This is a genomic window from Frankia sp. Cppng1_Ct_nod, assembly GCF_920656135.1.
GTDB classification, from domain to species: domain Bacteria; phylum Actinomycetota; class Actinomycetes; order Frankiales; family Frankiaceae; genus Protofrankia; species Protofrankia meridionalis.
In genome coordinates, this window is record NZ_CAKKTK010000036.1 from 1 (window position 1) to 43,655 (window position 43,655).

33 protein-coding genes and 1 tRNA gene are annotated in these 43,655 nt (G+C 68.4%); 16 read left to right on the forward strand and 18 right to left on the reverse strand.

Annotated elements, in window-relative coordinates; all coding sequences use genetic code 11:
• The first annotated feature begins 158 nt into the window (after positions 1-158).
• From NBW77_RS12220 to NBW77_RS12230, 3 genes are all read left to right on the forward strand, one after another.
• Positions 159-533 (forward strand): type II toxin-antitoxin system RelE/ParE family toxin, encoded by a 375-nt coding sequence (locus NBW77_RS12220; protein WP_131745922.1) that lies wholly within the window; start codon positions 159-161, stop codon positions 531-533.
• Between the two features lie 5 nt (positions 534-538).
• The gene (locus NBW77_RS12225; RefSeq protein ID WP_207386886.1) at positions 539-856 is read left to right on the forward strand and encodes a helix-turn-helix domain-containing protein; all 318 of its coding nucleotides are present in this window, start codon (positions 539-541) and stop codon (positions 854-856) included.
• Between the two features lie 875 nt (positions 857-1,731).
• Entirely contained in the window at positions 1,732-2,571 is an 840-nt protein-coding gene (locus NBW77_RS12230; RefSeq protein WP_242605681.1) for a tyrosine-type recombinase/integrase, read from the forward strand.
• A gap of 82 nt (positions 2,572-2,653) precedes the next feature.
• Here the strand turns inward: NBW77_RS12230 and NBW77_RS12235 are convergent.
• From NBW77_RS12235 to glpK, 4 genes are all read right to left on the reverse strand, one after another.
• Positions 2,654-2,726 (reverse strand) — tRNA-Lys (locus NBW77_RS12235).
• 321 nt (positions 2,727-3,047) lie between these two features.
• Complete coding sequence (locus tag NBW77_RS12240; RefSeq protein ID WP_250279723.1) at positions 3,048-3,251, reverse strand: hypothetical protein; 204 nt, start codon at positions 3,249-3,251, stop codon at positions 3,048-3,050.
• A 283-nt stretch (positions 3,252-3,534) separates the two neighbouring features.
• The gene (locus tag NBW77_RS12245) at positions 3,535-4,635 is read right to left on the reverse strand and encodes a Rieske 2Fe-2S domain-containing protein (protein ID WP_131745921.1); all 1,101 of its coding nucleotides are present in this window, start codon (positions 4,633-4,635) and stop codon (positions 3,535-3,537) included.
• Between the two features lie 439 nt (positions 4,636-5,074).
• The gene (glpK, locus tag NBW77_RS12250; RefSeq protein WP_131745920.1) at positions 5,075-6,592 is read right to left on the reverse strand and encodes a glycerol kinase GlpK; all 1,518 of its coding nucleotides are present in this window, start codon (positions 6,590-6,592) and stop codon (positions 5,075-5,077) included.
• A 145-nt stretch (positions 6,593-6,737) separates the two neighbouring features.
• On the opposite strand from glpK, the gene NBW77_RS22410 reads away from it, so the two are divergent.
• The 3 genes from NBW77_RS22410 (at position 6,738) to NBW77_RS12260 (ending at position 9,583) form a co-directional block, all read left to right on the forward strand.
• Positions 6,738-6,824 (forward strand): putative leader peptide, encoded by an 87-nt coding sequence (locus NBW77_RS22410; protein WP_349817003.1) that lies wholly within the window; start codon positions 6,738-6,740, stop codon positions 6,822-6,824.
• Between the two features lie 177 nt (positions 6,825-7,001).
• Positions 7,002-7,706: an alpha/beta hydrolase gene (locus tag NBW77_RS12255; protein ID WP_175324669.1), complete on the forward strand. Its 705-nt coding sequence runs from the start codon at positions 7,002-7,004 to the stop codon at positions 7,704-7,706.
• Positions 7,707-7,939: 233 nt separating this feature from the next.
• Positions 7,940-9,583: a sensor histidine kinase gene (locus NBW77_RS12260; protein WP_131745919.1), complete on the forward strand. Its 1,644-nt coding sequence runs from the start codon at positions 7,940-7,942 to the stop codon at positions 9,581-9,583.
• On the opposite strand, the gene cydD is transcribed toward NBW77_RS12260, so the two are convergent.
• The 5 genes from cydD to NBW77_RS12285 all read right to left on the reverse strand — a co-directional run bounded on the left by cydD (position 9,572) and on the right by NBW77_RS12285 (position 17,220).
• Positions 9,572-13,030 (reverse strand): thiol reductant ABC exporter subunit CydD, encoded by a 3,459-nt coding sequence (cydD, locus tag NBW77_RS12265; protein WP_250279724.1) that lies wholly within the window; start codon positions 13,028-13,030, stop codon positions 9,572-9,574. The genes NBW77_RS12260 and cydD overlap by 12 nt on opposite strands.
• Positions 13,017-14,012, reverse strand: a complete 996-nt coding sequence (gene cydB / locus NBW77_RS12270) for a cytochrome d ubiquinol oxidase subunit II (protein WP_131745917.1) — start codon at positions 14,010-14,012, stop codon at positions 13,017-13,019. The genes cydD and cydB overlap by 14 nt, the downstream gene beginning before the upstream one ends.
• Before the next feature lie 45 nt (positions 14,013-14,057).
• Positions 14,058-15,464, reverse strand: coding sequence for a cytochrome ubiquinol oxidase subunit I (locus NBW77_RS12275; RefSeq protein ID WP_131745916.1), 1,407 nt, complete (start codon positions 15,462-15,464; stop codon positions 14,058-14,060).
• Between the two features lie 73 nt (positions 15,465-15,537).
• On the reverse strand, positions 15,538-16,443 hold the full coding sequence (locus NBW77_RS12280; RefSeq protein WP_242605680.1) for a universal stress protein: 906 nt from the start codon (positions 16,441-16,443) through the stop codon (positions 15,538-15,540).
• Between the two features lie 141 nt (positions 16,444-16,584).
• A complete protein-coding gene (locus NBW77_RS12285; RefSeq protein WP_131745934.1) occupies positions 16,585-17,220 on the reverse strand; it encodes a response regulator in 636 nt (211 codons plus the stop codon).
• Positions 17,221-17,309: 89 nt separating this feature from the next.
• Here NBW77_RS12285 and NBW77_RS12290 point away from each other — a divergent pair, with 89 nt between their 5' ends.
• Positions 17,310-18,314 (forward strand): Acg family FMN-binding oxidoreductase, encoded by a 1,005-nt coding sequence (locus tag NBW77_RS12290; RefSeq protein ID WP_242605679.1) that lies wholly within the window; start codon positions 17,310-17,312, stop codon positions 18,312-18,314.
• A 219-nt stretch (positions 18,315-18,533) separates the two neighbouring features.
• Positions 18,534-19,586: an LLM class flavin-dependent oxidoreductase gene (locus tag NBW77_RS12295; protein ID WP_242605678.1), complete on the forward strand. Its 1,053-nt coding sequence runs from the start codon at positions 18,534-18,536 to the stop codon at positions 19,584-19,586.
• Between the two features lie 225 nt (positions 19,587-19,811).
• Here the strand turns inward: NBW77_RS12295 and NBW77_RS12300 are convergent, their stop codons facing one another.
• Positions 19,812-21,152: a hypothetical protein gene (locus tag NBW77_RS12300; RefSeq protein WP_165485914.1), complete on the reverse strand. Its 1,341-nt coding sequence runs from the start codon at positions 21,150-21,152 to the stop codon at positions 19,812-19,814.
• A gap of 185 nt (positions 21,153-21,337) precedes the next feature.
• Between NBW77_RS12300 and NBW77_RS12305 the strand changes: the two genes are divergently transcribed.
• A complete protein-coding gene (locus NBW77_RS12305; RefSeq protein WP_250279725.1) occupies positions 21,338-23,362 on the forward strand; it encodes a protein kinase domain-containing protein in 2,025 nt (674 codons plus the stop codon).
• A 54-nt stretch (positions 23,363-23,416) separates the two neighbouring features.
• Here NBW77_RS12305 and NBW77_RS12310 read toward each other — a convergent pair whose 3' ends face one another.
• The 3 genes from NBW77_RS12310 to NBW77_RS12320 all read right to left on the reverse strand — a co-directional run bounded on the left by NBW77_RS12310 (position 23,417) and on the right by NBW77_RS12320 (position 27,469).
• Positions 23,417-25,870, reverse strand: a complete 2,454-nt coding sequence (locus NBW77_RS12310) for an FHA domain-containing protein (RefSeq protein ID WP_131745913.1) — start codon at positions 25,868-25,870, stop codon at positions 23,417-23,419.
• 297 nt (positions 25,871-26,167) lie between these two features.
• Positions 26,168-27,211 (reverse strand): LmeA family phospholipid-binding protein, encoded by a 1,044-nt coding sequence (locus NBW77_RS12315; protein WP_131745912.1) that lies wholly within the window; start codon positions 27,209-27,211, stop codon positions 26,168-26,170.
• 66 nt (positions 27,212-27,277) lie between these two features.
• Complete coding sequence (locus NBW77_RS12320; protein WP_250279726.1) at positions 27,278-27,469, reverse strand: hypothetical protein; 192 nt, start codon at positions 27,467-27,469, stop codon at positions 27,278-27,280.
• 75 nt (positions 27,470-27,544) lie between these two features.
• On the opposite strand from NBW77_RS12320, the gene NBW77_RS12325 reads away from it, so the two are divergent.
• Positions 27,545-27,739 carry a hypothetical protein gene (locus NBW77_RS12325; RefSeq protein WP_242605676.1) on the forward strand — a complete coding sequence of 65 codons (195 nt, stop codon included), beginning with the start codon at positions 27,545-27,547 and terminating at the stop codon, positions 27,737-27,739.
• Here NBW77_RS12325 and NBW77_RS12330 read toward each other — a convergent pair.
• Entirely contained in the window at positions 27,714-29,330 is a 1,617-nt protein-coding gene (locus NBW77_RS12330) for an FAD-binding oxidoreductase (protein ID WP_250279727.1), read from the reverse strand. The genes NBW77_RS12325 and NBW77_RS12330 overlap by 26 nt on opposite strands.
• A gap of 45 nt (positions 29,331-29,375) precedes the next feature.
• On the opposite strand from NBW77_RS12330, the gene NBW77_RS12335 reads away from it, so the two are divergent.
• Positions 29,376-30,992 (forward strand): glycerol-3-phosphate dehydrogenase/oxidase, encoded by a 1,617-nt coding sequence (locus tag NBW77_RS12335; protein WP_131745910.1) that lies wholly within the window; start codon positions 29,376-29,378, stop codon positions 30,990-30,992.
• A gap of 18 nt (positions 30,993-31,010) precedes the next feature.
• On the opposite strand, the gene NBW77_RS12340 is transcribed toward NBW77_RS12335, so the two are convergent.
• The 4 genes from NBW77_RS12340 to NBW77_RS12355 form a co-directional block, all read right to left on the reverse strand.
• Positions 31,011-33,419 carry a sensor histidine kinase gene (locus NBW77_RS12340; RefSeq protein ID WP_250279728.1) on the reverse strand — a complete coding sequence of 803 codons (2,409 nt, stop codon included), beginning with the start codon at positions 33,417-33,419 and terminating at the stop codon, positions 31,011-31,013.
• A 27-nt stretch (positions 33,420-33,446) separates the two neighbouring features.
• Positions 33,447-34,979 (reverse strand): long-chain-fatty-acid--CoA ligase, encoded by a 1,533-nt coding sequence (locus NBW77_RS12345; protein ID WP_250279729.1) that lies wholly within the window; start codon positions 34,977-34,979, stop codon positions 33,447-33,449.
• Between the two features lie 75 nt (positions 34,980-35,054).
• Complete coding sequence (locus NBW77_RS12350; protein ID WP_131745908.1) at positions 35,055-36,230, reverse strand: acyl-CoA dehydrogenase family protein; 1,176 nt, start codon at positions 36,228-36,230, stop codon at positions 35,055-35,057.
• 40 nt (positions 36,231-36,270) lie between these two features.
• A complete protein-coding gene (locus tag NBW77_RS12355; protein WP_131745907.1) occupies positions 36,271-37,443 on the reverse strand; it encodes an acyl-CoA dehydrogenase family protein in 1,173 nt (390 codons plus the stop codon).
• A 118-nt stretch (positions 37,444-37,561) separates the two neighbouring features.
• On the opposite strand from NBW77_RS12355, the gene NBW77_RS12360 reads away from it, so the two are divergent.
• The 5 genes from NBW77_RS12360 to gnd form a co-directional block, all read left to right on the forward strand.
• On the forward strand, positions 37,562-39,304 hold the full coding sequence (locus NBW77_RS12360; protein ID WP_250279730.1) for a glycerol-3-phosphate dehydrogenase/oxidase: 1,743 nt from the start codon (positions 37,562-37,564) through the stop codon (positions 39,302-39,304).
• A gap of 731 nt (positions 39,305-40,035) precedes the next feature.
• Positions 40,036-41,208, forward strand: a complete 1,173-nt coding sequence (locus NBW77_RS12365) for an NsdA family TPR-like regulatory protein (RefSeq protein WP_131745906.1) — start codon at positions 40,036-40,038, stop codon at positions 41,206-41,208.
• Between the two features lie 200 nt (positions 41,209-41,408).
• Positions 41,409-42,326 carry an acyl-ACP desaturase gene (locus tag NBW77_RS12370; RefSeq protein WP_131745905.1) on the forward strand — a complete coding sequence of 306 codons (918 nt, stop codon included), beginning with the start codon at positions 41,409-41,411 and terminating at the stop codon, positions 42,324-42,326.
• Positions 42,327-42,421: 95 nt separating this feature from the next.
• Positions 42,422-42,544: a GPGG-motif small membrane protein gene (locus NBW77_RS12375; RefSeq protein ID WP_349817004.1), complete on the forward strand. Its 123-nt coding sequence runs from the start codon at positions 42,422-42,424 to the stop codon at positions 42,542-42,544.
• 238 nt (positions 42,545-42,782) lie between these two features.
• Positions 42,783-43,655: phosphogluconate dehydrogenase (NAD(+)-dependent, decarboxylating) (gnd, locus tag NBW77_RS12380; RefSeq protein WP_250279731.1), on the forward strand; the 873-nt coding region annotated here is incomplete at its 3' end.

Genomic DNA, 43,655 nt, shown 5'->3' on the forward strand with positions numbered 1-43,655 from the left:
GGCAGTGGTACTGATGTTGGTTACGCAACGTGTCCAGTATCGGTGAATCCATCCTTGGCTTGGATGACCACCTGTATGTCGGCAGGTGCGGCCGAGGCGTACCTTACGAGAAGCGTAGAACCTTGACGTCATAGAACTTGTAGGTCATTCTCGTAGACATGACATGGACCGTGATCCTCGTCGACGAAGTCGATGACTGGTTCATGGACATGGTGCGCATTGACCCGCGGACCGCTGAGCTCGTTGCGGCTGCGGTCGACCAGCTGGCATCCGATGGCCCGGCGCTGGGCCGCCCGTTGGTCGACAGCATCCAGGACTCGAAGATCCATAATATGAAGGAGCTTCGGCCGGGGTCGGCTGCAGGCACCGAGGTGCGGATCTTGTTTGTGTTCGACCCGCAGCGGCAGGCGGTGCTCCTCGTCGCCGGTGACAAGTCCGGTCAGTGGCGGCAGTGGTACGAGGTGAACATCCCGCTGGCCGAACGGCGCTACCAGCGGTGGTTGGACGGCGAGTACAAGATGGAGAGGAGCTGACGGCCATGGCACGGACCTGGGAAGACGTACGGACTGAGACTCTAGCCACCGGCATGCTCGATCAGGGGCGTATCGACGCGCTCGGAGTGAGGCTGCGGGCCGAGGCCCGGGCGTATCGGCTGGCCGACATCCGGCGGGCCTACGGGCTCGACCAGAGCGAGGTGGCCGAGCGGATCGGTGTGTCACAGTCACGGATATCGCGTATTGAGCGGGGCGACTTGGACCGCGCTGAGATTGCCACTGTGCGCAGCTATATCGAAGCGCTCGGAGGGCAGATCGAGATCGTGGCAAAGTTCGGCGACGAACGCATCACGGTTGGTTAATTCGGTTGTCGGACGTGTGCGCCGACCACTGTGCGGTCACGCTTGGACGGTCAGACGCCTTACCAAGATCCTCAATCCTGTGGCAGGCGTCGGCTTGCAGTACTCATCGCAGTACTCATAGGAGTACTGGAGATCAGAAAAGCCCAGAGCCCCGCGCCGTGTGATCGGCTGCGGGGCTCTGACCTGCCTCAACCAGCGCGCGCTCGGAGGGACTCGAACCCCCAACCTCTTGATCCGTAGTTTGCTCGGGATCTTCCGTGGACGTCCGCTGGGGTTCACCGGGTCCGGTGACCTTGGGTCCGCCGTCCGTCGGTGTCCGCGGATGTCCAGGCTCGTCGGTCGGCTTGGCTGTCACTCTGGCTGTCAGGTCGGGCAGATCTGGCGGCATCCGTCCGTTCCGGTTGGCGCGGTGGTCTCATGCGCGGGCGCTGGTCTGTGATCAAAATAGGGGTTGTGGTGATCGTTTGCCACAACCTCCGACACGCCGACGAACCGGGGATGTCGTGGCAGAAGATCGATATCTTGTTAGTCTGCGGAAACGCTCGAATTGTAGATCGTTTAATCGGATGGAATGATGATCGAGCTGGGAGGTTGCGGGATGATCTATCATCGTCGCAGCTCAGGGCGTGTATAGTTTGGACACGAGTAGTTATGATCACCAAATCTGAGTCAGATTGAAACATAGAATCACCTCCTTTCCTTTTCCTAGTCGTGTGGTCGCGATCACCAAAACTGAAACAGATTGAAACTCGAAGAACTGAGCGGCGAACCAGATGAAGCCGATGGCAGTTGCGATCACTAAAACTGAGTCAGATTGAGAGCCTGCACGGGTTGCAGGGTGACCACAAAAAGTCTCGCCCCACGGAGGGTGCGGGATGGCTGTCCGGGGAGCCGAAGGCGTCCTGATTCTGTCTTCCGGCTGTGCGCTGGCGTGCCCCCTGCTCGATTTTCGTCTGCCCACCGGCGTGCGCCGCGGGTGTCAGCGACGGCAACGTCAGTCCGTACGGCGTCGAACTCTGGCCGACGCGGCGGATTATCAGACGCTGCCGGTCTGGGCCGTTCTTCCCGGATGTGGAATACCGTGGCGGCGGGCTGCGACGCGCCCGGCGAGCATGGCCGCCCTCGGCCACGCGCAGCCGGTTGCGGGGCGCGGCACGCGCCGCGGGCTTGACGGCGCCGTGCTCCACGTCCGTCAGAGCCTCCAGCGGGTCGACGGCTCCCTGACATTCGTACCGGCGAAGACCGTCCGCTCACACCGGAAGCTACCGATCCCGACCCGACTGGCGGAACTCCTGCGCCAACATCGGGTGGCGCAGGCGGGCGAACGGTTCGAACGCGGAGACTCCTGGACGGAAACGGGCCTCGTGTTCACCACGACGATCGGGACCCCACTGGAACCACGGAACGTCAACCGCCGATTCGATCAGCTTCGGGCAACAGCCGGGCTCCCCTGGCTCCGCCTACACGATCTTCGCCATGCGTTCGCCTCGATGCTGTTCTCCGAGGGGGTGCCCGCGCGCACGGTCATGGAACTACTCGGACACTCGACCATCCAACTGACCATGAACACGTACACCCACGTCATGCCCGAGACCCAACGGGAGGCCGTAGGACGTCTGGAGCACCTGTTCACCGACGACAGGCCAGAAGATGACGAGGACGACAGCACGGAGCAAGCCGGAGACGCCGACCCCACCGACACCGACGAACAGTGATCGACCGCAAATGGGTACAGCGTTGGGTACATTGATCTTCAGATAGGCGTTACCGAAAGTGATAACGGCTGGTCAGGATGGGTGCGCCGCCAGGGACTTGAACCCCGAACCCGCAGATTAAGAGTCTGCTGCTCTGCCAATTGAGCTAGCGGCGCATGTCGCGTTGCAACGGAACCGAATGTATCAGGTCCACAGGGGTTCGACGTCCACGGGTGGCCCTCGCCCAGGCCAACTTGGCCACATCCACCGGGATCAGGATCGACCACAGTAGAGATCGAGGTCGGCAGCTCCCCCAGCGGGGACAGTGGCCAGCATGGATGGAGCCTGAACATACGTTCAGCCCTCCGAGTCGACACCAGCCGCCTGTAGTGACAACCGTCCAGCGGCACTGCCCACCAGGTGCCGCCCGACAGGTTCCGCTCAGAAACCGCGGCGCAGCAACCACAAATGGCCGGTCACCGGATGGCTCCGGGGCGTCAGGACTTCTCGCAGCCGGTCCCGTTGTGATCGCTGTCAAGGGCGAACGGGTCCGGAGGCAGGACCCGGACAGGACCTTGCACGTAGTTGGGCCCGTTGCCCGAACCGCCGGCGCAGTCGTAGTCACCGATCTCGTCATGCAGGCACACATCGGGATAGGCCGGGTCGCAGTTGTTGCGAGCCGGAACGGCGGTGGTCGCCACGGGTCGCGCCGTCGACGCGGCCGGATGTGCCGTTCCGGTGGTAGCCGGCCGGTGCGTCGCGGTCCCGGCCGCGGATGGCGTCACGGCAGCGGTGGACGGATGAACCGGCGTAGGGTCGGTGGTTCTCAATGCCGTCGGTGTCACCTGCGGAGGCGTCGAGCATGTAACCCCCCGTATGATGAGGGGCGACTGTAACACCGGAATACGGGATGCCAGATGACCGGTGCCGGCCACCTGGTGTCCCACCTCGAGGGAGAACCGGGTACCCGCGGGGGCACCCGCGTCAGGCGCTGGCGGTAGAAGCTTCTTCCGGCATGGCATTGCCGAAGCGCCAGCCCGGCACGATACCGCGGTTGAAGAAGCTCCGGAACTCACGGACGGACGGGCCGTCTGGCTTCACCCAGAGAGTTTTCTCCGGCATCCTCAGCCATTTCAGGACATCCATGTCGGCGTAGGCGTTCCGTCGGACGGTGAGCCACATCATGCGGGCAAGCGCATGATTGAGCGGCGCGAACAACGGACCGGGGCCTATTTTACGTACCACGACCCGCCAGGTGAAGATCGTGAGATCGTCCCGGATCGGCGTCCCACCGAGAACTATTGTCAGCATCGGTCCGGACCTGTCGACCGTCGCATCCTTCTGAGTTCGGTAAATCGCCGCGGATGGCCCGATCATCTCGATGAAAGCAAACGGCTTGAACCATCGCTGGACCTTGTTCCGGCTGGCCTCATCGGCCGGCCGGAGCTGGTATTCCAGACGGTCCTCCTTGTTCACCAACACGGCATACTCAAGGCGGCCGGTACCCCGGTGGGCATTTGGAAAATGATAGATGTCGGACACGTGCTCCGCGACCGGCAGGAGTTTTCCGTGCGCGATGTAGACCTGGCCCTTGAGGTTCAGGTACCGACTGGAATCGGCGTAGGGGACCTCGGTGAACTCACCGGAGGGCTCCGGACCGTACCAGAACCAGATGTTTCCGGCATGCTCGTGGACGGGTATCGACCGCTGACCCGCCCGCGGGGGGATCTTCGACTGGTCGAGGCCGGGGATGACCGCGCAACCACCGTCCGTCCGGAACTCCCAGGCATGGTAGCCGCACTTGATCCGGTCCTCGACGACGGTGCCGCAGCGGGCGAGGTCAGCGCCCATGTGACAGCACTGACTGTCGATCATGCCAACCCTGCCGTTCTTCCCGCGGAAGAGCGCGAACTGGTGCGACATGAACTCCACCGGCACGACCTGACCGGGAACGAGGTCTTCACTGAACCGGGCGAAATACCAGCCCAATGGGTAGTCGGTCTCCTGCTCCTCGTTCGCGGACTGACCTTCGAGCAGCCGCCTATCATATGACTTGAGTTGTCTCTGCCATTTCGACTTCGACACGGGTCCTCCGGGAGTCACGCTACAGAAGAGCTGATGTGCACAAGATGGCCCGCGAGTTGGAAATTGCTATATGACTGATTTGCTGCCCGCGGTGCGCGGCAACACGTGATCGACGTTAGCATGCGGTTCGCACCAGATCCGGAAGACCCCGCTCCGTGACGGAAACAACAAGCAGTGTGCCGCATCCAGGTAACAAGGTAACGATAACGTTTCAAACGGACCGCATCCGGTCGGATGCGGTCCGTGGCCAGCTATCATACCGGTGAGCCAACCCATTTCTCATACGAAATTCTGTCCTTTTTCATATCACCGAAAAACTATTCGACACACGAACGGGTGTCACCTGAGACGTTCACATTCACCGATGTCACACGGCTCACCGATGTCACACGGCTCACCGATGTCACACGGCTCGGCGGGACCAGGTCGTTCATCGAGCTCAGTCAACGTCCACCCAGTTCAGCGTGCGTTCGACCGCCTTCCGCCAACCCGCGTAGCCGCTCTCGCGCCGGTCCTTCGACCACTCCGGCTCCCACCGGCGGTCCTCCCGCCAGTGCGCGGCAAGTTCGTCGGTGTCCTTCCAGAAACCCACCGCGAGGCCGGCAGCGTATGCCGCTCCGAGCGCCGTCGTCTCCGCGATCATCGGCCGGCTGACCGGGACGCCGAGGATGTCGGCCTGCATCTGCATGCACAGGTCGTTGGCCGTCACCCCGCCGTCGACCCGCAGCACGTCCAGTGACACGCCCGAGTCCTGCCGCATCGCCTCGGCCACGTCACGGCTCTGGTAGCAGATCGCCTCGAGGGTGGCGCGGGCCAGATGCGCACCCGTGTGGAAGCGGGACAGACCCACCACCACGCCCCGCGCGTCCGACCGCCAGTACGGCGCGAACAACCCGGAGAACGCCGGGACGAAGTAGATCCCGCCACTGTCAGGTACCTGCCGGGCCAGCGCCTCGCTCTGCGATGCGCTGTTGATGATACCGAGCTGGTCACGCAGCCATTGCACCGCCGAACCGGTGACCGCGATCGAGCCCTCCAGCGCGTAGGTGGGCGGCTGGTCGCCGAACTGGTAGCCGACCGTCGTGAGCAGGCCGTGCCGGGAGCGCACCGGTTCGATACCGGTGTTGAGCAGCAGGAAGTTCCCGGTGCCGTAGGTGTTCTTCGCCTGCCCGACAGCGAAGCAGACCTGCCCGACCGTCGCGGCCTGCTGGTCCCCGAGGTCACCGGTCAGCGCGACCTCGCCGCCGAGCGGCCCGGCCCCACCGGTCACGCCGTAACGCGCCGGGTCGCAGGACGGCCGGATCGCCGGGAGCATGGCCCGCGGGACATCGAAGAACGACAGCAGTTCGTCGTCCCAGTCGAGGGTCTCAAGATTCATCAGCATGGTGCGGCTGGCGTTGGTCACGTCTGTCACGTGCACCCCGCCGTCCGGGCCTCCGGTGAGGTTCCACAACAACCAGCTGTCGATGTTGCCGAACAGGGCATCGCCTCGCTCGGCCGCCCGGCGGACCCCCTCGACGTTGTCCAGGATCCACTGGATCTTGCCTGCGGAGAAGTAGGTCGCGGGCCGCAACCCGGCCTTGCACCGGATGACCTGGCCACGGCCGTCACGGTCCAGCGCGGACGCGATCCGGTCGGTCCGGGTGTCCTGCCAGACGATCGCGTTGTAGTAGGGCCGGCCGGTCCGCGGATCCCACACGACCGTGGTCTCACGCTGGTTCGTGACGCCGAGAGCAGCCAGGTCCGACGCCCCGAGACGGCAGCTGGCCATAGCCGACTGGATGACCACCGCCGTGCGCTCCCAGATCTCGACGGGATCGTGCTCGACCCATCCGGAGCAGGGCAGGATCTGCTGGTGCTCCAGTTGGTGACGCCCGACCTCCTCACCATCATGATCGAAAATCATGAAACGGGTACTGGTGGTGCCCTGATCGACCGATCCGACGAAGTCGCTCATGCGTACGTGCCTCCTGTCGCCTGTGGCTACCGGCAAGGTTCACCAGGAGCGTGACGCAGCGCACCCTCGACGCACCCTCGATACCAGGAAGCCGTCAGTATTGACATCATCCGGCATCGCAAGCATCGTTGATGCCGTGCATAACATGCCCCGGCTTGTGACCCGAGGTCACATTGATCTGCTGCGGGTTGCCTCGGCAGCCTGTCCGGGCTCTCCTTCCTTCCGTCGATAGCCGACGGCCCCCACGCGGTTCTTCGTCCGCCCACGGGCCGTCGCTCTCGTTCGCCGGGCGAATCAGCCTGCTCGTCGCATGTTTTCGTGCCCGTTCCCCCTAGTGCGCGGAGGAAAACCATCCACGCATCCACACGAATCACCGCGACGGCATCCGCATGACCACAGGAGATGCGCAATGACATCCGCGGCACCGACGACATTCCCGACTAGCCAGCAGTATCCGGGCGCCCGGCGATATGCGGACGCCACCGGCGTGCAGCCCAACCGGGGATCTGTCGTTATTCTGACCGGACGGGCCGAAACCGCGTCCTCGTTCGAACGGCTGCGAACACGGCTGTCCATCGATGGCTACCTGGTCACCATCTCCGGAGGGCCGGGCGACACCGTGTCGACCCTCGCGGAAGCCCGCGTGCCGGGTGCTCCCTTCATCCTGCTCGGCTCCGACGTCGGGGGACTGCGCGCACTGATCCTCGCCGGATCCCCTGCGCTACGGCCGGACGGCGTCGTCCTGCTCGGGCTACCGCTGCTGCAACGGCCCGTCACTTCGGGTGAATCCGGCGTACTGGCAGAAGATGCCGAGATATCGGTCTACCCGGTTCCCCGTGCCCTCCCCGACCTGCCGATCCTTCTTGTCCACGGTATGGACGACCAGGTCTGCCCCTTGCCACTCATTCGGATGATCACCCGTACCGCGCCCCGCGCACAGCTGACCGTCGTACCGGGTCGCCATGACGTCATCGCCGGACCGGGTTACCGGGCGGTGGCGGCCAGCACCCTGCTCTTCCTCGAATCCCTGCAGAACCGTGAATCCCCGCGGAACGACGAATCCCTCGGCCGCAGCCAGTTCCTTCACGAAAATCCCGGCAAGCGATATATGTGAGCGTCACCACGAACCACCCGGTCGCCGAGGAACCGGCAACCGGCCTCCCGGTAACCATTTCTGCGGCATCTGCCGGGAAAACCCGGAAATCGTGAAAAGAATCACGCAGAAGTACGGACCAGCAGGTCGGAAGGTCGCGGTCCGATGTCGATCCCGACACCCGGGATGATTCGCGCGATGTTGTCCGACTGAGCGGATCAGGAGGCCGTCAGGCGTAATACGTTGAGATCGTCATGGACGTAGACACCGACGGCGTGAACGCCGCGCAACCATACGATGACGATTTTGTGACCCATCGGGTCGACCAGGCAAAGGACCTGATCGTTACTCAGAGTCGCTTACGGGGTCTGCTGCGGGCGAGCCGCATGGTTGCGTCCGACCTGAGCCTGTCCGTCGTCCTCACCCGGATCGTCGAAGCGGCCTGCGATCTTGTGGATGCCCGCTACGGTGCACTCGGGGTGATCGCCCACGACCAGAACCTGGAGCAGTTCGTCCATGTCGGCTTCGACGACGCCATGGTCCGCCGCATCGGTGATCTTCCTCGCGGCAAGGGCATTCTCGGCCTGCTCATCCGGGAGCCCTACCCGCTGCGACTCGATGACATCACCACGGACCACCGCGCGGACGGCTTCCCACCGGGGCATCCGCCCATGCACAGCTTCCTCGGTGCTCCGATCCGTATCGGCACCAAGGTCTTCGGCAACATCTATCTGACGGACAAGCAGAACGCGCCGCGTTTCACCGCCGAGGACGAGGAGCTTGTGCAGGCGCTGGCGGCAAGCGCCGGCATCGCCATTGAGAACGCACGGCTCTTCGAGGAGTCCCAGCGACGGCAACGCTGGTTGCAGGCGTCCACCGACATCACCCGCCACCTGCTGGCCGAAGGTCCGGACCCGTTGGAGCTGATTGCGCGCAGAGCCCAGGAGGTGGCCGTGGCCGACTTCTCCGCCGTCCTGCTCCCGCGCAGTTCGCCCGAGGAGCTCATCATCGAGGTCGCGACCGGTGAATACCCGGACGGTCTGGTCGGCGCGGTCGTACCCGCGTCGGATCCGCTCCCCGGCCAGAACGGCCCGTTGATGGTCATTCCGCTGGTCGCCTCGGGAGAAAGCGTCGGCGCGCTCGTTCTCGGCCGGCGCAACGACGGCCGGCTGTTCACCGACGCCGACATCGACATGGCGTCGGGTTTCGCCGGGCATATCGCGCTGGCGCTCGAACTGGCCCAGGCACGGGCCGACCGCGATCGCCTGGCCGTCTTGGAGGACCGCGACCGCATCGCCCGCGACCTGCACGACCACGTGATTCAGAGGATCTTCGCAACCGCGATCGGACTGCAGGGGCTGGCCGCGCGCGGCGGCCGGGCCAACCAGTCCGACCGGCTCGCCGCCTACATCGACGACCTGGACGAGACCATCGGCCAGATCCGCACGACGATCTTCCAGTTGCGCAGGCGTGGCCGTCATGATGTTCCGAGCCTGCGTGGGCAGATCCTCGACATCATCGATGATGCTACCGTTTCTCTGGGTTTCGCTCCGCACCTGCGGTTCGAGGGTGCGTTGGACTCCGCGGTCTGCGCCGTTGTCGGCGAACATCTGGTGGCCGTCCTTCGGGAGGCCCTGTCGAACGTCGCCCGGCACGCGGCGGCAACCCAGGTGAGCGTGACGGTCTGGTCCACCTCCGGCGAGGTGCGGTTGGACGTGATCGACAACGGGGTCGGCGGGGTGGACCCGGGCGGCCGGGACAACTCCAGCGGCCTGGCCAACATGCGCAGCCGGGCCGAGGAGCTCGGGGGCAGGTTCATCGTCTTTTCCCCCCCCGCCGCCGGTACCCGGCTGTCCTGGTCCGCCCGGACACGCCCGCCGAACTCCTCAGGCCGCTGAACGCCGGGCGGGCATCCCCGAAGCCGTCACGTCGGCGGTGCCCGCCAGCTCCACCACCGCGTCCAACTCGTCGAAGCCGCTGGTGCGGTGGCTGATGAGCAGGACCGTCCGGCCCCGGGTGACATCCAGGATCGTGCGCATCACCGCGGCCTCCGTCACCGGGTCGAGGTGGGCGGTCGGTTCGTCGAGGATGAGCACCCGAGGGTCGGCCAGCAACGCGCGGGCAAGCAGCAGCCGCTGGCGCTGGCCGCCGGACATCCGCTCCCCGTTCGCCCCGACCCCGGTCGCGAGCCCGTCCGGCAGGCACGCGACCCAGTCGGCCAGCCCGACACGCCCGAGCACGTCGACCAGCTCCGCCTCGGACGCCTCCGCACGGGCGATCAACAGGTTCTGCTGCAACGTCGCGTCGAAGACATGCGCGTCCTGGGTCATCCCGGTCACGGCCCGATACAGATCGTCGGTGGCGATGTCCCGAAGATCCACACCGCCGACGAGCACCCGACCCTCCTGCGGATCACGCAGACGCAGCAGCAGGTCGACGACGGTGCTCTTGCCCACGCCGCTCGCTCCGACGAGCGCGATCCGCCGGCCCGCGGGCAGGTGGAGGTCGATCCCGTCCAGCACCGGCGGACCGGCAGGCGCATAACGCATCCGGACACCTTCGAGGCGGACGTCGAGCGGCCCGTCGGGCAACGGGCGGGGGTCGACCGGTTCACCGGTCGGCGGTTCGCGGTCCAGGACCGTGAACACCCGACCCGCCGCCTGCCGGGCCTCGGCAAGGGCGGCGAAGGCACCGGTGAGACCCGACAGGGGTTCGAAGGCGGCCAACGTGGTGAGCACGATCACGCCCAGCATCACCCCGGACAGCGATCCGGGCTGCCCGCCGATTCCATCCGAAACGGCAGCCAGCCCGATGGCGCTGACCGCCACGAGGGTCAGACCGGCGGCGAACGTCCCCGCCGCGCTCCCCCATGCCGGTGAGCGCCGCCAGCACGCGGCCATTCGCAGCACCTCGGCGTCGCGCCGGCGCAGTCGCGCAAGCCTGGAACGCGCCGCGCCGAAAGCCACCAGCTCGTCCAACCCCTCGAGCAGGGAGACGATCCCGGTGTCCCGGCGGGCCCGCGCGGCGGTGGTCGCCGTCACCGTCGCACGGATGCGGCGGCCGGTCACCGGCCCGGCGAGCACCGCGGCCACGGCAAGCCCCACCGCCAGGGCGATCCCCGCGGCCGGCAGCACCACGCCGACACCGATCACCGCACCGGCACAGGCCATCGCCGCGGACGCGGCCGGGCCCACCCCTCGCAGCAAGGACTCGCCCACACCGTCCACGTCGACGGTGAACCGGCGCAGCAGGTCCCCACGACGGTGTGCGCCCAGGCCCGCGGGAGCCAGCGGCACGAGCCGGGCGAACACCTCCGACCGCAGTTGCGCAAGGCCCCGCAGGGCCGCGTCGTGGCACGTCAGGCGTTCGACATAGCGGAAGACCGGCCGCCCGAGTCCGAACGCGCGGACGGCGACGATCGCAACCATCAGCGTGAGCACGGGCGGCTGTTGCGACGCCCTGACAATCAGCCACGCCGAGGTGGCGGTCAGTCCGATGCCACAGCCCAGGGCACCCCCCCCGGCGAGCACGCCGAGGGCGAGCCGCTGCCGTGCCGCCGTGAACAACGCCAGGGCCCGCCGCAACGAGCCGGCCGGTCCGGAGACGACCTCCTCCGGCCTGGTCACAGCAGGAGATGCCGGTGGCACGGCCAAGACCGGCGGGACGGCCGAGACCTTCGGGTAGACCTGCGCCGGGCGGGGGACGGCTGTCCGGTCGTCGACCACGCGTCCCGCCGAAACCGTGACAATCCGGTCGGCGACGCCGGCCAGGGTGGCCGAGTGAGCGACGAGAACCACTGTGGCACGTCCCCGCAACGACGCGACGGCCGCGGCGACCCGCTCCTCCGCGGCGGCGTCCAGGCTTTCCCCGGGCTCGTCGAGCAGTACTAACGCAGAGTTACGAACCAGTACGCGGGCGAGCGCGACCCGGCGCAGCTCACCCGCGGACAGCTCACCGCCATCCTCGCCGACGGCCCGCGCCGCCGCCGGCGCGCCCGCCGCGGAGAGCGCGGCGGCAACGTCGGCGACACCGGCGTCCGGCCGTCCCAGCCGCACCTCGTCGGCGACCGTGCCACCGCAGACCGCGTGCGGACGCTGCGGCAGCCATCCGATCCGGGCCCGCCACCCATCCGGATCGATGTCGGCAAGGTCGGTGTCATCTACGAGCACCCGGCCCTCGGCCGGCGTGAGCGCCCCGCGCAGCAGCGCCAGCAGGGTACTTTTGCCCGCTCCGCTCGCCCCGACCAACGCGACGATCTCGCCCCGCCGGATGGTCAGGTCGACCTTCGCGGCGTGGCGCAGGCCCACTCCGTCCAGCCGCAGGGTCGCGAAGTCGGCCGGTGCCGGCCGCGGGCCATGACCGGCGGCGGGAACCGGGGCCGCGTCGACCACGTCGAGAGCCGCGGCGGCCGCGGTCAGCCCGGACACGGTCGCGTGGTACTGCGTCCCGACCTGCCGCAGCGGCAGGTAGACCTCCGGGGCGAGCAACAGGGCGAGCAGCCCGGTACGCAGGTCGAGCGAACCCGCCACCAGTCGCAGCCCCACCGACACCGCGACCAGCGCCACCGACAGCGTCGCCAGCAGCTCCAGCACGAACGACGACAGGAACGCCCACCGCAGCGCCGCCATGGTCTGTTCCCGGTAGGCATCGGTGATCCGGCGGATCACCTGTATCTGGACCTTCGCCCGATTGAAGATCTTCAATGTCGGCAGTCCCTCGACAACATCGAGGAAATGCCCGGACAACCGGCCGAGTACCGCCAGCTGCCGGTCGGTCCGGGTACGGGTGGCGAGCCCCACCAACGCCATGAAGATCGGGACGAGTGGAAGTGCGACGACCAGTATGATCGCGGACGTCAGGTCGACACCGGCGATCCGAACCAGCACGAACAGTGGGACGACCACCACCATGACCAGTGCGGGCAGAAAACGGGTCAGGTAGGCGTCCATGCCGTCAAGACCGGCGCCCGCGGTGACCGCGAGCGCCCCCGAATCCGCACGGTCACCGCGCTCGACGACTGCTCGCAGCATGGCTGCGCGCAGGTCACCCGACACCGCCGGGGAGGTCCGTTCAGCGGTCCGTTCGGACAGCCAGACCACCATCGCCCGGACGGCCACCACCGCGACGAGCACCGCCAGTGCCGTGAGTTGACCGGCGACGACGTGCTGGCCCGTGCTGCCCTGCTTACCGGCAACAGCGTGCTGACCGGCGACAACGATGTCCGCCAGCACCGTCGCCTGGACGATCATGAGGACCGCCGAGGCGACCGCGAGAACCCCGAGCCGCACCAGGTACCCGCGCAAAGCGGGTGCGGCCCTCAGCAGCCGCGGATCAACCGGCCTCATCGGACCCCACAAGCCTCCGGCGGAAGACCCAGTATGACCACGCCTGGTAGCCGAGGACCACCGGAGTGAACAACACCGCCACGCAGGTCATCACCGTGAGCGTGTAGTGTCCCGACGCCGCGTCACTGACGGTCAGGCTGTTCTCCGGCGTGCCAAGGGCCGGCAGCACGTATGGGTACAACGCGACGAACCAGCTCGTCACCAGTAGCGCGATGGCGCCGGCGGTACCGGTGAACGCCCAGCCGTCCCGTTCGGCGAACCAGGACAGGACCGCGAAAACCAGCGCGACGAGCCCGACCGCGGAGACCGCGGCCACGGCGATCCCGCCACGCAGGACGACCGTCCAGATGGCCAGGACGGCGAAGGCGGCCACGGTCGGGGGAGCCAGGCTCCGGGTGACCCGGCGGGCGCGGTCCCGCACCTCGCCGCTGGTCTTCAAGGTCAGGAAGACCGCCCCGTGCAGGGTGCACAGCAGGAGGGTGGTCACTCCACCGAGCAGACCGAAGGGGTTCAGCAGACCGAGGAACCCGGTCGTCACGGTATGGTCCGGGGTCATCTTCAGCCCGCGGACCATGTTGGCGAAGGCCACCCCGAACAGCAGCGCGGGCAGCGCTCCGCCGATCACGATTCCCCGGTCGCACCAGGCACGCCCGGCCGCCGTGGTGGCCTTGCCCCGGTACTCCAGGGAAACCCCGCGGATGATCAGTGAGAACAGGACGAGGAACAGCGCCAGGTACATGCCGCTGAACAGGCTTGCGTACCACTCGGGAAACGCCGCGAACATCGCCCCGCCCGCGGTGAGCAGCCACACCTCGTTGGCGTCCCAGACCGGGCCGATGGTACCGAGCACGGCACGGCGATCGGTTTCGTCATTCCGGCCGACAACCGGCAGCAACGCGGCCACGCCGAAGTCGAAGCCCTCCAGGACGAAGAAACCGACCCACAAGACCCCGACCAGCGCGAACCAGAACTCCTCAAGCATCCAACAACTCCTAGGTTCCTTGGGCCGCCGGAGGCCCGCCGGGTGTCAGTAGGCCAGCGACGGCAACGCGACGCCGACCCGCGGTTCGCCACTGATGGTCACGTTCGGGCTCAGCGCCGGGATCTCGTGCCGGCCATGCCGCAGGAACAGCCGCAGCGCGACCGTGGCCAGCGCCCCGTAGATGACCGTGAAGCCGGCCAGGGTCGCGATCACCGCAGCGGTGGACACTCCGGGTGAGACAGCGCTGGATGTCCGCAGCAGGCCGAACACCACCCAGGGCTGACGCCCCATCTCGGTGAAGATCCAGCCTGCGGTGTTGGCCGCATACGGAAGGGCCGCGGCCCACATGAACGCCAACAGCAGGAAACGCCCGCCGGGCAGGTGGCCGCCGCGCATCCGCGCCAGCCCCAGCAGGGACAGGCCGAAGTAGACGGCGCCGAGACCCATCATGATGCGGAAGTTCCAGAAGGTGACGCCCATGACCGGCGTGTAGTCACCCGGGCCGTATCGGGCGACCTCCGCGGCCTGCAGGTCGTTGACTCCCTGGACCTTCCCGGAGAAGGAGTTCGTCGCCATGAACGCCATCAGGTGCGGGATCTTGATATCGATCTTGTTGTCGCCGTGGGAGACATCCCCGTAGGCGAACAGGGACAGGCCGGCGCCGTCCTCCGTGTCCCACAGGGCCTCGGCGGACGCCATCTTCATCGGCTGCTGCCTGGTCATGACCTGCCCCTGGAAGTGACCGGACAGCATCACCCCGACCGATGCCACAGCGCACACGACCAGGCCGAGATGCACGGCCCGCCGGTGCAGCTCGACCTGGTGACCTCGCCGTAGATGCCAACAGGACAGCCCGACCACCACGGCACCCCCGGTGAGCAGCGAGGCCATCAGCACGTGCGGGAAGGTGACCATCTGTGTCGGGTTGGTCAGCACCTTCCAGATCGACGTGAGCTGCGCGTGTCCGGTCCGCGGGTTGATCCGGTAGCCGACCGGATGCTGCATCCACGAGTTCGCGGCCAGGATGAAGTACGCGCTGATCACCGTCCCGAGGGAGGCCAGCCAGATCGTGGCGAGGTGGACCCGCTTGGGCAGCCGGTCCCATCCGAAGATCCACAGGCCGAGGAAGGTGGACTCCAGGAAGAAGGCGATGAGCGCCTCCATGGCCAGCGGCGCGCCGAAGACGTCCCCGACGAAACGCGAGTAGTCCGACCAGTTCATTCCGAACTGGAATTCCTGGACGATGCCGGTGACCACCCCCATCGCAAAGTTGATGAGCATCAACTTGCCCCAGAAACGGGTCAGACGGAGCCACTCGACGCTGCCGGTCCGGTTCCAGGCGGTCTGCATTCCTGCGACCAGAAGCGACAGCCCGATCGTCAGCGGAACAAACAGGAAATGGTAGACGGTAGTGATCGCGAACTGCCACCGGGCGATCGTGTCGTGGCTCATCTGCATTCCCGGCCGGTCTGTTCCCGGCCGGTCTGTTCCTGGCTCAGGTGTTCCTGGTTCATCTGTTTTCCTTTCAGCGGATGACAGCGACCGGGCACGGAGCGTGCGTCACAACCTGGTGGCTGACCGACCCGAGCAGCAGTCCGCTGAACCCGCCGTGGCCGCGGGCGCCGACCACCAGCAACTGAGCCGAACGGGCGGCCACGATCAGGCCGTGGGCCGCCGAGCCGGCCACCAGCGCGGCGTCGACGGCAACATCGCTATCGCTTGCAAGCCCTTCTTCAAGGGCTGTGTCAAGGGTGATGCGGGCGGCCTTCTCCAGCACCGCCTCGTCGATCATGGGGAGGCATCCGGCGTGCGGGGACAGCTCTGCGTGCCGGTACTGCTCTGCCTGCCCGTACCGCGCGGCGTCCCAGCAGTGCACGACCCGCAGGGGGACGCGGCGCAGCCTGGCCGCGACCGCCGCCCAACGCAGCGCCGCCAGGGAGCGCACCGAGCCGTCGACACCGACCAGGATCGGACGACGGTCCGGTTGCGGTGGAGCCGGCCCGCGCACGATGACCACAGGAACGGGTGCTTCCTGTGCGCATCGCGCACTGACCGAGCCGACGAACATCCGACGCATCCGGGCGAGCCCACGGGCGCCGACAACGAGCATCAGCGCGTCCCGGGACTCCTCCACCAGGGCATCCGACGGCGCGTCGTACACCGTCCGTTCAACGACATCGACAGCAAGGTCGCAAGCCGGCGTCCGCCGGACCGCGTCGTGCAGCACCTGCAACGCCGCACGCTCGAGGTCGTCCACTCCGATCGACGGCGAGATGTCGTCGACCACCCGTGGACGTCCACCCGGACCCCAGGCGAGCACCGCCCGTATCCGTGTCCCGGTCAGCCCGGCGTCTGTCAGAGCCCACCGCAGGGCCAACTCGGCGTCCGCGGACGCGTCGATCCCCACCACGATATCGAATGTCGTCTCCACACCGTTCACGCTCGCAGCGCCCGGCGACGCGAACGAGAGCGATTCGGGTAGACCACGGGACCGAAAGTCCCGACACCGCGGGCCGTCGGCCGGTCAGCCCGATAACCGGCCGGTCAGCCGGTCAGCCCGATAACCGGCCGGTCAGCCGGTCAGCTTGGTGGCGAAGACCGCCGCCTGCGTCCTGCTGGTCAGTCCGAGCTTCTCCAGGATGCTGGAGACGTTGTTCTTCACCGTCTTCTCCGCGAGGTGAATCCGGCTGGCTATCTGGCGATTGGTCAACCCCTCGGCGATCAGGCTGAGGATCTGGCGTTCCCGCTCGCTGAGGGCGGACAGCAGACGGTCTTCGGGGGCGCCGTCCCGCAGCCGGGTCAGCACCCGCTGGGTGACGGCGGGGTCGAGCATGGACTGACCGGACGCGACGGTCCGGACAGCACCAATAAGATCATTTCCTCTGATCTGCTTGAGCACATAGCCGGCCGCTCCAGCCATGATCGCAGCGAAGAGTGCCTCGTCGTCGTCGTGGGATGTGAGAATCAGGCAAGGGACCTCCGGCGTGCCGGAACGGATGTCGCGACACACGTCGATGCCGCTGCCGTCAGGCAACCGCGCGTCGAGTATCGCGACGTCGGGACGCAGGGCCGGGATGCGTCGCAGGGCCTCCGCGGCGAGGCCGGCCTCCCCCACGACCTTGATGTCGCCCTGGCTTTCCAGCAACTCACGCATCCCGCGCCGGACGATCTCGTGGTCATCGAGAACGAAAACGCGGATAGGCTCCACCGAACCGACGATACCTGCCGACAGCCCCTTGACGACCATGGTTCGCCAGCAACAGGACATGACGGACCGAAGGGCCTACCGTCGTATGAGTGACTAGCACCGACACACTGTCAGCAGACCTGGTCCGCACCATCGTCGCGACGGCAGGCCTGGCCCCCTCGATCCACAACACCCAGCCGTGGCGTTGGCGGGCGACAGACCACGGTCTTGACCTCCTCGCGGACACCTCCCGGCAGCTGGGTGTCGCCGATCCGGACGGCCGTCAGCTCCTGCTGAGCTGCGGGGCAGCACTCCTGCACGCCCGGCTCGCGATCCGCGGCGCCGGGCTCACCCCGAAGGTGACGATCTTCCCGGCGGGAAGCGACGAACTCGACGCCGGGCCGTTGGCCACGATCAACGTCACCAGTGGCCAGCCAGCCGGTCCCGAGGACGACACGCTGCTCGCCGCAACACACCATCGGCACACCGATCGCAGGCCCTTCGACCCACGCACCCTTGCCCCGGACGTCCTGCGTGCGCTGCGACGCGCCGCCGAGACGGAGGCCGCATGGCTGGTTGCCCTTGACGACGCCGACCTTCGCATCGACACCAGCGTGCTGATCGCCCGCGCCGACTGGATGGAAAATCACGACCCGGCGTACCGGGCCGAGCTGGAATCATGGAGCCGGACCGCACCGAACGCGGTCGACGGCATACCCCGCGATGTCGTGGTCGACACAGACCGGCCCCGACAGTCCGAGTTCGTGATCCGTGACTTCGACGTGGTCGGCGAACCCGGCCTGCACCTGCGTCAGGCCGGTGTGGAACGTCCCATGGTGGTGTTGATCGGCACGGACGGCGACGCCCCGGCCGACCGGCTGCGCGCCGGCCAGGCCATGGAACGGGTCCTGTTGACCGCGACCGCGCACGGCGTCGCCACGTCACCGCTGGGTCAGGCCGTCGACCTCGAGTCGACCCGGGAACTCCTGCGACACTCGGTCGGCGGTCTCGGACACATCCAGATGATCATTAGGATCGGTTACCCGCTGCCGGACGCCAAGCCGCTCGACCCGACCCCCCGCCGGCCGGTCAACGACATCCTGCAGCTCGAATAAGAGCGCCTGAGGAATAAGGTGCCGACCGCGCAGGTCGCCTCTCGGCGCGTGGTCGCTCGCAGCGACATTGGGGTGAGCCCGGGGGCCATGTCGCGGCCGGCACCTGACCACAGTACCGGGTCCCGGCCGGTTGCACCCCGGTCGAGTGGGATCGCCGGAGGTGTTACACAGGGGAAGCGTCCGGGAAGATCCTCGTACGGGTCGGAGGTTACGTCCGAAGTGAATTCCACGCGTGCCGTGCCGCTGTCCGTCCTCGACCTTGTACCGGTCTCATCCGGTTCAACGCCGGCGCAGGCGGTGCGCAACACTCTCGACCTCGCACGCCATGCCGAGCGGCTCGGATACACCCGGTACTGGATCGCCGAACACCACGGCATGCCCGGCATCGCAAGTTCCGCGACGTCCATCCTGATCGGACAGGTCGGGGCCGTAACGGAGACCATCCGCGTCGGTTCGGGCGGAATCATGCTGCCCAACCACGCACCCCTGGTCGTCGCCGAACAGTTCGGGACCCTCGGGGCACTGTTCCCGGGACGTGTCGACCTCGGTATCGGTCGGGCACCGGGAACCGACGCGGCCACCGCCCGCGCGCTGCGGCGCTCGAGCGGACCGTTGTCCGCCGACGACTTTCCCGCCCAGCTCGCCGAGCTCGTCGCTTTCCTCGGCAGCTCCTTCCCCGACGACCATCCGCTGCAGACCGTGACCGCCGTTCCCCACAGCGAGATGCCGCCCGTCTGGCTGCTCGGGTCCAGCGGGTACAGCGCGCAACTCGCCGGGTTCCTCGGCCTCCCGTTCGCATTCGCGCATCACTTCAGCTCGGTGAACACCCTCCCGGCGCTGGAGCTGTACCGTTCGGCGTTCCGCCCGTCCCCGAGCCGGGACCGGCCCTACGCCATGGTTGCCGCTGCCGTCGTCTGCGCGGACACGGACGAGGCTGCGCAGTGGCTCGCGGGGCCGATCCGGCTGTCGATGCTGCGGCTGCGTCAGGGACTCCCCGGCGTCTTCCCCACCCCTGAGGAAGCCGACGCCCACCCGTGGACACCCGCCGAACGTGCCGCCGCGGACAACGCTACGTCGTCCCATGTCGTCGGCTCGCCCGACACCGTCCGCGCAGGCCTCGACGCACTGATCGACGCGACCGACGCAGACGAGATCATGATTACGACAAACGTCCACCCACATGCCGACCGGCTACGTTCCCTTGAGATGATCGCCCGGTTCGCGGGACTCACCGGTCCGCAGGAGTCCGTACGCACCGTTCCCGTCGGGTAGACCTTCCCGTTATTGCCGGCGCCCCGGACGGTGTTTCGCGGGGAACTTGTGCCCGGAACCCGGCGAATGACGAGGTTTGAAACGTGTTTATCCGCTTGGATCAGATCCGCGGGTCAGCCGGGTGGGGTCGGTGCGGCAGTTCACGGGGGGAACTGCCCACGTCCCCACCACGGCGGATCCGGTGGTCACCGTAGGCGCGCAGTGGTGAAGGCGGACACAGACTCCTCAGGACGGCAGGGCCGCGGCACTCAGATAGGCGAGGCTGAACTGGGTGTCGGAACGGGCACCCCGCGGATCGACGCAGACGATGGTCACCGTCACGTCGCCCGGCGTTCCCGCACCTGGCAATGTCCATCCCCCGATCGCGCACCGGTGGGTCGGCTCACCGTACGCAACGACCTGAACGTCGTCAGGCACCCGGCCGACGCTCGGAAAAGTCACCTCGTACGTCCCGGCCGAGGTGTGACGGACGGTGTTCACTTTCCCGGCGCTGCTGGCGGTGTACTTGTCCCACGCGTTCACCGTCCTGCCCAGCGGCGGCTGGACGATCTTCCCTGTCGCCTCGACCTCCTGGCCGGAGAACGCGTGGCCGAACGCAACGTTGTCCGCCGGGATCATCGCGTGCTGGTTGGCGTACAGGAGGACGAACGGCGTATCCGTCCAGGTCTCGCCGACAGCGCAGCCCACGAAGATGGTCTGCCGGTCCGCCAACTCGTCGCGGCCGAGCGGGTTGCAACCGGCGGGGGTGGAACCGACCGCGTTGACCTGGAGGTTGTTGCCTTCCCGGGAGGAGTACGCGGGACCGATCAGGTCGATCGAGTAGTGGCCGACACCGATCCTTTTGATCGCAAGGGGCGCGGTCGGGCCCACGACGTTGTAGAAGTTGCCCGCCTGGACCAGCGCCTCGGTCGGCGCGTCGTCACGGAGGTACATGTAGGGAGGGACCGAATCCGGCTGCCCGCCGGTGGGCGGGTTTGTCCCCCGCCCCCGGAAGTACGCGTCGGGCAGGGTCGAGGACGGCCGGTAGGAGGCGGGAGCGAACGTGAACAACGCGGTGAAACGCGAGTCGACGTATGTCCCGGCAGGCGACCGGCACGTCAGCGTCACCTCCTCGGCCAGACCCGTCGGCGTCCACGTCTCGGTGTGGCAGCTCACGGGATCCTCACCGATCGCGGACGCCACCGCGACGCCTCGGCCGCCGGGCACCCCGACCCCGGGAAAGATCACGTTGTAGTGACCGGTGTCCCGCCGGATCACCGTGGCCGATGCCTCCCTGGTACCCGCCACGGACTGCCAGCTACCGGCCTGCACGAAGGGCGCGGGCGTGCGTGCGACCCCGAGCGGTGGCGCCACCTCGTCCGAACGGACGAACCCCCACACCGGCGCGGTGGGTTCGGCGGTCGGCGTGGGGGTGGGCGTCGGGGTACGCGACGCGGCGGGGCCGGTGCTCGCCGCCCGCGGAGAACCGTTACCGCCGAAAGTCGCGATACCGAGGCCGATCGCAGCCACCGCCCCGACGGCCAGTACAAGAACGAGCACAGGAACCAGGCCTCGCGACCGTGCCATCCCCCGGCCTTTCCGCGTGTGGAACCCGCTTGTATGTGCACCCCGTTTCCGCGATGAGCATGTCATGCCTGATCGGACGACAAAGAACGGAGTCGGTGATACGACCACCGGAGTACCTTTAGGGCTGGTCCGGCCGGTCTGACAGGGCGTTCTGATCGGAACGCGGTGTGGGGGTAAGTCAAACGATGGCAACGCCGGATGCAGCCGTGGACGTGCCGACCGTCCCACTCGGCCCCGAGGATCCCAGGCAGCTCGGTTCTTACACCCTGATCGGCAAACTCGGCCAGGGCGGGATGGGCACCGTCTACCTCGGGCGTTCCGAGACCGGCCGGCTGGTCGCCATCAAGGTGATCCGCGCCGACGTGGCCGACGACGACGAGTTCCGCACCCGCTTCCGGCTGGAGGCCGATACGGCCCGCCGGGTTGCCCGGGTGTGCACGGCCGAGGTGCTCGACGCCGCTCCCGACGCCGAGCAGCCCTACCTCGTCACCGAGTTCATCGAGGGGCGGACGCTCGCGAAGTTCGTGTCGGACGGCGGCCCGCTGTCGGCCGCGAACCTCGAGCAGCTCGCGGTCGGTGTTGCCGCGGCCCTGACCGCGATCCACGGCGCCGGTATCGTCCACCGCGACCTCAAGCCGTCCAACGTGGTGCTTTCCCCCTTCGGACCCCGGGTCATCGACTTCGGGATCGCCCGGGCCCTGGACTCCGTCAGTAACCTCACCGGGGATCTCCAGCAGCTCGGCACCCCCGCGTTCATGGCACCGGAGCAGATCGAGGGTGCCGCGATCACCTCGGCGGTGGACATCTTCGCCTGGGGCGGGCTCGTCACCTTCGCCGCGACCGGCCGTTACCCGTTCGGCGAGGCCTCCGCGCAGGTCCTGCTCTACCGGGCGGTGAACGAACAGCCGCGCCTCGACGGGCTGGACGACTCCCTGCGCGAAATCGTCGAAAGCGCGATGGCGAAGGATCCCTCGGTCCGGCCGTCCGCGCAGCAGCTGATGCTGCGGCTGCTCGGTGAGCCGACGGCGACGGGGCCGATCGACCCCGAAGCGACGGTCACCCAGGTGTTACGCGACTGGAAGCTGCCCGCTCCGGGGAGTACCCGTACTGCCGGTGACCGGTCCGGAGTCGGCGGCATGACGCTGACACCGACCAGTGTGGGGGCGGACACGCCGCCCCCGCCGTCGCATCGCGCGGTGGCACTCGTGGTCGCCGGCGCCGGGGTCGCGGGGGTGGCCGTGCTCGGCGCCGTACTGGCGCTGAGCAGCCACCCGTCAGGTACCGGCGGGGTGCCGGTGGCCGACATCATGCCGAGATCCACGCAGGGCCTCGACGACGACACCTTCGTGTACATGAGCGAGCAGAGCGGCAATCGTGACATCTGGAGCGTGCGGGTCGGCCCGGACGGCCGCCCCGCGGAGCAGCACCAGCTGACCACCGGGGCCGCGCAGCACATCCTCCCGGTGATCGTCCCGAAGCGGCGCACGGTCATCTACACCGTGGGTGGCTCGTCGCCGTCCCTGGCCGCGATCGCCGCGGACGGCAGCAGCGCTCCGATGGCCCTGTTCACCACCGGCCCGGCCGCCGGCGTCCGGATCGCACCGGATGCCCGCGCCACGGTGGACCCGGACGGGAAGTTCGTCGTCATCAAGGCCACCGCCGGGCCGAACGGCGGCGGAGCCGGCCTCTACAAGGTGGCCATCGACGGATCCAGCGTGAAGAAGCTCCCGGTGCAGGACGACGCGACCGACCCGTCCTGGTCGCCGCTGGGTAACCGGATCGTCTACTTCGTGCCCGTGGGCGACGTCGACGGCGGCGCCCTGTTCACGATCGACCCGAACAAGGCCGACGCGAAACCGACCCAGCTCACCGACGGCGCCCAGGGTTTTGACGCCGATCCGTGCTGGTCCCCGGACGGCAAGCGGATCGCCTTCCGCCGCGCCTTCGACCCTGGCGTTGCGGAGATGGACATCTTCGTCATGGACGCGGGTGGCGGGACTGCGACGCGGCTCACGCACGCCCGAGGCCGCGACCAGGACCCTTCCTTCGCGGCCGGGGACACCAAGCGCATCGCCTTCAGCAGCCAGCGTGACGGCGGGACCAACCCCGAGATCTACGTGACGAACGCGAACCAGGACGACGATGCCAACGCGCGGAAGCTGACCTCGTTCGCAGGTCTCGACGCCACCCCCCGCTGGACTTCCGGCTGAGCAGGCCCGGGGCCGTAAGCCCGGGGCCGTAAGCCCAGCGGGGGCGCGACCGATCTATTCGGGCTTGCGCTTGACGGTCTTCGGGTCCATCCGGCGGATCAGGAACGCCGTCGCGATGACGCAGATGACGCCGATCCCCACCCCGGCGGCGATGTCGATGAGATAGGCCTCGGACGTGTTCTTGAAGAACGGGTCGAAGACCACCTTGCTGTTGACCAGTTTGGTGGGATTGTCCTTACGGAACACACCGGCAAGTCCGATCGTGTTCAGGTCGCCGACGGAGGCCAGCGAGGCGAAGCCCCACCGGGCCGGCGCGATCATACTGACCTGTTCCAGACCCGGCTTACCGTGTACCGGCAGGATGCCGCCGCTGAACACCAGCTGCGCCATGGTGATGAGCACCAGCAGCGGCATGGTCTTGTCCGCATTGTCGACCATCGCGGAGATGACGAGCCCCAGCATGGCCGACGCCAGCGACACCACGATCACCGCGATCAGGCACTCGACCAGGGAGTTACCCAGCGCGACCGAATTCTCGGGTGTCCGGCCGACCAGAGCGATCAGGGTGAACGGGATGGCCTGCAACGTTGTGATCAGAGCCAGAACGAGGATCTTCGAGCCGATGTAGGCGGTTCGGGACAACCCGATCGCCCGTTCCCGGCGGTAGATCGCCCGTTCCTTGACGATCTCCCGGACCGAGTTCGCCATGCCCATGAAGCAGGCGCACAACACCATCACCAGCAGGATCGTGCCGGCGTCGGCGTTCGGCGAACCGTCCCCGAGAAGGGTGAATCCACCGGGTATGGCCCGTGGGATGAACCCGAGCAGGAACGGGAAGGCGATGATGAGCCGCAGGTAGGACTTGTCGGACGCGACAACGGCCAACGTCCGCCGGCTTAATGTGATCAGCTGGGAGAACACCGACTGCTGGCGGATGCTCGGCAGATCCTCCGGCGCCGGGCGGGCCGACGGAGCGGTGACCGACGCGGGCACGTAGTACCGCGACTGGCGGAAACGGGCCGCCGACTCCGCGCCGGGCGTCGCCTCCAGCATCAGGAACACGTCCGGATAATCCCTCTTCGCGAAGAAGGACAACGCGTCACGCGGCGGGCCGAAGTAGGCGACATACCCACCGGGGGCGAGCACCAGGACGTAGTCGCAGAGCTCCAGTTGCGCAACGCTGTGGGTGACGACGACGACCGTGCGGCCGTCGTCGGCCAGCTTGCGCAGCGACTCCATGACGTTCTTGTCCATACCCGGGTCAAGACCGGACGTGGGCTCGTCCAGGTAGAGCAGGGTGGGCTTGGTCAGCAGCTCGAGCGCGACGCTGGTGCGCTTGCGCTGCCCGCCGGACAGCCTCGCCACCTGCGTTTCGGCGTGCTGGGTGAGCCCGAGCTCCGCAATGACCTCGTCCACCCGGGCGCCGCGTTCCTCCTTGGTGGTGTCCGGTGGGAACCGCAGTTCAGCACCGAACTCCAGCGCTCGCCGCACGCTCAGGGTGGTGTGGAGCAGGTCTTCCTGGGGCACGTAGCCGATGCGGCGACGCAGTTCGTCGTACTCGGAGTACATGTCCCGGCCGGCGTAACGCACCGTGCCCTTGTCCGCCGGACGGAACCCGGTGAGAGCGTTGAGCAGCGTGGACTTGCCCGCGCCGCTCGGCCCGACCACCGCGAGCAGTGCCCGTCCGGGCAGCCGGAAGGTCATGTCGTGCATGAGCTGCTTGGGGCCGGCCCACACGTTCAGGCCGTCCGCCTCGAAACTGACGTCCCCGGAGTCGATGTACTCGACGAGCTCGTCGCCCTCGAGCTGGAAAACGTGGTGACCGACAGCAATCACCGCGCCCTGCGGCACCGCCTCGCGGAGGATGCGTTTGCCGTTGACGAACGTCCCGTTGGCCGAGTCGAGGTCGGCGATCTCCACAGCCCCGTTGTCGCGGCCGATGTACAGCTCGGCATGCCGGCGGGACGCCAGCAGGTCTCCCACGACGATGTCGTTGTTACGGGCACGACCGATCGACATGGTGCCGGAACGCAGCCGGTAGGCGGTCCGGCGCTCGTGCTCACGCTCGAGGTCGGGGCCGCCGCCATCGGCACGGCGTCTGACCTGCGGCTCGGCGGGCAGCTGGGGACCGCGCTCGTAACCGGCGCCGCCGCGGAGCATCGTCGGCATCTCGAAGTGCGGGTCCTCGAAGCGAGGGGAGTCGCCGTAGTCGGCGAGCTGCTCCGGAAGGACAACGACCTCCGGTCCGGTCGGAGTTCCCAGCCGAAAACGGATCTCACCGTTCACGTCCACGCTCTGCACCCGCTGACCGTCCAGCCAGGTGCCGTTCGTGCTGATGTCGCGCACCGCCCAGCCTGCGCCGACCGGCTCGATGAGCAGGTGTTGGCGTGACACCCGACTGTCCGGCATCACGAAGTCGGCCGTGCGGGCGCGCCCGACAACGAACGGCTGGCCGGCAGGCACGGTGGCTTCGTTGGCGCCGCTGACGACTCTCAGGGTCGTCTGCACGTGTTTCCCCCTTCAGGACGGGACACAGGCCGGATGCCCCGCCGAACTACTTCGACATGGATCGTCCGATCTTGCGGTTCGTCCGGATCGTAGCGCCGCCCACGAATCTTGTTCCAGGGCGGGGTGGACCCATCAGCACGGACTGGACGCAGCGGAACAGACCGCGCCTGTTCGGTCATGTCCGTAGACGACCGGTTGATAGTGCGACAGTATCCGGCACGGCCTGAGGATGACGCGTAAGATACGCGGCGGTCCGGTAACTGTCGCCGATTCGACGTGACCAGCTCGATACCGAGCTCAGGAGCCTGCAGGAAGAACGACATCCGTCGCGGCAGCGGTCACCGCGATGCCGTTCGCGCCGGCCGTGGCCCTCTCGATCCGCAGGTTGAACGGCAGTCCGGCGATCGGCAACGGGATCGCCGGTAGCGCGAGACCACCGGGGAGAACCAGGCTGAGATTGTTGTCCGTGACGGCGAAGCCGGTCTCGAACTCGAACGACTTCGGGCCAATGATCGAATTGAGCAGGGGCACGTTGTTGAACAGGGCCACGTTGTTGAGTGTCACCTTGACCTTGCCGTCACCGGCCGGCGCCACCTGAACCTTCCCGATTGGCAGGTTCAGACCTCCCAGATACGCATTCAGATCGGCATATGTGATCTGTATGTTGGCGGTCGCCTTGTCCACCGGCACCTGGCCGACCTTGTCTCGGATCGCGTCCCCGAACGGCACGTGCACGCCCTGGAGTCTGGCTTTCACCTCCGAGATTCGCGGACCGGGCGTGGAAATGCCCGTGACCGTCACCCTCAGGTCGTCGTACTTGCCGAACAGGACCTGGGTGAAGAACGGTATGCCGCCGATACTCACATTCGTGATCTTCGGTGGCGCCACCGTCGGGTCCTTGCTGGTCGCCGCGATGGACGCCTCCGCCTTCGTCTTCATCTGACCTTCGGCGATCGGGACCGCCGCCCGGTCGGCCACGACAAGCAGGACGAGCAGCACCAGCAGCGTGATGATCGGCCACTTCCGCCGGCGCCGGCGGGGCGCGGGCACGGCCGCGGCTGGTGTGGCCATCACACCGGTCGGCGCGACCGGCGGCGGGCCGGCAGGATAGAAACTGGTGGGAGGTGGACCCACCGGCCGGGTACCGGTGGGCGGAGTCTGCTCGCGTTCACCGGCCGGACGGAAGGACTCGACCGGAGGCGGCGGACCGCTCGGACCCACGACCCGGGCCTTGCGCGTCCCAGCCCCCGCCGCGGTAGCTCCACCGGCGGGTGGGAGACGGCGGGTGGAGTCCTCGGACTCGCTCCCCCGGTCCAGGCCGTCATCACGTCCACTGCTCACGGTCAGGATCGTCGCACGGTCGGCGGATCCTGGCACGAGTTGGGTCAGATCATCCCAGTGTTTCGACTACCCGTCCCCGAACAGTTGCGGCGTGCGGTCGGATGCGCTCGGCGGGCCCAGCCGGAAAACCGATCCGCGTGGGGCGGAGTAGGAGTTCCAGAAGTGGTCGGCCACCGCTTCCAGCGACAGGCGGCCGTTGGGCGCCACCCGAGCCTCCAGCACTACGGTACGTAACCGGATGCCTCGTGGGCGCAGCATTGGTGCCACCGACGTCCGGCTCGGTCCGCTGCCGCGGCCCCCGGTTCGGTGACGTCGGCCACCTCGCCGGAGACGGTGAGCCCGTCCCGGGCGAGGTCGGTCTCGACCCGCGCGACCGTGTCGACCGTGTCGGGCGATCACGCCGAGCGCGAAGCCCTCACGGGCGAAGCGCCGCAGGAGCGCGACGCCGAACGCCTGCCCCGGTCCGACGATGACGAGCGCCCGCTGCTCCTGCTGCCTGCGTTCACGGTAGGAGAACTCCCGGGTTGAGGATCCCGACCGGGTCCAGGGTGTTCTTGACCGCGCGCAGCACCGCCACCCCGATGTCCCCGATTTCCGCCGCGAGCCAGGGCCGATGATCAGTGCCGACCGCATGATGGTGGGTGATCGTCGCGCCGGCTTCGGTGATCACACGCGACGCGGCGGCCTTCACCCTCCGCCACCGTGCCACCGAGTCGTCGACCTGCCCGCACACGACGGTGAAGTACAGCGACGCGCCCGTCGGGTACACGTGCGAGATGTGGCCCATCACCAGACCTGGCGTGCCCTCGGCGGCCAGCGCCGCGGTGAGCGCGTCGCGCACACCGGTGTGCAGCCCGGACAGCGCGGACCAGAACCCGGCCGTCTCCAACGTCTCGGCGAACATCCCGACGTCCAGCAGGGCATCGCGCAGGTACGGGCCGTCGAAACGGCCGTGTGCCCACTGGGCGCCGGCATCCTCCCCCAACGCGACCGCCCCGGCCGCGCGCAACAGGCCGGCAACCTCGGCCCGACGTGCGTCGACCCATCCGGCACGGCCCTCATAGCCGGTGATCAGAAGGCAGCCGCCCGTCCCTGCGTCCGAGCCGGGGCGGGCGGTCGCGAGTCCGGCCGCGGTCTCCACCTCGTCCGACAGGCGCATGACCGTCGGCAGCAGGTCCCGCTGGGCCATCGCGCGCAGCAGCGCCGTCGCCCCGGTGAAGTCCGCCAGTCGCCAGCCCTCGTGGATTTTCTTCTCGGGCACCGGTCGGACCCGCAGGCGCACCTGGGTGATGACCCCGAAGGCGCCTTCCGAACCGAGCACCAGCTGACGCAGGTCGGGTCCGGCCGCGGACGCCGGGGCGTGCCCCAGCTCCCAGCTTCCGGCCGGGGTCGCGATCCGGACGCCGACGACGACGCTGTCGAAACGGCCGTAGCCGGCGGAGGCCTGACCGCTGGACCGGGTCGCGGCGAACCCACCGACCGTGGCGTACTCCCACGACTGCGGCAGATGCCCAAGGGTGAAACCGTGGATGGCCAGCGCGGCCTCCAACGCCGGGCCGCGCAGACCGGGCTCGCAGGTGGCGATCTGCGACTCGGCATCCACGCCCAGGAGCAGGTTCATCCGGGCCACGTCGAGCGCGATCACACCGGCGAGGCCGCCGCGTACCGGCGCGAGACCGCCTACCACCGACGTGCCGCCGCCGAACGGCACGACCGCAACCCGGTGCGCGGCGCAGACCCGCAGCACCGCAAGCACCTCGTCGTGGTCCGCGGGCAGGACAACCGCGTCCGGCGCGTCGAGGGCATCACCGGCCCGCAGGCGCAGCAGGTCGACCGTGGAGCGCCCGCGGCAGTGCCGGACGCGGCTTGTCGCGTCGTCTCGAACCCAGGCGGACCCGACAGCGCCGATCAGCGCGTCGCGGGCGTCACCGGTGAGTTGTGCCACCGGCAGGCGCAGTTCGGCGGGGTCCACCGGTGGGGTGTCGTGGCGGGTGACGCCAAGACCCTGTTCGAGCAGGGACCGGACGCCTTCGGGTAGCGGCGTGTGCCTGCCCGGTGCACCCCAGCCCCACCAGACCATTCCGCTGCCGTCACCACCAGCTTCGTCACAGCCTGTCATGATCACTACTCGTCGTCGAGGATGTCACCGAATACACTGTGGCAGATGTCGTCACAGCGCGACCGCGGCATCCCGTCCAGGTCACCGTCCAGGTCACCGGACCACACCGCATCACCGAACCACACCGCGTCGCTGAACCGCAGGCAGCGCGACCGGGACCTCGCCGAGCTCGCAGGCGGTCGCATCGTCGACGTCCTCGTCATCGGCGGCGGGGTGACCGGCGCCGGAGTCGCCATGGACGCCGCGAGCCGTGGGCTGTCGGTCGCGCTCGTCGAAGCTCACGACCTGGCCTTCGGTACCAGCCGATGGAGTTCCAAACTCGTGCACGGCGGGTTGCGTTATCTCGCCACCGGCGACCTCGCCCTGGCCCGCGAAAGCGCCCGGGAACGAGACATCCTGCTACGCAGTACCGCGCCGCACCTACTGCGGCCGTTACCGATGCTGCTTCCGCTGGTGGCCGGGTTCCCCGCCGGTGCCGCGCTCGTCGTCGACGCCGGCCTGCACCTCGCCGATCTGCTCCGTCGTACCGCTGGTACCCCGCGGACGGTACTGCCCGGGCCGCGGCGGCTGACCGCCGTCGAGACCCTGGCGATGGTTCCGGCGCTGCGGGCGGGCGGGCTGCGCGGCGGGTTGCTGTCCTGGGACGGTCAGCTCGTCGACGACGCCCGCCTGGTGGTCGCGATAGCCCGAACAGCGGCTGGCTACGGCGCCCGGATCATCACCCGTTGTCGGGTAGTAGCGGCCAACAGTGATGGTGCCGCCGCGATCGACACGTTGAGCGGTTCGACCGTCACGTTGAGATCTCGCACGGTGGTGAACGCGACCGGGGTGTGGGCGGGTGAGCTGTGCGACGACGTACGCCTGCGCCCGAGCCGTGGCACCCACATCGTCCTGGCGGACTCGGTCTTCGGCGGGCTGCGGGCGGCGATCACAGTCCCGGTACCGGGCGAACGCAACCGGTACGTGTTCGCGTTGCCGCAGCTCGGCGGACGGGTCTACGTCGGGCTCACCGACGAGCCCGTGGACGGCGTCACCGACACCCCGGTACCGACCGCGGCGGAGATCGACTATCTGCTGGACGTCATGTCGAGCGTCCTTGCGGTACCGGTCGACCGGGCCGACGTCCTCGGCGCCTTTGCCGGGCTACGCCCGCTTCTCGCGGGAAAGGCCGGGCGCACCGCGGACCTCTCTCGCCGGCATGCCGTGCTCACCTCGTCCGACGGCGTGGTCACCGTTGTCGGGGGCAAACTCACGACATACCGGCGGATGGCCGCCGACGCCGTGGACGCGCTGGTGCGGGCGGACCGTCTGGATGCGGGGCCATGCCGCACCCGGACGCTGCCCCTCGTCGGCGCGGCCGGGTGGGCGACGCTCGCCACCGTGAACGCTCCACGTCGGCTCGTCGCCCGCTACGGCACCGAGGCGCCCGCGGTGATCGAATGTGCGCGGGGCGATCCGCGGCTGCTCGCGCCGCTGTGCGACAGCGTGGATGTGACCGGTGCGGAGCTGCTGTTCGCGCTGCGCCACGAGGGCGCCATCGACGCGGACGACCTGCTCGACCGCCGTACCCGCATCGGTCTCGTACCGGCCGACCGCGCCGCCGCGCACCCCCATGTCAAGGCTCTGATCGACCTTGTCCCGAGGTCCTGTCCGGAGGGCTGACGGTCCGACGTGCTCCGGCTAGACCGCGGCCCAGTGCAGCTCAAGACAGGCCCGGCCGTCCTCGACCTCCGTGCTCACCTCAAGGGTGAGCCGGGGAGGAACCGGCTGGGGCGGGATGAGCCCGGGGCCGAGGGGCCGGACGGGCTCCACGGACGTCCCGGCCTCGACCGGGAAGGACACGAAGACGCTGCCGGAGGTGAACGACGACAGGATCGTGAGGCGCACCCGCCCGGTGGGAACCGAGCCGAAGGCGCGGCCGACCGTGGCGATGATCTCCTCGCGGACGCCGTCGGGGCACCGGCGCAGGTCACCGGCGAGCTGCACCTCCACGTCGATGCCGCGTGACTCGGCAGCCTCCACCACGGGCTTCAGCGCCCCGAGGGATGCCGACTGCCCGCTGGTGGAGGCCAACGTCCGGCGCAACACGGACGCGCGGTGCGCGCATCGTTGCCGCACCGAGGGATCCCGCGGGTCGAGCTGACCCTCAGTGATGGCACGCAGCAACGGCAGGGTGTCATGCTCCAACCCGTGCAGTCCGCGGCCCCGGTCGGCACGGATCCACGCCGCCGCCTGCCGGCGGGCCGCGAGCTCCGCCTCGTCCCGTGCCGCCCGGGCGGTGGCCCGCGCCGTGCCCCGCAGCGCCGGGCCGAACGCGGCGGCCAGAGCCTGCAACGACCACAGCCCGAACACCGCGGTGGACAGCCGCGACAGCACAACCTGGCCGGTACCACCCCGTAGCAGCACCAGGGAGACGAGCAGCGTGGTGGCGGCGGTGGCGGCCGCGAGCCATTCCCGCGGCGGGCGGGTCACCACGACCGGTGTCAGCAGCAAGGGGAGCGCCATCGTCGCCGGCCAGTCGATGATCCGGATCACGTCCCCGCCCGTGGTGTTGAGGCCGCCGACCAGAGCCGCCGCGAGCGCGAGGATGGTCACGCCGCCGGCCTCCGCCCGGGTGAGGGGGCGGCGCCACATCACCCGGACGATAAGACCAACACCCACAGTCATCACACCCCACAACGCGGCCGACAGCAGCGGGTTGCGCTCCTGCCGCCAGTAGCCGAGGAGCGCCGCGGCCAGCAGTCCCTGCCAGCAGGCGACGCTGAGGGCGACCACGCGCCGGATCCCGGCGTCGTAGTGCCGCCGCAGGTCGGTGCCGGCATCGGCGGGACGGATGCGGGCGGTCGGCGCCTGCCAGGTCATGATGACCGTGGTGCCACGCCCGGAGGCGGCATCGATCTCGAACCAACCGCCGACGTCCGCCACGCGCTCGGCCATCGAGGCCCGGAGGCCGAGCCGCTGCGGGTCGGCCCGGCCCGGGTCGAAACCCACACCGTCATCACTGACCGTGATGTTGAGGTGGTCGTCCCGGAAACGGACGGTCACGTAGGCACGGGAGGTGCCGGCGTGGCGCGCGACGTTGCTCAGTGCCTCCTCGGCAGCCGCGGTCAGCGCGGCCACCACCTCGGACGGCGGCCCGCCCACTGTGCCGTTCTCGCCCACTGTGCCGTTCTCGCCCGCGGCCATGCCGGCCGCACCGGCCCGGCCCGTGCTCCCGGTCCCGTTCGTCCCGCCGGCTTCGCGGTGGACGCGGACGTGGACGTCGAGACCGCTGTCCCGGGCCGTCGCCACCATCCGCTCGATCCGCCCGGCCAGGTCGGCCCGGGCATGCCAGTCATGCCCGGCGATCAGGTTCTCCACCGCCGCGACACTGCGCGCACACCGGGACCGGGTCACATCGTCATCCGCGCCACCGCCCCAGCCGATTCCGGTGAGGGTGTTGAGGACGGTGTCGTGGATGATCCTTTCCCGTTCACGCCGGTCCCGCCACCGGGCGTCCGCGACCGCCACAGCCTGCAGCCGGGCGGCGGTGGCTTCCAGCCTGGCGTCCGCGGCGACGGCGTTGCGCCGCAGCCGGGTCGCGGCCAGCCGGAACAGTGTGCAGGCCGCGACAAGCAGGACGGTGGATCCGGCCACCTGGGGCATGGCCCTCGGCGCACTGGTGAAGTGCGCCGTGGCCAGCACGATCACCACGCCCGGGAACACCACGGGCGGCGCCTGCCAGGCGGCGACGACACCGGCGCCCATCAGTGCCCGGAAGACCCAGTTGCCGGCGTCCCCGACCGCCTGGTGCGGCAGCCACAGCCGGGCTCCGACCGCGAGGACGACCGCTCCCACGAACTCCCCGACCGCCAACCAGTTCGTGATCCGGCCACGCAGGCAGCAGACGACGAAGAACATGTCCCACGCTGCCGCACCGCCCGCAGCCAGGAGGCGGTCCGGGGAGGCGAGATACCAGTCCTTCCAGATGAGGACGAACAGGACGAGGAAGACCAGGGAGGCCACCCGCAGCGCACCGAACACGCGGGCGGTAACGGTTTCCGTGGCATCCAGGGCACGGCCGGGCACGGATCCCGAGTCTGACAGCATCCGTGCCGTCGCGGTGACCGGACCGCGTCAGGAAGCGCCGGTCTCGGTGAAACCGGTCTCGGTGAAACGACGCCGCAACTCGCGCTTGAGCACCTTGCGGCTCGGGCCGAGCGGGAGCTCCGTGACGAACTCCACCCGGCGCGGGTACTTGTGCCGGGCGATGCGCTCCCGCGACCAGTCGATGATCTCCTGGGCGTCCGGCGGGTCTGCGGGGTCGGTGGGCACGACCACGGCGAGGACCTCCTCACCGCGCACCGCGTCGGGCAGGCCGATGACCGCGACCTGCCCGACCGCCGGATGCCGTACCAGGATCTCCTCGACCTCCCGTGGGTAGATGTTGTAACCACCACGGATGATCATGTCCTTCTTACGGTCGACGATGTGGACCGCGCCGCTGTCATCTCGCCGGCCCAGGTCGCCGGTGCGGAACCAGCCGTCGACCACGGCCGCCGCTGTGGCCTCCGGGTTGTCGTGGTACCCGGTGAACACGTTGTGCCCACGGACGACGATCTCACCGAGTTCACCCGTGGCCAGCAGCTCGACCCGGTCGTCGACCTCCGCCCGGGCGATCTCGACGTCGACGCCCCAGACCGCATGGCCGACGCTGCCGGGGATCCGGCCGAACCGCTCCTGGTTGACCGTGGCGAGCGGCGACGTCTCGGACAGCCCGTAGCCCTCCAGGATGCGCACGCCGAAGCGGGCATCGAACGCCTCGAGTACCGCCACCGGCAGCGCCGCACCACCGCAGATGCACAGCCGGGGACTCGGGAGGGTGTCACGACCGTCCGCCACCTCCAGCAACGCCACGTACATGGTCGGGACGGCGACGAGGACGGTGACGCCCTCGTTGATCATCAGATCAAGGGCTTCGTCTGCGTTGAACTGGGCCTGCAGCACCACCCGTCCACCCACCAGCAGCAACGAGTTGAGCGCCACCGTCTGACCGAAGATGTGAAAGAGCGGCAGACATGCCAGCGACACGTCGTCCGAGCGGAACTCGTTGGCGAACAACGCGCTCGTGAGCGCGTTCAGCACGAGATTGCCGTGGCTGAGGACGGCGCCCTTGGGACGGCCCGTGGTACCGCTGGTGTAGAAGAGCACGGCCGGGTCGAGCGCCGAGCGGGTCACGAACATCGTTTCGGGTGTGGAGGTCGCCGCGAGCGCGGTGAGGTCGGTGGTGGCGACGGCCGGCACCCCCACGGCGGCCGACGCCTTGCGGGCGTTCTCCAGGAACACCGGCGACGAAACGATCAATACGGCTCCGCTGTCCCCGACGAGGTAGGAGATCTCCTCCGGAACGAGCATCGGCGGCACCGGGACGACCACCCCGCCCCGGACCAGGATCGCGTAGTAGGTGATGACGAAGTCGGGCGTGTTCGGCGCGAGCAGGGCGACATGGTCGCCGGGGCCGACCCCGGACTCCCGTAACGCCCCGGCGGTCTCAAGCACCTTCGCCCACAGCTGCGTGTAGCTCGTCCGGGTGTCACCCCAGACGAGTGCCACCTCGTCCGGGTGCCGCCGCCGGGATTCGTAAAGAACGGACGCGAGGGAAAGCTGCACGGCGCTTCCTCCTTCTGGAGACGGCGCGGCCCGGGGGCGGCATCCCCTCTGGGTGTGGGATGTCCGGTGGGATGCCTAGCCGGACGTGGTCGGCGTGTCGATGGTCAGGGCCGCGACCCGCTCACGGTGCTGGATCGGATCACCGTAGCTGTACACCTCGCGCTTGGCGCGCTTGTAGAAAAAGTGCGAATCGTGCTCCCAGGTATAACCAATACCCCCGTGATACTGGATCATCGTTGCGGTCACCTCTCGGGCGGTGTCACCGGCCTTGCTCTTGGCCACGGCGACCGCGAGCCGGCGGTCGGCAAGCCCGACATCCAGTGCGTGGGCCGCATACAGCACCGCATGCTCCGCCATGGTCACGGCGACGTGCAGGTCCGCGAGGTGATGCTTGAGCGCCTGGAAGGAACCGACCGGCCGCCCGAACTGCACACGGTCGGTGTCATAGGCGACGGTGCGCGACAGGGCCTGCCGGGCAAGGCCGACGAGGTCCGCCGCGGTGAGCACCGCGGCCCGGTCGAACAGTTCGGTGAGGACCGCCGTCGACGATCCGGGCAGCCGCTCGGCACCCACCCCGTCGAGGACGACCGACGCCGTGCGCACCGTGCCGTCGTAGCTGTCGAGCCGGGACACGGTGACCCCCGGCGAGCGCGGGTCCACCAGGTAGAGCCCGACCTCTCTCTCGGGTTCGGCTCCGCCCGCGGGTTCGGCTCCGCCCGCGGGTTCGGCTCCGCCCGCGGGTTCGGTGGCGGCCACCACGACGGCATCCGCGACCTCGGCGTATTCGACCGGCAGGGCCGACCCGGTCAACCGGCCCGAACTGTCGGCGCTGACCTGAACACCCGAGGGGTCGTAGCGGCCGGCGGGGCCGCGCAGTGCCACCGTGGCAACCAGCGAACCGGCGGCGACGCGGGGAAGCAGGGATGCCTTCTGCTCGTCCGATCCGGCGAGTCGCACCGCCTCGCCCGCGAGCACTGTGGGCAGCCACGGCCCGGGGACGACCCCCGCGCCGAAGGCACGGGCGACCACCTGCGCGTCCACCAGTCCGAGGCCGAGGCCGCCGTGCTCCTCCGGGACGAGCACGGCGGCCCAGCCCTGGTCCCCCACGGCCTTCCACAGCTCGGCGGGGTGGCCGTTGCCCTCCGCGTCCTCGAAGACCGCACGAACGGCCTTCAGATCGAACCGGTCCTCAAGGTAGTCACGGACAGTGACGCCGAGTGCGCGTTGTTCGTCGGTCAGCGCGAAGTACATGGCTGGAGTCCGCCTAACTGGCCAGGAAGGAAGCGGGAAGTCATCGAGGAAGGCCGAGCACCCGCTCGGCGACGATGTTGCGCTGGACCTGGGATGAACCACCCCAGATAGTTACCGATCGTGACCACATTGCTTCGTGGTGCATGGCTTGCAGGTCGGTGTCGGGACGCGGCCGGGTGAGGGTGGCCTCCGGGCCGAGCAGATCGTCGAAGGTCTCCCACAGGTCCTGATGGGTTTCCGACCACTGGAGCTTGGTCAGCGACGACCCCGCTCCGAGCTCTTCGCCCCGTTCGACCTGGGTGAGCACGTGCATGGAGTGGTAGCGCAGGCACTCGAGCTCGACGATCCGGCTGGCAAGCTGCTGGCGCAGGACCGGGTCGCCGGTCCGTCCGAAGGTGCCCGCCACGGCCACGATCTCGTCGAACTGGCGGCGGAACGCCGTGTACTGGGCGATGCCGGAGGCGCCGCGCTCGAACGAGAGCAGCCGCATCGCGGTCGCCCAACCGTTACCCACCCCGCCGAGGCAGTCGGTGGCCTTCACCCGGACGTCGGTGAAGAACACCTCCCCGAACTCACTCGCGCCGCTCATCTGGCGCAGCGGCCGGGCCTCGACCCCGTCCGAGTGCATGTCGATGAGCAGCATGGAGATGCCGTTGTGCCGCCTGGAACCTGGCTCCGTGCGGACCAACGCGAAAATCCTGTCCGCGTACACGGCGTTGGTCGTCCAGACCTTCTGGCCGTTGACGACGAACTCGTCCCCGTCCTGCACACCGCAGGTGCGCAGCGCCGCGAGGTCGGAGCCGGCGCCGGGTTCGGAGAAGCCCTGACACCAGATCACCTCGTTGCGCAGCATCGGGGCGATGATGTCCCGCTTCTGCTCGTCGGTGCCGATCGCCATGACGGTCGGCGCGAGGAAGGCCAGGCCGAGGGCGTTGACCGTGTGCGGAGCCCCGGCGCGCTGCGTCTCCTCGTCGTAGATCGCCTGCATGCCCGACGTCCCGCCGCGACCGCCGTACTCCCGCGGCCAGGAGATGCCCGCGAAGCCGGCGTCGTACTTGCGTCGCTCCCAGTCCCTGCGCAGCTCGAACGCTTCGGCCTCACCGAGGGCCGACCAGAACGACCGCGACCGCCACCGCGGCGGGATGCTGTCCGCGAGCCAGGTGCGAAGTTCCGCGCGGAACCGCTCCTCCTCGGGTGTGAAGCTGAGGTCCATCAGGCAGCTCCTGCAGGTGGGGTGTGTGCAACGCGGCATGCGGAGTTTATTTGCGGCGGGCACGATGTGACGTGTCCGCGCCACGCCTGGCATCCATGCTCCGGAAGCGGGGAACACGATGATCGATCCGGCACGGCTGAACCCGACCACCCGCGCCGACGCGCTGCGCCGGATGGAGGCCGAGGTGGTCGACGTCGTCGTCATCGGCGGTGGCGTGACCGGTTCCGGGGTCGCGCTCGACGCGGCCACCCGCGGGCTGTCCGTGGCGCTCGTCGAGGCCCGCGATCTCGCCGCCGGCACCTCCAGCCGGTCCAGCAAACTGATCCACGGCGGACTGCGCTACCTCGAGCAGCTCAACGTGGCCCTGGTCCACGAGGCGCTGCGCGAGCGGGCCCTGCTGCTCGGCACTCTCTGCCCGCACCTCGTCCGACCGGTTCCGTTCCTGTTCCCGATCACGCACCGGGTGTGGGAACGCGCCTATGTGGGCAGCGGCATGCTGCTCTACGACACCATGGGCGGCCACCGGGACGTGCCCCACCACCGCCACCTGACCCGCAAGGCCGCGCTGCGGGCCGTCCCCTCGCTACGTCGGGACGCCCTGGTCGGGGCCATCCAGTACTGGGACGCCCAGGTCGACGACGCCCGGCACACAATGTTCGTCGCCCGCACCGCCGCCCACTACGGCACAATGATCGCCACCAGCACCCGGGTCACCGGTCTGCTGCGCGAGGGCGACCGGGTCACCGGGGTACAGGTCCAGGATCTCGAGGGCGGCGCGCAGATCGACGTCCGGGCCCGGCAGACCATCAACGCCGCAGGGGTGTGGACCGACGACATCCAGGCGATGGCGGGCGGTCGCGGCCAGCTGTCCGTCCGCGTCTCCAAGGGCGTCCACCTGGTGGTGCCCCGCGACCGGATCCACTCCTCCACCGGCCTGATCCTGCGCACCGACACCAGCGTCCTGTTCGTGATCCCCTGGAACAGCCACTGGATCATCGGGACGACCGACACGGACTGGAACCTCGACCTCGCCCACCCCGCCGCCAGCAGCGCCGACATCGACTACGTCCTCGGGCAGGTCAACCAGATGCTGCGCACGCCGCTCACCCATGACGACATCACCGGTGTCTACGCGGGGCTGCGACCGTTGCTGTCAGGCGAGTCCGAGGACACCTCCCGGCTCTCCCGCGAACACGCGGTCGTCTCGCCCCTGTCCGGCCTCACCATGGTCGCCGGCGGGAAGTACACGACCTACCGGGTGATGGCTCGCGACGCCGTCGACTCGGCCGTGCACGGGATGAATCGCTACGTGCCGGAATCATGCACCGACCGGGTCCCACTTCTCGGTGCCGATGGTTACCAGGCGCTGTGGAACGCCAGGGAGACCCTCGCCCATCGGGCCGGGATCCACGTGGCGCGGGTCGAACACCTGCTGGGTCGCTACGGCACCCTCACGCTGGAGGTCCTCGCCCTCATCCAGGAGCATCCGATGCTGGGCCGGCCACTACGTGGGGCCAGCACATATCTGGCGGCGGAGGCGGTGTACGCGGCGTCCCACGAGGGTGCGCTGCACCTCGACGACGTGCTGACCCGCCGCACCCGGATCTCGATCGAGACCTGGGACCGGGGGTTCGAGGCCGCCGCGCACGTCGCAGAGCTGATCGCGCCCGAGCTGGGCTGGGACCACGTAACCGTCGCCGCCGAGATCGAGCACTACCGGGCGCGGGTGGCGGCCGAACGCGAGTCCCAGCAGCAGGCCGACGACCAGACTGCCGACGCGGCCCGCCTCGGTGCACCGGACGTCCGCACCGGTGGCAACCGCGCGCCCTGGCTCAGCGAACCAGTCCTGGGCCCGGGGTAGCGACGGGCCGGCATGGGAATGCATCCCGGGCTGTCCGGAAAATGACTGGGGAACAGCCACATCAACCCGTTGCTCACCGCACCACAGCGTGGTGACGGGAAGCAATCTAATGGATACCTTCCGTTGTTTATCGAGGTCAGAACCGGCACCCGTAACGAATGACAGCCACACAAGGACACGTCAAATCATGCTCCAAACACTTCCCGGGCAGTCCGGAAATCGCATTTCCAGAACCATTACCAGAAACACAATGGACGATCAATACCAAATCTGTTCGCGATTTTCGGGCAGGTGAACTCCCAGCGACGTGACACCACCGCGCCCACCATCGACGGCCGGAGCGGCGGACCGGACAGGGGGATGACCAGTGGTCATACGCGGCATGAGTGGTATGTTGCGTGGGTAGCAAGACCGTATGCTCGCAGAACGCCGGATCGGCCCGCGACGTCTGCCCGTTCTGGAGGTCCGTCCATATCCAGATGCCCTCGGCGCCAACCGACAGCTGAGTCAACAGTCCAGCTACCCGCAGGTCCGGGACAACATCCACAGACACATAACACAGGCCGTCGCATTGCCACCATGGGGGAGGCCTGGACATAACGTCCAGGCCCAGCGGCGACCCGGACTAACCGCCGGACAATCAGAGGGGGGGCAGCAACCCCGTAAACGGGCGCTGTATTCGCACGGCTACGATCATCAGTAGTTCCGTACGGAGACGGGAGAAACCCGCCGTGACAACGCAGGAACACCCAGGATGGGATCCGAGCAGCCTCCGTCAACACCAGGCCCCACCTGCCAACACCGGTCTGGACCTTCTGTGGACACACCACGGACTGGCCGACGGGCTCGCGGAGATGACCGACGGCGCCCAGCCGCACCACTTCCTCGCCGTATCCGGGCCATCCCTGGACTCGGCCGCCGAACGATGGCTTACGGCCCGTTCACAGCAGCGCCCCGCCACCCCGACGGGCCAGCTCGTCGATGACCCGCTCGTCCGCGGTTTCGAGGAACGCGTCGACGTCCTGCGGCGGATGAGCGACATCCTGGGCGGCAGCGACATCTACTCCCTGTCCGTCACCGAGCTCGGCGTCACCGTCCGGCTGCTGCGCACCGGAACACACAGTGATACCCACCAGACCAGGCTGTACGCGGTCGCCGCGGAACTCGCCCGGCTGGCCGGATGGGCGATGTACGACGTCGGAGAGTACGGCAGGGCGCAGCGCTGCTGGCTGGTCGCTCTACGTGCCGCCCACGAGGCGGGCTCCCCCGCCCTCGGCGCGAACGTCCTGCGCTGCATGGCGGAGCATGCGACCTGGTACGGGCAACCCGCCGACGCGGTCACCCTGCTCCACTCGGCCCAGGAAGGCGCCCGCAGCGTACTGAGCGCGATCGAGCGAGCCGTGATCGCCGCCGACCTGGCGATCGCCTACAGCCGCACCGGCGACCAGGCCGACGCCATGGCCGCGACCGGGCTCGCGTACTCGTTGATCGACGAGGCCCGGCCGGAGGAGAACCCCCCCTACATGTACTGGGCGGGACGCAAGGACATCTCGTTCGCGGCCGGTGAGGCTCTGCTGTCCGGCGGCGATCCGAGCGGGGCGATTCCCTACTTCCAGGCCGCTCTCGACGACCTCGACGACCTCGACGAGGAGTTCCCCCGCGACCATGTCGAGTTCCTGAGCAGGCTGGGTGTCGCCCATGCACGCACCGGCGACACCCAGACCGCGGTAGCTCTTGGACATCAGGCAATTACCCATGCCGCTGGAATCGACTCCGGCATGACACGCCGCGACATCGCCCGCCTCTGTCAGGAGATCGAACAGGCGGACCGTTCGGGCGCGGCCGATCTGGTCGACCACGCCCGCTACGCGCTCGACTCGGCAACAGCCTCCACGTTGTCCTGACACGGACGCTTCCTGACAGCCTGAGGCCTTCTCGCTCCTGCGCGCCCGTCCCCTCCGTGGACGCGCGGCAGTGGGGCCGTCCGCGGAGGCCGCTCGCCCACGACCCACCCGTGGGCTGTTCCCCGGGAACAGCCCACGATGCCGAATCCACGCTTGCCGGTCGTAGCTGGGGATCCACTTGGCCTGTCAGGGTTGTCGGCATGACCTCCTTCACCGACATCGACCTGCTGCGGGAACTTGAGCCCGTCGCCGAGGCCAACCTCAACCGCCATCTGGGCCTCGCCGCCGAGTGGATGCCCCACGAGTACGTCCCGTGGAGCCAGGGCCGCGACTTCGACACCCTGCCGTGGGAACCCGGCCAGTCCCGGCTGTCCGACATCGCCCAGATCGCCTTCGAGGTCAACCTCCTCACCGAGGACAACCTCCCCAGCTACCACCGGGAGATCGCCTCGATCTTCGGCCGGGACGGCGCCTGGGGCACCTGGGTACATCGCTGGACGGCCGAGGAGGGCCGCCACGGCATCGTCATGAGGGACTACCTGCTCGTCACTCGAGGTGTTGACCCGGTTTCCCTCGAACGGGGTCGCATGCACCAGATGGAGAAGGGCTTCGACAGCGGCGAGAAGACACCGCTGCGCGCCATCGCCTACGTGTCCTTCCAGGAGCTCGCCACCAGGATCAGCCACCGCAACACCGGTCGTTTCACCCAGGACCCGATTGCCGAGAAACTCCTGGCCCGGGTGGCCGCCGACGAGAACCTTCACATGATCTTCTATCGGAACCTGCTCGCCGCCGCACTGGAGATCGACCCGTCCGCCACGGTCAAGGCCATCGCCGAGGAGGTCATGACCTTCCAGATGCCCGGGACGGGCATTGACGACTTCGACCGCAAGGCCAAGCGGATAGCCAAGGCCGGTATCTACGACCTGCGCATCCACCACGACGAGGTCGTCACGCCACTGCTTCGGCACTGGAAGTTCTTCGAGTTGGAGGGCCTCGACGCCGAAGCCGAACAGGCCCGTACCAATGTCGGGCACTACCTGACGGCCCTTGACGACCTCGCCAAGAAGTACGAAGAGAAGCGGGAAAAGGCACTCACCACTGCCGCCTCCAACTGAGTGAACGTGTTGACCATGCCACAACGATGCCTGCCCGGGTTGGTCCGGCAGAATATGGCGGAAGCACCGACACCATGGACTTCATTCCCTGACTCATTGCCGTAACCCTGGTCGTCAGCGGTATTTTCACCATTTTCCGTGGTTCGGTTCTCAACAGCGCTCCGCTCATCGTCGCGGGTCTGCTCATCGACCCAGGCGGTGTGTCGGTGTTCGGCTGACCGACTTGTTGTCCGGCGGTGTGCGGGCCACTGCATGGAGCCCGCACACCACCGGACAGGCCCCCAGCACGTAGGGTGTCCACCCAGAGGCATCCAGGTCACCGGACCCGAATGTGGCACAGCGATCACCAGGACTCGGCCGACGCCCACTGTCGTGATCGCCCTGCCGGGAGAGAATGAACCTGGGTCTGTTGGCCCGGAACGGCACCGCACCAGACCAACAACCAGGGGAGACCTCGTGCAGCTCGGGATGATCGGCCTTGGCCGGATGGGCGCCAATCTGGTACGCCGGCTCATGCGGGACGGCCACGACTGCGTCGTCTATGACGTGAACGCGGCCGCAGTGAAGACGCTGGAGGCCGAGGGCGCGACCGGTGCCGCAACGCTGGCCGAGTTCGCCGCGAAGCTCACCGCGCCCCGCGCCGCCTGGGTGATGGTCCCCGCCGGGATCACCGGCGAGACCGTGGCCGCGCTTGCCGAGCACTTCGACGCCGGCGACGTCATCATCGACGGGGGGAACTCCTACTACCGTGACGATGTGGACCGGGCAGCCGAACTCGGCGGCCGAGGAATTCACTACGTCGACGTGGGCACGTCGGGTGGGGTCTTCGGGCTGGAACGTGGTTTCTGCCTGATGATCGGAGGCGAGAACGACGTGGTGTCACGCCTCGAGCCGTTGTTCGCCACAATCGCCCCGGGAATCGGACAGACGCCGCGCACACCGGGCCGAAGCGGCGAGCCGGCCCAGGCCGAAAAGGGCTACCTGCACTGCGGGGCGAACGGCGCCGGGCATTTCGTGAAAATGGTCCACAACGGCATCGAGTACGGAATGATGGCCTCCTTCGCCGAAGGCATGGCCGTTCTTGAGAAAGCCGGCATCGGCCGAGCCCACGCCGGCGAACACGACGCTGAAACCACCCCGCTGGCACATCCGGAGTACTACCAGTACGACATCGACACCGCCGCCGTGGCCGAGGTGTGGCGCCGTGGCAGCGTGGTCAGTTCCTGGCTGCTGGACCTGACCGCAGCCGCGCTCGTCGAGGATCCCGGGCTGAAGTCGTTCAGCGGCCGGGTATCGGACTCGGGCGAAGGCCGCTGGACGGTCCTCGCC

Bases quoted from the DNA above. Each gene is read 5' to 3' on its own strand.
- NBW77_RS12220 (WP_131745922.1), top strand. From the start codon at position 159: ATGACATGGACCGTGATCCTCGTCGACGAAGTCGATGACTGGTTCATG.
- NBW77_RS12225 (WP_207386886.1), top strand. From the start codon at position 539: ATGGCACGGACCTGGGAAGACGTACGGACTGAGACTCTAGCCACCGGC.
- NBW77_RS12230 (WP_242605681.1), top strand. From the start codon at position 1,732: ATGGCTGTCCGGGGAGCCGAAGGCGTCCTGATTCTGTCTTCCGGCTGT.
- glpK (WP_131745920.1), bottom strand. From the start codon at position 6,592: ATGAGCGACTTCGTCGGATCGGTCGATCAGGGCACCACCAGTACCCGT.
- NBW77_RS22410 (WP_349817003.1), top strand. From the start codon at position 6,738: ATGCCCCGGCTTGTGACCCGAGGTCACATTGATCTGCTGCGGGTTGCC.
- NBW77_RS12255 (WP_175324669.1), top strand. From the start codon at position 7,002: ATGACATCCGCGGCACCGACGACATTCCCGACTAGCCAGCAGTATCCG.
- NBW77_RS12260 (WP_131745919.1), top strand. From the start codon at position 7,940: ATGGACGTAGACACCGACGGCGTGAACGCCGCGCAACCATACGATGAC.
- cydD (WP_250279724.1), bottom strand. From the start codon at position 13,030: ATGAGGCCGGTTGATCCGCGGCTGCTGAGGGCCGCACCCGCTTTGCGC.
- cydB (WP_131745917.1), bottom strand. From the start codon at position 14,012: ATGCTTGAGGAGTTCTGGTTCGCGCTGGTCGGGGTCTTGTGGGTCGGT.
- NBW77_RS12275 (WP_131745916.1), bottom strand. From the start codon at position 15,464: ATGAGCCACGACACGATCGCCCGGTGGCAGTTCGCGATCACTACCGTC.
- NBW77_RS12300 (WP_165485914.1), bottom strand. From the start codon at position 21,152: ATGGCACGGTCGCGAGGCCTGGTTCCTGTGCTCGTTCTTGTACTGGCC.
- NBW77_RS12305 (WP_250279725.1), top strand. From the start codon at position 21,338: ATGGCAACGCCGGATGCAGCCGTGGACGTGCCGACCGTCCCACTCGGC.
- NBW77_RS12320 (WP_250279726.1), bottom strand. From the start codon at position 27,469: ATGCTGCGCCCACGAGGCATCCGGTTACGTACCGTAGTGCTGGAGGCT.
- NBW77_RS12330 (WP_250279727.1), bottom strand. From the start codon at position 29,330: ATGACAGGCTGTGACGAAGCTGGTGGTGACGGCAGCGGAATGGTCTGG.
- NBW77_RS12335 (WP_131745910.1), top strand. From the start codon at position 29,376: ATGTCGTCACAGCGCGACCGCGGCATCCCGTCCAGGTCACCGTCCAGG.
- NBW77_RS12340 (WP_250279728.1), bottom strand. From the start codon at position 33,419: ATGCTGTCAGACTCGGGATCCGTGCCCGGCCGTGCCCTGGATGCCACG.
- NBW77_RS12350 (WP_131745908.1), bottom strand. From the start codon at position 36,230: ATGTACTTCGCGCTGACCGACGAACAACGCGCACTCGGCGTCACTGTC.
- NBW77_RS12355 (WP_131745907.1), bottom strand. From the start codon at position 37,443: ATGGACCTCAGCTTCACACCCGAGGAGGAGCGGTTCCGCGCGGAACTT.
- NBW77_RS12360 (WP_250279730.1), top strand. From the start codon at position 37,562: ATGATCGATCCGGCACGGCTGAACCCGACCACCCGCGCCGACGCGCTG.
- NBW77_RS12370 (WP_131745905.1), top strand. From the start codon at position 41,409: ATGACCTCCTTCACCGACATCGACCTGCTGCGGGAACTTGAGCCCGTC.